Below are 57,671 nucleotides of genomic sequence, written 5' to 3'. Positions count from 1 at the left end.
AAAAAACTGATCGGAGATACACCAAACCTTTTTCTTGGTTCTCAGAATTGCTCCGACAAAGCTTCGGGTGCTTTTACAGGGGAAACTTCCGCCGGCATGTTGGCTTCCTTCGGCGCTACCTATGTCATCATCGGACACAGCGAGAGAAGGGAATACTTCAAAGAATCAAACCAATTGCTTACCGAAAAAACCAAACAGGCACTTGCCAATGGACTGACTCCGATCTTCTGCTGCGGCGAACCATTGGAAATCCGTGAAGCCGGTACCCATGAAGCTTATGTGAAACAGCAACTGACAGAAAGTTTGTTTGGGTTTTCTCCTGAAGAAATGTCTAAAATCGTCATAGCTTACGAACCCATCTGGGCCATCGGAACAGGTAGGACAGCTTCTTCTGATCAGGCACAGGAAATGCACGCGGCTTTGAGAAGCCATTTGGCAAGCAAATTCGGTAAAGAGTTGGCGGACAATACCTCTATCCTATATGGCGGTTCTGCAAATCCGGGAAATGCCAAAGACCTTTTCTCCAAACCTGATGTGGATGGAGGATTGATCGGTGGGGCATCGCTGAAGTCAAGGGATTTTGTGGAGATTGTGAAGTCGTTTTAAGGTAGGAAGTTGGGAAGTTGGAAGTGAGAAGTGGGAGGTACGAGGTGAGAAGTACGAGGTGGTATTGACCAATCCTTATTTGAATTCCTCGGGAATTATCCACAAAAGGCAGTGGAGACACTGCCAAGGGCGAGGGAATGACATTAATGTTAAATATTCCGGCCTCGGCAAGCTCGGCCACCTCGGTTGGTTAGGATAAGGGGAGAGGAGGGAAAAGCGGCTTCGCCGCTTTTCCCTCCTCTCCCTTGAAAATCCCAATAACCGATCCCTGAGCTTGCCGAAGGGGTAAATTACTATTAGTCAATGGTAACGCATTGAAGAGTCTCAAAAATTAAAGAGATTCTTCACCCCGGTAAGCTGCGATTCAGAATGAAGCCACCCCAACCTTCAATCCTTTCCGGATTCTTTTCTACCAAATGAAATTAATTTGACAAATCAGCATGACAATCAAAGCGGCAGTGTCTCCACTGCCACTTATGCATAATGCAAAAAACAATACAAATGGACTATTTAGAATTTAAGATTTCCTGCACGGAACCATTCAGAGAGATCCTTATCGCAGAGCTTTCTGAAGTCGGCTTTGACTCGTTTTTGGAGACGGATGAAGGGATCGACGCCTACATTCAGGAGGATTTGATAGACAGGGAAGCCTATCAGGAAATCATCGACAGGTATAAAGAGGCCGGTAAGATTGAAGTTAAGGAAGGCAAGATGCCCAAAGTCAATTGGAATGAAGAGTGGGAAAAGCACTATGACCCGATCTTTGTCGGTGATCAGGTGTATGTGAGGGCTTCCTTTCACGAACCCAGACCTGAGTTCAAATATGAAATCCACATCAATCCCAAAATGTCTTTTGGCACGGGACACCACGCCACCACTTTTCTGATGCTGTCCCATCAGCTTACCCTAGATCATTCCGGCAAAAGGGTATTGGATATCGGAGCAGGTACGGGCATCTTGGCGATCATGGCGCATAAGCTTGAGGCAGCGGAGATTGAAGCATTTGACATTGACGAATGGTGCGTGGAAAACGGCAATGAAAATTTTGACCTGAACGGAATGTCCAAAGTCAGGATGGGAAAAGGAACAGTCCGCGAAGTAAATCCTCAGGGTGAATTCGACATTGTACTTGCCAATATCAATAAAAATGTCCTCTTGGACGAAATGGAAGTTTATTCCGGTCTTGTGAAAAAAGGAGGAAAACTTCTGCTGAGCGGATTCTATGAGCATGACATTGCAGACATCCAAAGCAGGGCTTCTTCCTTTGGTCTTTCACTTTTGGCACAAAAAACCAAAGACAATTGGGCAGCTTTAATTCTTGAGAAAATATGACCGAGTTGCTCATTTATGCCATACTATTTCTAGCCTTGATCGGCCATATTCTTTTTGCTTCCAAAATGTACAGAGTTGTCCAAGCAGATAATTCTTTGGGAATGAAAGAGAAAAACGATTGGAAACTGAAAGCTTTGGTTTTCCCAGCATATTACTTTGGAAGATACAAAGACCGCAACAACAGTGTGAAATAAACCCCCTCCAAAATCTTGATCTAAGAAATAAACCCTCTAAGACCTTGATCATAGAGGGTTTTTACTTTGAAGAAAATTACATTTTATGTAGGTACGCATTGTGGCCACAGATTACTAGGATTGAAAATCCATTGTAGTTGCTATGGACTGTCGACTGTGGACTCTGCTTTTCAGCTTTCAGTCACTTCTTCATTAGGGGTAAATGGATTGGTCTGACGGATCATTCCCGAAGGCAACTCCCCTTCAGTGGAAGCCACAGCGACACAGACCACCGCATCTCCAGTGATATTGACCACAGTCCTGAACATATCCAAAATTCTATCCGGAGCGATGATCAGGGCAATTCCCGCACCCGGTACACCGATTGCTTCCAATACAATGATCAACATGATCAATCCCGCGCCAGGCACACCTGCAGAACCAATTGCTGCCAAAGTTGCGGTCAACACTATGGTCAACTGTTGGGAAATCGAAAGGTCCATCCCCAGCGCTTGTGCAATAAATACGGCTGCTACGGCTTGGTAAAGACTTGTTCCATTCATATTGACGGTTGCACCTAATGGAAGGACAAAACTGCTTATTTGTTCAGAAACACCCATTTCCTCTTCTACAATTTTCATGGTTACCGGCAAAGTAGCATTGCTTGAAGAGGTTGAAAATCCCAACAACATGGCAGGTCTGAAAGCTTTTAGAAAAGTGATGAAAGGAATCTTGGTAAATGATTTCAAAATCATTGAATACACCCCAAAAATCACCAGGAATAATCCTCCTAATACCACCAAGGTATATTTTAATAGAGCAAGAAGTAACTCCACTGCCGAATCCGGGTCATCCCCTGCTATTTCAATAATCAGGGAAGCCATCAATGCGAAAACACCATAAGGAGCAATCAACATTATATACTCCACGATTTTGATGATCACATCATTGAAGGCATCAAAAAAACTGGTGAAATTATTGGCTTTTTCTTTTGGAATCTGAAGCAATGCTATCCCAACGATAATAGCAAAAAAGACCACCTGAAGCATACTCCCATTGTTGGTTGCGGCAAGGAAAATATTATCCGGTACAATATCAATAAGTGGCTGGAGTGGCCCTTGGCTGTTGACTTTTTCAGCTTGTTCGGCACGAGAACCAGCAGCGCCATCATAAAGGGACATCAAGCTGTCTCTTGTAGATTGGGGAAGACTTTCGCCAGGTTTAAAGATATTGACCAACAACAATCCTATAGAAACAGCAATGATGGTGGTAACCAAATATGCGGAAAGGGTTTTTCCCCCTATTCTTGATAATTTGGAAACATCTCCAAGATTTGAAACACCAATCACCAATGAAGCAAATACCAAAGGCATTGCGATCATTTTTAGGGAATTGATAAATACAGTTCCTATAGGTTTGACAAAATTGAGAATGATATAGGGATCAAAACCGAATTTGACAATCACCAATCCGACAACAAGTCCAAGAACCAATCCTATGATAATCTGGGTGTGCAAGGGTATTTTTTTCAACATACTAAGTTGGGTTTATATTATAATTTGTTTGTTCGGCTGATCAAAAGATAATCAGCCAATACCAAGGCGGCCATCGCCTCGACTATGGGAACTGCCCTAGGAACTACGCAAGGGTCATGTCTGCCTTTGCCCGACACTGTCACGGAATCTCCTGACTCATTGACCGATTCTTGGTCCTGCATGATGGTTGCAACGGGTTTGAAAGCCACATTGAAATATATATCTTCTCCATTAGAAATACCGCCTTGGATGCCACCGGAATTATTGGTTCTAGTCCTGACCCGGTCACCGTCCTGATAATAAGCATCATTATGGTCCGATCCCCGCATCTTCACGCCTTCAAATCCGCTTCCATATTCAAATCCCTTCACGGCATTGATGCTCAGCATGGCTTTGCCCAACTCTGCATGTAGCCTGTCAAAAACAGGTTCACCCAATCCTGGAGGAACGCCTTGGGCCACACAAGAGACTATCCCGCCTACAGTATCCCTGCTCTTTCTGACCTCATCGATGTATTCGATCATCTTTTCAGCCATAACAGGATCCGGACAGCGGACGATATTTTCCTCGGTTTGGGCAAGATCAAGTTCTTGGTAAGTCTTTCCAACATTCATATCCCCAACTTGACTAACGTAGGCTTGAACTGAAATCCCATAGTGTTTCAAAAGCATTTTGGCAATCGCACCACCGGCTACCCGCGCTGCCGTTTCCCTGGCGCTGCTTCGGCCTCCACCGCGGTAATCACGGATGCTGTACTTTTCAAAGTAGGTATAGTCCGCATGGGAAGGTCTGAATTTATCAGCTATATGGCTATAATCTTTACTCTTTTGGTCGGTATTCATGATGACCAAACCGATCGGCGTACCTGTGGCCTTTCCTTCAAACACCCCTGAGAGAATCTGAAATTCGTCTTCTTCTTTCCTTTGGGTGGTGATTTTGGATTGGCCGGGCTTCCTTCGCTGCATTTCATTTCGGATAAATTCCTCATCGATCAGCAAGCCTGCCGGGCAGCCTTCTATCACCACTCCCAAACCCAATCCGTGAGATTCGCCGAATGTACTTATTCTAAATATCCTCCCAAATGAATTACCCATGTGCTTTTCTAGTAATCAAGACGGTAAGCAGAATGACTGAACCGACCAATAATAAATTGATAAAAACTGAAAAATAGTACTTATATCTCTGGTTTGAAAGCTCATTGTTTTCAACATCAATCAGGTCATAAATCCCTCCCAAGCGCTGGTTGGAAATTGCCTGGTTGACTTTGGACTCCCCTGTCACATTGAGGATGGCCTTGGGTCTCAAGGTATCGTATTTTTCCAAAGCAGGATTGAAATAAATCCATTCAAAATAATCCCCGAGAATGATTCTCCCCGGTTCATTGATGGTGAGGTAATAGCTGAATTCTTTGAGGCCTGTGATCTTTCCATTGCCTCTGTTGATCTGCTGACGGACATTGGGGTCGAAAGTATTTAGCAGATGAATCTGATTTGTCTTTGGAGTGGCTATTGCATTGATGTTTCCCTCACCGCTTATCCCAAAATTATACGTAATCCCTTCTCCTGTCAAGGCATCGAAATCTGTGATGTTTTCCCTCAATTGGAAACTACCCACACTGACTTCATTCCGGAGAGGATGTGGAGGCAAAGGTTTGATCTTGATTTTTTTAGAAGAAGAGGTAAATGTTTTGAAATCCTCCAGCCTGTTACTGCCAAAGAAAGTCGGGTTTTTGGCCACTTTGTATTTGACCATTTCCCATGAAATAGGCGGAATCGTGATTTCTCCTTCTGAGAATGGGAAAAAAGTCGCTTCATATACTTTGTACTTGATCCAGCTTTTGTCATTGAAAGTTACCCTTTCAGGCTGGATGTTGGTGATATTGAAATTCTCCTCCCAAGCATTTGCAGGTTTCATCTTTTTGAGGATGGCGTCCAACTGCTTGCCTGGTTCATAAAATTGAAATGAAGCCTGATTGGTTTCTGATATGTAAAATGCCAAGCTGACATTGAATCCTTCCCCTACAAAAATCTCCTCTTTGTCTACCGAAGAAGCAAAAAAGGCATCATCCTCGACTTCAATGAATTCGGGTTCTTCCCTTGTCCCCCCGAATACATCGCTGAAAGGATCCGATTGGTTTGGCTGTCGCTGTGCTGCCCGTGCGTCGACAACGGTGACGGATTTTCCGGGAGAGGCGTAGTCGTTTCCATTTATTTTGATGCTAAACTTTCCAATGGTAACAACACCTTTTTTGGTCGGTTTATAATATTGGATAATGCTGCTGGTACTACTGACCTGCCCGTTGATGACATTCATGGAAGAAGATTGGGAAAGGCCCTGTTTTTGAAATCCGGCTATTTCCGGGAACTCATCATAGGATTTGATCTTGTCATTTGCAATGGTCACTTTGATGCTGAAGGTCTCGTTGAGTGCTATTTCATCCGGCCCCAATTCGATGGCCACTTCCTGGGCGAAAGCGCCCAAAGAAATAAAAAGAAACAAACATACAAGAATAGCGCTGACTGTCGTTTTACTCATGTTGATATGACTACTAATGGTTTGCAAATTAGCTTTATATTTTAAACGCAACAAACCTAATTACATGTCGTATTAACAAACAATCTGTTTAATCATTACTTATAAATTCTTTGAAATATGCTGGAATACGTGAAAATCATCTTGATGAAAGTCAGTTTTGACAGAAGATTGTTTGAGAAGGAGTTGCGCAAGGCCCTAAACCTGCTGATGCCGACCGAGATACAGGAATTTAAGGATTGGTGTTACAGGAAGTTTTCAGGAAAATACGAACCTGTCCTTGATAAATATTTCATTAGCCTTGCAGGTTAAAGCAAAAAGCCCCGAGTTTGGGGCTTTTTTTTTCATTCTATCATTTTCAAAAGTTCCTGAAGTTCCAAATCCGAAATATTCTCCTTCTCAGATTTATCATACACTGTAAGTAAATAAACATCTTCCTTAACAAAAATTACATGCAGAATGACTCTTGCACCACCTGATTTGCCCTTCCCTTTAGATTTTATGGCGAGTCGGATTTTGAAACAATCATTTCCTAAAGGAGTCCCCTGTATCGGGTCATTTTCCAGGGATTCAATCAAATCAAAAAGTTCTTCTTTGAAAGAAGGGAATTTTCGGGAAAGCCGTTTGGCCTGCCTGTCAAAGTGGGGGATAGTTTTTACGCTATAACTCATTTAACAAGTCTTTTGCATTACGGGCTTTTAATTTTCCTTTTTTGATCAGATTCATTTCTTCCACTGCTATTTGGATACCCTGCAAAATCTCGTCTTTTGATTGATCACCAAGCACTTCTTCTTCCAATCCTTTAAATTTTGATTTTAGCAATTCCCATTCCTGAATGGGGATAAATACGCCTGTGGTTTTGCCTCTGTTGTCTGAAATATATTGCAGGTTCATAATCAAGCTGGTTTTGGTAGGAGAAAGTACAAAGATATTCAAAAACTTAAAAAGGGAGAAATCATAACAATACCGGATGCCTTGCAAAAGGCTTCTTCCTATCAAACAAATACCTGTACGTGACCAAGGTCCGAAAGTGTTTTCCCCCGAGATTTTTTGAAATATTCAGCATTTTGGGATTGAAGTCTCCCTGCCAATACAGCTCCAGTTTTTTATAGGAAGTGGTGGATTTGATGACTTTTTCGGCCTCCACGATCATGTAATAATCAAGACCCGTGCCTTGGAACTCCGGCACCACACCGAACACCAAACCCACGAAATTCTCATTTTTCCCAAAGGTTTTGATGAGAAAAAATTTCAGTTTTGAAAACCAATCAAACTTTCCGTCAAGATGTTTGATGATCTGATTGATGTCCGGAAGGTTGATCCACATCACCACAGGTTCATCTTTGTGATAGACAAACCAGATCAGTTTTCCATCCAAGACAGGTTTGATGGTTTTGAACAATTTTAATGCCTGTTCCGGTGAGATATCCTTGTTACCCTGATGCTTTGCCCAAGCCTTGTTGTACACGGTACTCAGGTCTTTGGCATATTTTTCCAAATTGTCTTTTTTGAGGTACTCCGCCCTGAAGTCCGGGTTTCCATAAAACTTTTCATGCGCCTCATAAAACTTCGGATCCAACTGATGCGCTTCTTGCGCCACTGAAAGACTCCAGCAAATCTGATTGTAAAAATTCTGGAAACCGTACGCTTCAAATAACTTTTGGTAATAAGGCGGATTGTAATTCATGTTGTAGATCGGCGGATGAAATCCATCCACCAACAATCCCCACCACTTGTCCCTGTCACCAAGGTTGATCGGCCCGTCCATTGCCTGCATTCCTCTTGACTTCAACCAGTTTTTGGCAGTATCAAAAAGAAAGTCTGCAGCCTTTTGGTCATCTATGCAATCAAAAAATCCGAATCCACCAACAGGGACATCATCCCCTTTGTTGGTGTATCTTTTATTGACAAAAGCGGCAATCCTGCCTATAAGCTTACCCTGATCGTCTTTCAGCACCCATCGTATGGCTTCGGATTTTGCCAAAAGTTTGTTCCTCTTTGGATCAAAAACTGACATCACATCGACATCCAATGGTCTGATCCAATTGGGATAAGGTATGTTGATCAGGACATGAGCTTCCAAAAAATCCCTTTCCAGTATTCCGGAATTGACTTCAAAAATCTTCATAGCATCATTTTGATTACTCAAAATTAACCTATTTGATTTCTTAAAAACTGATTTTTGACATTGTTTTCAAGAAAGTAACTCTTTGATCATTTCTGAAAATCAATATTCCTTAAAAAGCCATTAAATTTTGTCCTCTTGACCGCCGACTTCGAAAAAACCTTGCTGAAGGTTTCTTCTGTGATTTCTATTATCCCATAGGGAATTGATGTTTCTTAGATTCCCAAACTATCTTTATTTATTTCTTTTTTGATTATAAAAAATTAGTTTTATTTACCGGGATTTTATTTCATTTCTGGTTCATTCAATGAAAATAAAGGCCTTTAATCCCATCACCCCATGGCAATAGTAACCGGACGTTATTTCTTTTTTTTAGTAACGATTATGTTCTTTTCATTGAACGCTGAAGCACAAATAATAAAAAGAAGTGATTACATCATACTTTATGACAGTATACATATAGATGGGTACATTCCACGGATCCCATCTGGTGAAAACAATTCGATACTATTTCAAAAAGTCAAAAATGGAACAGATGAAATCTATACAGTTCAGGATGTTTCAGAATTTCAATTCAAAGACAGGAAGTTTTTTAGGAAGAACATTGGTAATCCACGTGAGATGTGGGTTTTTTTAGAACTCATACCCACAGAAAACCAGGACTTAGAATTGTATAGACTTAACGGTAAAAATGAGTTTTTCTATCTGGAAAATAGAAGCACAGGAAAACTCTATGCAGTAAATGGTCAGGCCACTGAGGCCTTTTCTTCCATAAACAAAGAAGCTACCAATCCTCTGGCAAGTCTGGAGAAGCAGTCAGTCGGATCGATCACATCTTTACTAAATGCCTCTGGTCAGGTCACAGACTCAGTCACTGTTTCAAAACCGATTTATATAGAGCCTTTTATCGGAATGGGAATGGGGTCTGCAGGGTTCGTTATTGAACCTATCAAAACATCGACAAGCATGACGGGTCTTGTTATGACAGGAGGTATATCGGCGGAAACCTTTGTAAACAAAAGGCGCAATATGTCTTTTTCGCTTTCTCCGCAGCTGTTTGGTTTTAGTGCTTCCGAGTTTCAGAAAATAGATTTGCAAAATGGGCAGAAGTACGAAACGGACCTCAGCATTTCCTTGATTGCTTTGCAGTTACCGGTGGCAATAAAATATTATTTTGATATCAGACCCCAAAAATTCCGGATTTACATAGAAATGGGGTATTCCTTTTCCCATACTTTAAATCAAAAGTCATATCAATTTGGAGCTTGGAAAAAGGACAATGAAATCACTTTTCATTCCAATCAACTTGTTCTGGCAGACAATTATCAAGGAATTCATTTTGGTATGGGAGCGAATCTCATTCAGACCGGCGGAAAGATTTGGACAATTGGTTTAAAGAGCAGTATCCAAAGTGGAAATATAAGTAATGCAAGTTTGAACATGTACTTTATTACCCTAGGCCTCAAATTTTGATCTTTATGAAATATACCATCAGGCTTATTGTTGTTCTACTCGTATCCCTTCTCCAAGGATGCACCATTGATAGTAATATTTCCGAAAGGGATTATCCTGTAATCAAAAGTCTTGGAATCAAAGACCTGGATGAAACAGGAGTGGACATTGATTTTATGATCATTCAAAAACCATCCGTAACAATTGATACTTATGGCATTCAATACCGGAAAATAGGAAAGGGTTCCCCTAACATACCGGAGTATTTTTTTTATGAGGAAGTAGCAGGAAAACCTCTAAGAAATCCAATTACCATCAGGCTTCAATATGACCTGGAACCAGGTGTCGACTATTTTGCACGACCCTTTGTCCGGTCAGGATCCCAGATGATTTTTGGTGAATCATTTAATTTTTCCAGTCTTGGAGTCAAAGGCCCGGAAATAACCTCCGTCTCTGAATCCCAGCTCTCCCAATACCACACATTGACCATTGCCGGAAATTATTTCAGTAGAAAACCAGAGAACAATATTCTCGATTTTGGAGGTATTGAGGAGTATTTTAATATCAAAATCATGGAAGCGACACCCACAAAACTTGTGGTAGAACTGTTGAAAAATTTCAACACCATTCCGGATTTGGACAGAAAGTTTAATCTAAAAATAACGGTAAACGGGAAATCCGGAGTTCTTAATGACGCTTTTGAAGTCATTATCCCGAAAATTCTGAAGGTGGAGCCCTCAGAACTTTTTGTAAATGATACAATCAAAATGGATTTAAATTTCTCAAATGAATCAGGTTTACAGTTCACAATGATCGATCAGGCCGGAACATCCTATCTATTGCCTACAACTCCCTCGGAAGGGTTTATTGCTAAAGGAGCAGTTCCAAACCTTCCACCTGGCAAATACAAAGTTAAGGTAGGCACTTCTGGTTTTGATGAATACACCTTCCCGCAAGAGATCACCATAAAAAATTCATGGGCATTCGGGTTTGAAAATATCCCATTGGTTGATCCGAATAAGTATTCCTTTATATCCGCCGGCAATCAGATAGTAACATACAATTACACCCCGTTTTTTGATCTTTATTCTTTTGACCTTAACAATCCTAATCCATTAAAATTTGGGGATTTCCCTGAAAATGGTAGAGAAAGGGAAAGGTATGCATTACATTATTCCAAAATTGATGGCAAAATTTATTTTGGTCTTGGTGCCAGACTTCCAACCTTGGATCAACCGCGTGTTTTATATACTGATTTTTATAGGTATGACATTCTTTCCAAGAAACAGGAAAAATTAACAGACCTACCTGAAGGCCTGACGGCAGTCCAATGGACTTTTGATTATCTGGGAAAAGTGGCCATAGCTTTTCTGTTCAGACCAAATTTCCATTTCTTCAATACTGCTCAAAATACATGGGAAGACACAGGGGTGGAAGTGCCGTTTGATCTCCAGGATGCAGTCGCTGTAACTTCAAAAGGAGGAAAGATCTATTTCCTTAGAGTAACTTCAAATTTCCAAACTTTGTATTTACTTTCCCTTCAAATAGGACAATCGCCTGTTTTGATATCTCAGATTCCTATTTCAGGATTGAATACAAGTTGGGAGATAACAGAATTTGAAAACAGCATTTACTTTGGAAGTGGTACCAGTAATATATTTGAATATAACATAGCTGAGGATAACGTCTTGAGACTTCAGAGTATATATTCATCACCCAATCAAAAAGCAAAGTTTTACCAGATCGGATCGCATCTTTATTATGGCTTGCCCAGTTATGCTGGAATCGGAGAAAATCGATTATTCAAATTATTACGTTAAATTCAATCCTTTTTCATTTGTTACCCATAAATTTAATATTCCTCCTCAATCCCTCCAGCTTTGTCCTCTTGACAGCCGACTTCGAAAAAACCTTGCTGAAGGTTTCTTCTGTGATTTCTTCCCAATCCCGATTGGTCATTTCCTCCAATTCAGGTTTGGGTTCAAAAAGCGGTTCTTGGTGGGGTTTTGAAAATCTGTTCCAGGGACATACATCCTGACAGATGTCGCAACCGAAAACCCAATTTTCCATTTTGCCTTTGAAAGCAGCAGGGATATTTTCTTTGAGCTCAATTGTCAGGTAAGAAATGCATTTGGATCCATCCACGACACCGGGTTGGACAATGGCCTCTGTCGGACAGGCATCGATACATTTGGTACAGGTACCGCAATAATCCTTCAACATCGGGGGGTCCGGTGTTACTTCGAGGTCGATGACCAATTCTGCCAAGAAAAAGAAACTGCCCATTTCCTTGTTGAGCAAGAGGCTGTTTTTTCCCAACCAACCCAAACCTGATTTTTGGGCCCACTGACGCTCCATCACAGGTGCCGAATCCACAAAGGCCCTTCCTCCAATCTCTCCGATTTCTTGCCGCAAGTTTTCAAGAAGTACTTTTAGCTTGTCTTTGATGACATGGTGGTAATCCTGCCCATAAGCGTATTTAGCTATTTTGTAGGCTTTATCTTCTTGGAATAATTCCTTTTTTGGAAAATAATTGTAGCCAAGGCTGACCACGGTTTTGGCTCCCTCGACGAGTTTGGTCGGATCAAGTCTTTTGTCAAAATGGTTGGCCATATACGCCATCTCACCTTGGTAATTTTGGTTGAGCCAAGCTTCGAGTTTGGGGGCTTCCTCTTTTAAAAATCCAGCTTTGGCAATGCCGCAAAAATCAAAGCCCAGGTTTTTGGCCTGGGTCTTTATGATTTGGCTGTATTTTTCTTGGAGTTTCACGATAGTTTAAAATCCGACTCGCAAAAGGAAGTCAATGCAATTATTCAAATAAACTTCCGCTGCTTGACCCAAAGTTCGGTTTGAGATTCAGGTGCTTATATGCAAGTTCAGTCGCCATTCTTCCTCGCGCGGTTCTCTTGAGGTAGCCTTCTTGGATCAAAAATGGCTCATATACTTCCTCTATTGTCTCTGCCTCTTCACTGCAGGCTGTGGCGATGGTGGAAAGTCCGACCGGACCTCCTTTGAATTTCTCGATGATGGTCAGGAGTATCCTGTTGTCCATTTCGTCAAGGCCATTTTCATCCACATCCAGGGCCTTCAAGGCTATTTTTGCGATTTCTAAAGTGATTGTTCCGTTTCCTTTGATCTCGGCAAAGTCTCTCGTCCTGCGCAAAAGCATATTGGCAATCCTTGGTGTTCCGCGGCTTCTTCTCGCGATTTCATAAGCTGCGACAGCATCGATGGGCGTTTGGAGTATACCCGCTGACCGCTCCACAATATCTGTTAGCAATTTGGCATCGTAATATTCCAATCGAGAATTGATCCCAAATCTTGCGCGAAGGGGTGAAGTCAATAATCCCGATCTTGTGGTTGCACCAATCAGGGTAAAGGGATTGAGTGAAATCTGAACTGACCGGGCATTTGGGCCTGAATCCAACATGATGTCAATCCTGAAATCCTCCATGGCGGAATAAAGGTATTCCTCCACAATAGGATTGAGTCTGTGGATCTCATCTATAAAAAGTACGTCTCCTTCGTCAAGGTTGGTCAACAAACCTGCCAAATCGGAAGGCTTGTCCAACACCGGACCGGAGGTAATTTTGATACCTGACTCCAGTTCGTTGGCAATGATGTAGCTCAATGTAGTTTTGCCTAAGCCCGGAGGGCCATGAAGAAGTACATGGTCCAAAGGTTCATTTCTTCGTTTTGCTGCCAAAACAAAAACCTTGAGATTTTCGACAATCTTGAATTGGCCGGTAAAGTCATCAAAACTCAAAGGCCTCAAAGCCTTCTCAATTTCCTTGTCAGATGAATTCAGTTTTTCTTTGTCCCCACTCAGGTAATCTTCTCTCATAGCGCAACAATCAGCATTTACAAATATAGAAAATTAGCCCAAGGCAAAAAGTTAAAAATAAGCTCCAGACCTTTTTGCAACAAAATTGCAAATAATTGCAATTTTGGAACTTAATTTGGAAAATTACCCTTAACTTTCGAAAAATTGCTCTTTTATATGCGAAGCAACGCCAATAAGAACATTATCTATTCCATCATCCTGCTGCTATTGGTGGCCATAGTCTACCTTTACCGTCAAAACCAACAAAAACCAGTTGAGGAAATTGAAGAAAAAGTGACGGGTAAGGTCACCCTGAATGGCAACACGATGGGCACTACTTACAATATCACTTATCTTGACCCAAGTGAAAGGGATTTTCAGGTAAGTATAGATTCCTTGCTGGTGGTTTTCAACCAATCGCTTTCTACCTACGTCCCTGATTCTGAGCTAAGCAAATTCAATCAGGGAGATACATTGTTTTTTGGATTGCCATATTTCCTTCCTGTTCTCCAAAGCAGCAAAGCAGTATACGAAACCACCGGAGGCGCCTTCGACCCGACTGTGGGTCCTTTGGTCAATCTTTGGGGATTTGGTCCTACCGGGCCACAACTGAAGGACAGTGTGAATATCGATGAGATGTTGGATTTGATCGGTTTTAATAAGATCACCTTCGATTCGGCAAGTGTCATAAAAACAAAACCGGGCATGTATCTTGACTTCAGTGCTATCGCCAAAGGATATGGCGTAGATGTGGTCGCGGAATTTTTGAAGGGCAAAGGAATAGAAAACCTACTTGTAGAAATCGGCGGCGAATTGGTAGCGAGAGGAATGAATGAAAAAGGGGAACTGTGGAAAGTGGGGATCAACCGTCCCGAGGAACTCGGTAGGGCTGATGACCTATACAGCATCGTGGCTTTGGACAATAAAGCAATGGCTACCTCCGGTAATTACAGAAATTATTATGAATCCGGGGGAATCAAAATTTCCCACACGATCAATCCTGCCACAGGAAGACCCGTTAACCATAATTTATTGAGCGCCACAGTGATGGCAGGTGACTGCATGACTGCAGACGCCTATGCCACAGCCATGATGGTGATGGGAACAGACAAGGCCATTGAACTCCAAAAAATCCAAAATTTATTTGAAATATTTCTGATCTATAGCGATTCAACAGGACAATTGAAATCCTATGCAAGTGAAGGGATCAAGCCGTTTCTCTCCTTTCCACAGGATTAATTTCCTTAATATATGTAGCCTGAATCAATCTTGGTATCATGCACTCCCAATATCAAAACTTTAAACTGAAATTGGATACAGGCTATTTCAACCCGACAAAAGATGACATTTAACTTCCTTGTTTTATTCTTTACTGCCTTGTTTGCAGGTGGACTGGCCTATTTGATCCCGAGTTGGGAAGAGAGATATTTCAAATTGGTTCTTGTTTTTGCAGGATCATACCTTTTTGCGATCACAGTACTTCACATCCTTCCGGAACTTTTTGTAGAATCTTCAGACCCGACCAAAATGGGATTTTACATTTTACTTGGGTTTTTATTACAACAGATTCTGGCGCTATTGTCGACAGGGGTAGAGCATGGCCACATCCATCATCCTGATCATCAGCACCATGGAATGCAGGTTGGTATCTGGACCATCATGATCGGCTTGTTTTTACATGCCTTTTTGGAGGGAACATTGCTGACAGAAGACGGAACTTTGGCAGGCCATCTACATGACCATGATGACCATGCAGGGCACAGTCACCATCATGGTAGCAATAATTTGTTGTTGGGCATTCTATTACACAAAGGACCGGAGGCATTTGCTTTGGTGGCGGTGTTGATGGCAAGTCTTAAAAAAAGATGGGTCTTTGCGCTTTTGGTGGTTTTTGCATTTGCATCTCCCTTGGGCATGGTCCTGAGCAATTATATGTATGAAAGCAATATCCTGGGAAGGGAAGGTTTAAATGTGTTTTATGGTATGGTGGCCGGAGGATTTCTCCATATTTCCACGACCATATTTTTTGAAAGCAGTCCTGACCACCGATTTTACCTAAACAAAGTATTGATCAGCATCCTGGCTTTTGGATTGGCGGTTTTGCTGGAAATGATGGTTTGAGGTTTTGGTTAAGGCGAATTTCCCTCGGTTTTTTTGTTCAAGATTGAATTTGATAGGTTGGGCGGATGCTAAGTGAGTCCTAATTGTTATATTTTAGCCTGATTGATTGAAGGAATTATGCGGATGGGAAAATGACTATCCCATGCTTCACCTATCAAGAAAAATCCGGTATAAAATTTCCATGGTGAAACCCTCTGTTAGACTTTTTGCTTTGTCAATCCTGACCTTGTGCTTTTTTAAGGTTCAGGCGCAGGATTCATTGAGGACGGAATCCTACTCCGCCCTGGATGAAGCCAATGAGGCGGATCTTTCTTACAAACCTATTGCTTTCAAGTTGAATCCTTCAGGCTCGAGGTATATCAGATTTATGATCTGGAACCAGATTTGGATGCGGGTCACAGAAAACAATCCCGGAACCTTGGGAGTCGATGGATTGCCAAGGAAGCAAACCGCAGATATCGGAATCCGGAGGGCAAGGATTTTGACCTATGCGCAGGTCACGCCAAAAGTTCTTCTTTTAGCCCATTTTGGGATCAATAACCAGACTTTTGTAAATGGCGGTGTGCCAGGTGGCGGCAACTCAGGCAACGCCGGAGGTATCCCCATCATCACAAATCCCATCACAGGCGCATCAACGGCAGACGGTGCTTCAGCCAAAAAACCACAATTATTTTTCCACGATGTCTGGACGGAATTTAAAGTGACCAAGGAGGTTTTTCTCGGCGCAGGCCTCCATTATTGGAATGGGATTTCCAGATTGAGCAGTCAGGGAACTTTGAATCTGCTGACTCTGGATGCTCCGATTTTCAATTGGCCTTTGATAGAGTTGACAGACCAGTTTGCACGTCAGTTTGGTGTCTATGCCAAAGGTCAGGTGGGAAAATGGGATTACCGTCTTGCGGTGAACAAACCTTTTTCTGTAGGGAACGGAGGAACATTTGATGAAATAAATAACCGACCTATTGCGGCCAATACCCCAAATGACAATTGGGCAACACAGGGATATATCGCTTATCAGTTTTTTGAAAAGGAAAACAACAAGCTTCCGTTTTTTGTGGGCTCTTATCTCGGCACCAAAAAAGTGTTCAATATCGGAGGGGGTTGGCACCACCATCCTGAGGCTACGAGCTCCAAAAACCAAGACGGAACTTTCAACAAACATGACATCGCCCTTTGGAGTATTGACAGCTTTTTGGATCTTCCCATCAATCCTGAAAAAGGAACTGCACTGACTGCCTATGCGGTATATTACCACTATGACTTTGGCCCAAATTATCTCCGAAACATCGGAATCATGAACGTGGGTTTTGGCCCCGGCACAAGTCAAAATGGCCCCGGAAATGCACAACCTACCATAGGTTCAGGCAATATTTTCTATTTCCAAACAGGCTATCTTTTACCCGAAAACATTTTTGGCGGCAAGACCAAGCTTCAGCCTTTTGGAACTCTGACTCATAAAAACTTTGAATTCTTTGAAGAAGGAAGCTGGCAATATGACCTTGGTGTAAATTACTTTCTCAACGGTCACCAAGCCAAACTTTCCTTCCAATATAGCAACCGTCCGATATTCGAAAATTACCGCAAAACAGGATCAGCAGGTGAATTCATTCTTCAAACCCATATTTTCATTTAAAATAAACACCAAAAACCCCATGGCCGACAACAAGCAAAAAATGAAAGCATATTGGAAAAAGAACCTCATGACCCTCCTTTTTCTGCTCCTGATTTGGTTTACAGTTTCCTTTGGATTTGGAATCCTCCTGGTCGAACAACTGAATAATTTCAAAATCGGAGGATTCAAACTTGGTTTCTGGTTTGCCCAACAAGGCTCCATCTATGTTTTTGTAATCCTGATATTTGTCTATGTCTACCGCATGAATAAGCTGGACAAGGAATTTGATGTTAACGAAGAATAAACCAACCCCAAAACCCACTTTACCATGGACATAATTACCTGGACCTATATCCTTGTCGGACTTTCATTTGCACTCTATATTGGTATCGCTATCTGGACACGGGCAGGCTCTACCAAAGAATTTTATGTGGCCGGAGGCGGTGTTTCACCTTTAGCTAACGGCATGGCTACAGCGGCAGACTGGATGTCAGCCGCATCATTTATATCTATGGCGGGCATCATTTCCTTTTCAGGATATGACGGGTCGGTGTACCTGATGGGCTGGACCGGAGGTTATGTGTTGCTTGCTCTGCTTTTGGCTCCTTACTTGCGGAAATTTGGAAAATTTACCGTCCCGGATTTTGTGGGAGACCGGTACTATTCCAATAAAGCTAGGGTAGTAGCAGTAATTTGTGCCCTATTCATTTCATTTACATATGTAGCAGGTCAGATGCGTGGCGTGGGCATTGTTTTTTCCCGTTACCTTGAGGTTGACATCAATACTGGAGTAATCATTGGGATGTGCATTGTTTTTTTCTATTCTGTTTTGGGGGGTATGAAAGGAATCACATATACGCAGGTCGCCCAGTATTGTGTATTGATTTTCGCTTATATGGTTCCCGCTATTTTCGTTTCCATGCAATTGACAGGAAATCCCATACCACAGCTCGGACTCGGTGGGACTGTCGCTGATGGTACACACTTGTTGGACAAGTTGGACGGTGTATTGACAGATTTGGGATTCGCAGCCTATACCTCCGGGAGAAAAGGGATGGTAGATATGTTTGCCATCACGCTCGCGTTAATGGTTGGCACCGCAGGGCTTCCGCATGTGATTGTAAGATTTTTTACAGTGCCAAGGGTCAAAGACGCTCGGTTATCTGCCGGTTACGCCTTGGTTTTCATCGCAATTCTATACACAACAGCTCCGGCGGTAGCGGCATTTGGTATCTACAATGCGATCGATACTGTCGCTGAAAAACCCGTGGACCAACTTCCTGAATGGGTTGGCAACTGGCAAAAAACCAACCTCATCGTCGTGGAAGACAAAAATGGGGATGGAATTGTACAATATTTGGCAGACAAGGAAGCCAATGAACTGACCATCGACAAGGACATCATGGTCTTGGCGAATCCCGAGATTGCCCAACTTCCAAACTGGGTAGTGGGTTTGGTAGCCTCTGGCGCCATGGCTGCGGCATTATCTACGGCCGCAGGGCTTTTGCTTGTAATTTCTACCTCTATTTCCAGAGATTTATTTAGAACTTTCAGACCTGAAATGTCTGAGAAAAAAGAACTGAGAATAGCACGAATTGCAGCAGGAGGTGCTGTTGTATTGGCAGGATATTTTGGTGTGAACCCTCCGGGATTTGTGGCAGAGGTGGTTGCTTTCGCTTTTGGTTTGGCAGCAGCTTCGTTTTTCCCGGTGATCATCATGGGCATTTTCTCAACCAAAATCAACAAAGAAGGAGCCATCTCAGGGATGGTTTTGGGTCTGGTTTTCACCCTGGCTTATATCATTTATTTCAAATTCCTAAGTCCGGAAATGAATAATGCAGAAAATTGGTGGTTTGGAATTTCGCCAGAAGGGATTGGATCGGTAGGCATGTTACTCAATTTTGTGGCCTGTTATGTCGTTTCAAAATTCACTCCTGCCCCTCCACAGCATGTACAGGATATGATCCAGGAAATAAGAATCCCAAGAGGCGCAGGCGGGGCGGTGGACCATTGATTTTGGTTTGACCTCCAAATCTAAATACAGCAGATTGAATGAATTTGATGAAACTCAGAAAAGTTGGGCGGGGTTACTTTCTTTGGATTAACTTGGGGGAAATTAGAATTTTGATTTTCTCCATTGCTTTGAAAGTAGGAATCCAATCTGATTTTCAATCAAAAAATACAATAACCTAAAAACATATAACCATGAGTGATAGAATACATACCCTCAGCGGGTACTTCTATGAATACCAAAAGTCAGTCACAGAACCGGAAAGTTTCTGGGCAAGAATCGCGGACTCTTTCCACTGGAAAAAAAGATGGGACAAAGTTCTGAAATGGGATTTTGAAGGACCAAATGTCAGGTGGTTTGTCAATGGTAAATTGAATATCACTGAAAATATATTTGAGAAAAACCTCTTTGCTTACGGAGACAGGACGGCCATTATCTGGGAACCAAGTGAACCGGGCGAGGATGTCAGAAAGATTTCCTACAAAGAATTGTACCATTCGGTATGTCAATTTTCCAATGCGCTCAAATCCAAAGGTATCCAAAAAGGCGACCGGGTGATCATCTATATGCCGATGATTCCCGAGGCTGCCATTGCGATGCTTGCCTGTGCAAGGATAGGTGCGATCCACTCCGTTGTTTTTGCGGGATTCAGTGCCAATGCCCTTACAGACCGGATTATTGACAGCGGAGCAAAAGCTATTTTGACCTCTGACGGAAACTACCGCGGCAACAAAAAAATCGGCATCAAAGCCATCGTCGACGAGGCTTTGGAAAAATCTGCTGTAGAAACAGTCATCGTCTGTCAGCGTACTGGGCAAGATGTGACGATGAAGGCAGGTAGGGACTATTGGTGGCACGAGGTCATTGTCGGAGAAAAGGACAGCAATGTGGCCGAAGAAATGGACAGCGAGGATCCGTTGTTTATTTTATACACTTCCGGATCAACAGGCAAGCCAAAAGGGGTAGTCCACAGCACTGCTGGCTATATGGTTTACACCAAATACACTTTTGAAAACGTATTCCAATATTCACCTGGAGATGTGTATTGGTGTACCGCAGATATCGGTTGGATCACTGGGCACTCCTATATTGTCTACGGCCCCTTATTGGCCGGTGCGACTACACTGATGTTTGAAGGCGTGCCGACCTATCCCGATCCGGGAAGGTTTTGGGCCGTGATTGAAAAGCACAAAGTCAACCAATTTTACACTGCTCCTACAGCAATCCGGGCATTGCAGGCCTATGGGACCGACCCCATAGCTCCCTACAACTTGGACTCATTAAAGGTCTTGGGCTCCGTTGGTGAACCTATCAATGAGGAAGCTTGGAGGTGGTATTACAACCATATCGGCCAATCAAGATGTCCGATCGTGGATACCTGGTGGCAGACAGAGACCGGCGGGATATTGGTTTCGCCGATTGCAGGCATCACGCCTACCAAACCTGCTTTTGCGACTTTGCCCCTACCCGGAATCCAACTTGCAATCGTAGATCCTGAGGGAAATGAGCTGACCGGTAATTCAGTAGAGGGAAATCTTTGTGTCAAATACCCTTGGCCATCCATGATCCGAACCCTGTGGGGAGACCATGCGCGCTGCAAAGAGACCTATTTTTCCACTTACAAAGGCATGTACTTTACCGGTGATGGGGTCAAAAGAGACCATGACGGGTATTACCGCATCTTGGGCCGTGTCGACGATGTGATCAACGTATCCGGTCACAGGATGGGAACTGCAGAAGTCGAAAATGCCATCAACGAACATCCATTGGTCATCGAATCAGCAGTGGTCGGTTATCCACACGAAGTCAAAGGACAGGGAATCTATGCCTATGTCATCTGCGATATGGCCCACCGTACTGAAGAAAACCTCATCAACGAAATCAAAGAAACCGTCAGCAAAATCATCGGCCCAATCGCCAAACCTGACAAAATTCAGATTGTATCAGGATTGCCAAAAACCCGATCGGGCAAAATCATGCGCAGGATTCTCAGAAAAGTGGCCGAAGGAAGCACGGACAATATGGGAGATACCTCCACGCTACTCGATCCGGATGTGGTGACTAAGATTATTGAAGGAAGAAAATGAAATAAGACTTGAGATATGAGACTTAAGAAATGAGATTTGATCCAAGGGAGAATAAATCTTTCTCCTAAAAACAAGAATTCACAAATTACAACAGATTTAGTCTCACGTCTTGTGTCTCACATCTTGTATCTAAAATAAATGGCCAACGTCATCGTCAACCGCGTCAAGGAATTCCTGAAAAGGTTTCCTCCCTTCACTTTTCTCAATGAAGCATCATTGGGATTGGTGGCAAAGGGCGTTGAGGTCAAATACTATGCACAGGGTGAGCAGCTTTTTAGACAAGGTGATCCGGCTCAGGATTTCTTTTTTGTCCTGAAGGAAGGCTCAGTCCAGCTTTCAGAAAATAAAGATGGACAAGAAAGGGTGGTCGAAGTCTGTGATGAAGGAGATGTCTTCGGGGTATTGGCTTTGCTGGGAAAAAGACCCTATATCCTGACAGCCAAGGCCCGGGAGGACAGTTTGTTGTATGCCATACCGGTGTCTATTTTTGAAAAAATACTGAATGAAAATAGTAGGGTAAGTCTTTATTTTGCTGCCGGATTTGCTTCCGGACAGGTGGTCGTCCGCAGCGACCTTTCCCAATCCCAAAAGGCAAGAAGGGATTTTACAGAACTGTCCAAAGACAATGGCCTGATGATCTTCAGCGGGCAGTCGGACCTTAATTATTCCACCGATGTCCTGACTTGTATGAAAGGAACCACCATCCTGATTGCAGTTGAAAAGATGGCAGCCAAAGGTGTTGGGTCCATCGTGATTGTGGATCAAAATCAATTTCCCCTCGGGATCATTACTGACAAAGACATCCGAAACAGGCTTGTGGCCCATCAAAAAAGCTATGATACGCCTGTGGAAAAATTGATGACTTCACCAGTGATGACTAAAAGCAAGGAAGCAGGATTTTCTGACCTGTACCTTACAATGATCAAAAACAGGCTTCACCACCTTATTTTCACCGAAGATGGGACCCTCAAAAGTAAGGTTACGGGCATCCTTTCTGACCATGATATTCTGCTTTCGCAAGGCAACAGTCCGGCGGTTTTGATCAATGCCCTGATGAATACTTGGGAGATATCCGAAATTGCCAAAATCCGCAACCGCGCGGAAAGCCTTTTGAAATATTATTTGGAAAATGAAGTAGCGATGGATTTTGTGGCAAACATCATTTCTGAAATCAACGACATCATCATCCAACGTGCTGTCCAATTGGCCATCAATAAACACAGTCCAAACAATCCCAAAGCTTCCAAAGTGAAATTCTGCTTTTTGTCCATGGGAAGTGAAGGCCGGGAAGAACAACTTCTCCGAACAGACCTGGATAATGCCATCGTTTTTGAGGATGTGCCAATAGAAATTGCAGAAGATACCCAAGCCTACATGTTGTTGATCGCCCAAGAAGTAATGGAAACATTGTTTATTTGTGGGTTTCAGGCGTGCCCTGCCAATATGATGGCTAACAATCCCAAGTGGTGTCAGCCTTTGTCCCAATGGAAACACTACTTCTCAGATTGGATACTCAGTCCCAATCAACAGGCATTGTTAAACGCCACCATATTTTTTGACTATCGGCCTGTTTTTGGCCATAAGAAATTAGCCGAAGAACTTACCGAACATATCTATCATGAAATTGCCGATAAGTCTATTTTCCTAAATTTCCTGGCCAAAAATGCCTTACTCAATCCTCCTCCCTTGGGTTTTTTCAGGAATTTCTTGGTGGAAAAGTCAGGAGAGCAAAAAGACAAATTTGACATCAAGCTCCGGGCAATGATGCCTTTGGCTGATATGGCAAGGCTATTGGTTCTCAGTCACCGCGTCGTCGGGATCAACAATACATTCAAAAGGTTTGAAAAACTGTCGGAATTGGAGCCAAATTATACCGATCTCCTTCTCGAGGCCGGTAAAGCCTATGAAATCCTCATGCGGATGCGGGCCATCGAGGGATTGAAATCAGGAAACTCGGGAAGGTACATTCATCCCGAAGATCTGGGGAAACTGCAGCGTCAATTGCTTAAAAATACTTTTGCTCCAATAGATGAGCTTCAGAAAATCATGCGGATCCGTTTTCAATTGGATTTTTTCACAAGTTGATATGGGATGGCTTGATTTTATATTGGGGAAAAAAACACCAAAATCTTCTTTCGTAGAAGCTTACGAATCAGGTTTTGAAAAAAAAATCTCAGACGTTCGGCCAATTTCCGAACTTCTTTTTGTGGTCTTGGATACCGAGACCACAGGCTTTAACCCAAAAAACGACCATATCATTTCTTTTGGAGCCATCAAACTCAAAGGGTTCAGCATGCCGGTAGCTTCGGGTATTGAAAGGTATCTTGATACACCTGTTCAAAACCGGGAGTCGGTCAAAGTCCATGAAATATTATATCCGATCGAAACCTCTCCTTTAAAGGATTTTGGAAAGGATATGTTGAATTATATAGGTTCGGATATCATTGTGGGGCATCATATCGGTTTTGACCTGGCCATGTTGGAAAAAACATTACAGCCTTTTGGGTTTAAAAAGTTTTTGAACCCGGTGATTGATACAAAATACCTGGCGATGCGCCTGGAGAAAGGCCCGCACTTTGACCAAAGTACCGCGATCAAAGAAGAATATGCCCTAGATGCAGTATGTACCAGGTACGGAATAGAACTGGATGACAGGCATACCGCAGCCGGTGATGCCTTCCTGACAGCACAGCTGCTGATGAAACTTCTAAAAATTGCCGCGACAAAAGGGATAAAGGATTTTGGGGGATTGATTAGGTAGAGAAAGTATGGTTATGTGGAATCTTGACAGCTTGAAAAACTGAATAAAAAAATGAATCACAAAATCCTGAAGTTCAGGAACTGTCATCAGGTCCTCTAATAAGGAAAAAGTTCCGGATTCGACTGTCTGAGTTTGTAACATCTAAATGCAGTTATAGGTTGGTCAATTACAGCCGCAGCCAAATACATGGTTATTTCAGGTAAAAATTTAGCGTTTAATAATGCAGTTTAAATTTTCTCATCACCATAGTATCTCCTGCAGTTCCGGATATCATCGACATCTCCTCTTTCAAATACCCGCTCGATCACGAAATTGGCTTTGGCATCATAGTCAAGCTTTTCGAAATCCACATCCCAAAAGATCCGCTTATGAAATATGGGTTTGGGTTTTTCTGACATAATATTTGAAATGATTATTTATTACAATCCAATTTAAAGTTAAAATCGGAATTATTCATCTATGAAAATTCAACCAAAAAGTGGAATTCTGATTGTATCATGTCTCGTGTCTCATGTCTTGAATCTATTTTAATTCCTTCAATTTCACTTCCATCTGCCCTGTTGACCTGAGGTAGATCCTTACTTCTTCCTCCGTATTGTAGATTCCTTCCACATCCAAAGTTGGATTTTTGACCTGAAAGGTCGCAAAGCCGGTCTCTAATTTTCCCTGCTTTTCCAGTTCTTTCCTTGCCTCACCCAGAAAATCACCGACAGGATAGTTTGCCAGTTTCCTGATCTGATTCATGATTTTCCGCTTCTTCAGCCTGATACCGATATTTGCCATGCCATTGTCTGATTTGACATCAAACTCAGCTTCATCAAACCGGAGTGATTCAGTTGCAGCGTCGAAGACAGGCTTTCCTGCAAAATACATTTTGCCTTTGATATCCTTTTTTCCCTTTCGGATACCGGTAAAATCCATGGACAACAAAGTCTTGTCTCCGTATTTTTGCGTTTTGAGATCGGTGGGGACCATCTCCGTCTTGCTGTCAATTTTGATTATTTTGCCTGACATTTCCTTGTTCAGGTAGCCATCCAAATCCTCATAGCGTAGGATCAGGGGAAGAATCAATTCAAGTTCGTTTTCTTTATTTTCATTTACATCAATATTGGGCAAAGGAGATTTTGGGACTATTGGTTTCGAACCGACTTTAGACATCATCTCTCCTTCCAATCCAACATAAAGCTTCAACTTTTGATCTGTCGTAATCTCTTCTGTCAATTTCAACTTGCTTGGAATACTGTAAAAATGGACTTCCAAACCTTGCTGTGTAATTGTATAAGGCTCAGAAAAAATATCCCAGGTCTCTTGTGCCATACTTTTGAAATCAAAACGGCTGAGATTGGAAGCCGAAAGCTGATTATCTAGCACAGTTTTAAGCTGGCTTTTGACCACCTGATCCAAGTCGATCTCAAAACCCAACAGGTTATATTTCATGGAGCGGCCCCAGTTTTCTATTTCAAGGTTTTTGATGCCAAGTTCCCAATTGCTTCCGATTTCAGGGTCAAAGCTGATTTCGGGACTGATATTTTCATTAAAGGGGAAGTTTGTCGACAATATCTGCCCAAAAACCTTCTTTTCAATCTTCAGGTCTCCTTTGAGGTTCATGGGAATTTTGACCCGAAGCGTATTGTTTTCCAAGCCTGTCAGCACAATTTTGCCGGTTCTGGTCACATCGATGTCGGTGGTAAGTCCGCTGCCGATGGGCAATCCATTTTCTGCAAACAACTTGCTGTTCCAATCTTTGTTGAGGTTATTTTCAATAAAAGAAAGTGGAATCTCTATAGGCACATTGGCCTTGGAGATGGCTTGCGGAAGTTCAATCCCGGAAGAAGCCGGCGGGCGGTCAGGCTTGATGGTCTTACAGGAAGAGAATGTGATGAGTAAAATGAATATGGGAAGTATGTATTTTGAAAACATAAATAAATTTCAAGTGGAATTTTAATGAAAACGGGCGTTTCTTAATAAATCACATTAAGCAATAACCTTGCCCTTGAGGAATTGATCTTTTGAACCGAAAGGTAGCTAAAGTGGGGATTTTGAAGGAACTAATTTGGGATGAAATTACTTTAGGGTTTGAAAGTTTAATAAAATTTAAGACATGGATTGGAATATACTGGAAAACTTATCCCAATTGGATGAGATCAAGCAAAAAAGCGGAGAAAAACCCGTGTTGATTTTCAAACATTCAACCAGGTGTTCTGTCAGCGGTATGGCTTGGGACAGGTTGAAGAGGAACTGGAAAAAAGAAGATTCAGAAAAAGTCACTCCTTACTTTTTGGATTTGATCCGTCACCGTGATGTCTCCAATCAGATCGAAAAGGAATTCAGCGTCTACCATGAATCCCCCCAGGTCATTATTGTCAAATCAGGAAAAGCGGTCTATGACAACAGCCACATGGGTATCAACTATGCGGATATTATGGGGAGGGTATAATTCAGAAGTGCTTTTTGAATTTGACCAAATAATTAATTTTTTGATGTTTTGATATTCATGGATACTGGATACTTTTTGATATTAAGGATATCAGTTCAGCTATTTATTAGTAAGGGATTGGATGGGTTTTAAATATCCTAATATCCAGTATCATTTAGTATCATTTTGGAAATGTGCCAAAATCCCCCTGACGATCAGGAATTGGGCGATGATGTACGTACCCATCACAATCACGCCTGATTCGGGAAAGGGTTGGTAAAATCGATTGATGGCCAAAACCCCATCGGAAACCATAAAAAAAACGCCACCAATAAAAACCTGCCAAAAACTCACCGCATTGGTCTTGCCAAACCGTTCTCTTGCAGTGGTCACCATCAATACAATGACGATCAGGTAGATCACTACCGGCACTTTAATGCTTCCCAACCCGGGATTGATGAGAAAATATACAAATGAAGCGGCAATATAAATCGGGAGATTGATGAACAAGAGCCTCAAAAAATCAACTTTTCCGATAGCAAAGGGATTGGTTTGGGCCATTTTGAAACCAATGATATAACAAATGTGCGCCATTAGGAACGCGCCCAAACCATAAAGGAAGAAATCCGGAAACATCAACAGCACATCACCCATCCAAGAAAAAATCAAAGCTGCGCTCATGCTTTTTCTTAAAATGGTTCCTTTGATTGCTTTACTTGAAAAAATAAAAAATCCCCACAGTGCAATTAATATCAATGGCTTGGTAAATATCCTGTTAGAATCTTCTCCATTTGCGGTAAAAACAACGTCAATAATTCCCGCAAAAAGGAATAAATAAAGCCAAAGCATGTTCTTATTTTTCATAGAAACCAGATTTTTTCATCGTTAAATATAGCCAAGTTATTCACTTTTATTCTGCCAATGATCACAAAAGCATCACTGAATCTCAGGGTAATATTTTTTTAACATTAGGATTTTAGGCCAAATTCCAATCCTGCAAAATTGACGTGAACTGCATCAATTTGCAACGAAATACAAAAAGTTGGTTAAAAATAAAACCTCCTTTGGATTTTAATGTTAGGGATATGTTAAGTAAACTTGTGAAAATTTGTTAAAACTTAACAATTTCAAAAAAAAATCCTTGCCCTTCTCCCATACATTTGTATCGGAAAAATAACCAGCTCCGAATTTTATAATTTCAATTTTCCACAAAAAACAAAAATTATGAGGCAAACATTACTAAAAAGTTTATTTGCGGTCATCATGCTTGTATTCGCTACAGGTATTGCTTACTCGCAAGGGGTATCCACCTCCAGTATGTCTGGTAGGGTAGTAGACAACAGCGGGGAAACCCTTCCCGGTGCCAATGTCGTGGCCACACACATGCCTTCAGGAACAAGGTATGGTGCAGTGACCAATATTGAAGGTCGATACACCATTCCCGGTATGAGGGTCGGTGGACCTTACTCGGTTACAGTATCTTTTATCGGTTTTGAAACCCAGACTGTTGAGGGTGTATTCTTGAGTTTGGGTATTGCTGCCAACGTCAACGTCACCATGCTTGGTGATGGGGAAGAATTGGCAGAAGTAGTCGTTACAGGTGACAAAAACGCAGTATTCAGCTCAGATAGAACAGGAGCGACTACCGCCATCGGCAACGAAACAATCAACAAATTGCCAACAATTTCCCGTAGAATCGGTGACTTTACCAGATTGACACCACAGTCCAACGGAACTTCTTTTGCCGGTCAGGACAACAGGTTGAACAACATCACAGTCGATGGTTCTTACTTCAACAACTCTTTTGGTCTTGGCGGTCAGCCAGGTGACAGGACAGGAGTATCTCCGATTTCATTGGATGCGATCGACCAGATTTCTGTCAATGTGGCTCCATATGACGTGAGACAAGGTAACTTCACCGGTGCAGGTGTCAATACAGTAACAAGAAGCGGTACAAACACATTTACCGGTTCTGCTTATTATTTCTGGAGAGGCAGCGACAATGTCGGTACCCAAGCCGGAGCCAATACTTTCAATCCGGGCGAATTCAAATACAGACAGGTAGGTTTTAGATTGGGCGGTCCAATCATTAAAAATAAATTGTTCTTCTTTGCCTCTTTTGAAGATGACAAGCAGACTACTCCGGGAACAAACTTCACAGCGAACACCGGAAGTGAAGCTATTACCGGTAACAAAACAAGGGTTTTGGCTTCTGATATGAATACCTTGAGCTCCTATTTGAGGAATAACTTCGGTTATGAAACAGGACCTTATCAAGATTATGACCACTCCACAATTGCTACCAAGTTTTTGGCTAAAGTTGATTACAACATCAACGACAAAAACAAGTTGAGCGTAAGATACAACCATTTGGATTCCTCTACAGATGTATTGGCATCGAACTCTTCCTCCCTAGGTTTTGGAGGTAGAAATGGAAACCTGAATGCACTTAACTTTCAAAATACAAATTATATAATTAACGAAAATATCCGATCAATCGTAGCTGAATTGAACACCAGAATTTCTCCTACTATGACCAACAATTTGATTGTGGGTTATACTTATCAGGATGAAAGCAGGGGTTCAAGAGGTGATTTCTTCCCAATGGTGGATATTTTGAAAGATGGCGCTACATATACCACTTTTGGTTTTGAGCCATTTACTCCTAACAATGAATTGAGGTACAAAACTTTCCAGATCCAGGACAACCTTCAGATCTTCAAAGGTAAGCATACCATCACCACAGGTTTTAGCTTCGAAAGATATGAGTCTGAAAACGTATTCTTCCCAGGTTCTCAGTCAGCTTATACTTATAACTCTTTGGACGAATTTTACGCAGATGCCAATGCCTATTTAGCAGGTACTCCAAGCCCGTCCAATCTAAGAAGGTTTGAAGTGAGGTATTCCAATATCCCCGGTCAGGTAAAACCTGTTCAGCCATTGAAAGTAAGCTATGCCGGTATCTATGGACAGGATGAAATCCAGGTCAACAAAGATTTCTTGGTTACAGTTGGTTTGAGAATTGACGTTCCGTTCTTTGCTGAGACCGGTTTCAGAAACCAAGAAGTGGAAGGATTTAACTTCCGTAACCCAGCTGGAGAGACAGTGCAGTTCAGAACAGACAAACTTCCTGATGCCAATATCCTATGGTCACCAAGAGTCGGTTTCAATTATGACTTGAGTCAAGGCGCAAGAACTACACAAGTAAGGGGCGGTACCGGGATTTTCACAGGTCGCCCTGCCTATGTGTGGATTTCTAACCAGATCGGAAATAACGGTATTTTGACAGGTTTCGAAAGATTAAATGGTACTCCGACAGCACCATTGACTTCAAGAGGGTTTAATCCGGATCCAGATGCTTACAAGCCAAGTTCCGTATCAGGTGCCCCTGCTGCCAACTATGAATTGGCTTTGACGGAATCTACTTTCAAATTCCCTCAGGTATGGAGATCCAATATTGCCATTGACCACAGACTTCCAGGAGGAATCATCGCAACGGCTGAATTCCTTTATAACAAGGATGTAAACGGTGTAGCTTATTATAATGCGAATCAAGAAAATCCAAACGCGGCCTTTACAGGTCCGGATCCAAGACCAAGATGGATTCCTGATTCAAGACCAAACACAGATCCCAACAGAGATCCATTTACCAACAGGATCAATAACAAGATCGATAACGCAGTTACGCTTTCCAACCAGGCAATTGGTAACTCTTGGGTAGCATCTATTTCCTTGGAAAGACCATTTGCCAACGGATTATACCTGAAAGCATTCTATAGCTACGGTGAAGCCAAGAATACTATCGATCCAGGTTCCATCGCCTTTGGATCATGGGTCAACAACCAACACCAAAGTGATCCTAACAACCCGGGATTGGGATTCTCAGCAAACTCCATGGGCCACAGAGTAGTGGGTGTTGTGAATTATTCTGTTGATTTGTTCTCTTTCGGAACTACTTCTTTCTCCCTATTCTGGGAAGGCAGAACGATCGGAAATGCGAGCTATGTCTATGGCGGTGACTTCAACGGTGACGGTGGTTTCTCCAATGACTTGCTTTATATCCCGGCAGATGCTACTGAAACCCAATTCCAACAATTCACTTCTTCAGGAAGAACTTTCACTCCGGCTGAGCAGTCTGCTGCATGGGAAGCATTCATCAACCAAGACAAATACCTTAGCGCAAATAGAGGCAGCATCGCCGAAAGGGGAGCTGTATTCCTTCCAATGGTGTACAGGGCAGACTTCAGCGGTTCGCAGACCTTATTGACTACTTCTAAGAAGCAGGCTCTTGAGTTCAGGGTTGATATCTTGAACGTAGGTAACTTGTTGAATTCTGATTGGGGTGTAGGTCAGTTTATGACTTCAACTTCTCCGCTTGTACCTGCAGGTGTAGATGCCAACAACAGACCTCAGTTTAGATTCAGAAACTTAGGAAATACTTTGATCACTGATTCCTTCAGCCCATCTGCCGGTGCAGGTGATGTTTGGAGATTGCAGTTTGGTTTGAGATTTACTTTCTAATCAAACCATCATATCAAAAATCAAGAGGCATCCTTTTCGGGATGCCTCTTTTTGTTTAAGTTGACTTCAAATTCAAAAACCATGAACAAGTACCGAAATAGCTTTTTTCAATTCTCTTTTTTGTGGATATTAATCTTCCTTGCTGCAGGAAACCATCCTGTTTTTGCCCAGGAAAAAACACACCTTCTCACCTACACCCAAGTCAAAGGGAAAGTCACCTCAAACGGCAATCAGCTAAAAAACATCGTGGTATCTGACGGAAAAGACATAGTCATGACCAATGAAAAAGGGGAGTTTGAATTTACCACCGACCAGGAATTTGTATTTATCTCCTACCCTTCCGGATATGCTTTTGACTTATTGGATAACGGTTCGGTGGATTTTTTCAGAAGAGTTGATCTGGCCAAAGCCACCAACACCATTCTTTTTGAGCTGAAGCCAAACCCAAACGATGAATCCGACCACCACTTCATTGCCATCGCTGATCCGCAGGTGCAGACCGAGGAAGAAGCCAACCAATTTATCACCGAATCGTGTGCTGATCTCAGCAAAAAGAAAGTGGCACTCAACGATCCAAACCTGTTTGGCGTCGGTGTCGGAGATTTGGTTTTTGACAAGTTTGAATTGTACGAGCAATACAATCAAGGCATCAAATCTACCGGAATTCCGTTCTTTCAGGTGTTGGGCAACCATGACATCAACCTGAATGCAAGGTCAAACGAGAGCAGTCAAGAACCATTTACAAGTCAGTTTGGCCCTGCCTATTATTCCTTCAACAGGGGAAAAACCCACTATGTCGTCCTGAATGATGTGTACTTTTTGGGAAGCAAACAATACTACGGCTACCTCCCCGAGACCCAATTAGCTTGGTTGGAGAAGGATCTGGCTTTGGTCCCAAAAGACAATCCACTTGTCATTTTCCTTCATATTCCGAGTTTTTCGCAGATCGTAGCCCATAATCCCGGCCGTGATATCAACAAAGAGTCGGTCATCAACAGGGAAGCTTTGTACAAGATTTTGGAAGGCCATGAAGCACATCTGATTTCGGGACATGTGCATTGGAATGAAAACACAGTAAATGGAAATATTTTTGAGCACAACACCGCCGCCATTAGCGGGGCATGGTGGTCAGGAATCTGCTATGACGGCACGCCAAAAGGCTACGGCGTCTACCGCTCTGATGAAGGGGATTTGTCTTGGCATTACCAAAGTGTGGGTGAAAACCCGGATTTCCAGTTCCGTATTTACCGTCCGGGAACCCACCCGGATTTCCCCAATGATTACATGGTCAATATCTGGAATTGGGATCCTGAATGGAAGGTCAATGTGTATGAAAACGGAAACAGAACTGTCCAACCTGTACAGGTCATCGCCTCAGATCCATTGGCAATGGAAATCTATGCACCGGGAAAACCCAAAAAGCAGCCTTGGATCTCCCCCCAAAAGAATGGCCATATGTTTGTTTTTAGGCCAAATAACCCCAGTTCAAAAGTGGAGGTGGAGGTGATCGACAGATTTGGAAACCAATATAAAAAAGGCCTTGACTGATTCGAAAACCTGAATTTTTAGCATTAGATTTAAAGAATAAATTCTTCCAAAATGACCGGTTTAGCATCTCTTGATTTCATCAAAAAGGAACTCATTTCTTTAGAAAAAACCATGGCCACCGATGTTGTCCATAAATCCAGTATCATCACAAGCCTACACAAAGACCAAAAAGAAGCTGCCAAAAATCTGGTGGAATACCTGAGTGTCAGAAACAGAGATCTCCGTATTCTTCAGGACGCACTTCATGTTCATGGCTTGTCATCACTTGCAAGCAGCGAAAGCCATATCAGGAGGCAGGTTCAGGCGATTTTGGAGGTATTGGGAGAAACTTTTCCCACAGACCATATTGATATCTGCGATTTTTCATTCAGCAAAAAGAAAATCGATGAAAAAAGCCATTTACTGTTTGGCCACAAAACCATTCCCAGCATTCCCTCTTTAATGGTAACATTTGATTCCGGATTTGCGGATAGCTATGCTTTGATCAAAAGCTTACTCGAAAACGGGATGAATGTCGCCCGGATCAACTGCGCCCACGATGATGAGGCTACTTGGTCCAAAATGATCAACAAACTCCGAAAAGCAAGCAAGAGAACAGGCATAGACTGCAAAGTATACATGGACCTTGCTGGACCCAAAATCAGAACTGTCTTACTTGGCAAAGGAAAAGACAAGGGAAAAGTCAAGGTGAAAGAAGGCGAACTGATTTGGCTGGCCGAAGAAGCCAAAGGCTTTGGACAGGATGATGTCGTCATCAGCCCCAATGTTCCGGGAATTATCGGGTTTTTGAAAAAAGGAGACCGCGTGTATATCGATGATGGTGTCATCAGGGCAACCGTAGAAAAAACCAAATCAGGCAAAGCCGCAATCAGGATTACCCGGATCTCTTCTGAAAAAAGCCAAATCAAAGCGGAGAAAGGAATCAACTTTCCAGATACCTTGATACAGATTCCTTCCCTGACAGATTTTGACAAAGCCTGCCTCCCCTTTATCTGCGAAAATGCGGATCTGGTGGGCTATTCTTTTGTCAGGACTGCTGCAGATATCAGCCACCTCCAAAAGGAACTCAAGGCCATTTCAGAACATCCTCCCTTGATGATTATCAAAATAGAAACGCCGGAAGCAGTCAGCAACCTTCCTTCTTTGCTTATGGAAGGAATGAAACAAAAAGCTTTTGGGGTGATGATTGCCCGTGGTGATCTGGCTGTGGAGATTGGTTTTGAAAGAATGGGAGAGATTCAGGAAGAAATCCTATGGATCTGTGAGGCTGCCCATGTGCCGGTGGTTTGGGCCACCCAAGTGCTCGAAAGCCTCAACAAATCCGGTATGGCCACCCGCTCAGAAATCACCGATGCCGGTCAGGCGGCTAATGCAGAATGCGTCATGATCAACAAAGGAGACCATACCATCGAAGTCATGGAAACGCTCAAAGACATCCTGCAACGAAGCGCCGAGCACAGGGTGAAAAAGCGATTCCGCTTCCGTCAGCTCAAAATTGCGGAGCGGTTTCTGAAGTCCTGATTTTCCAATGAAATATTTGCCAGTTAAAATTATTTGAACTTCCTCTTTGTCTGCACCCATCTGCGGGAAACTTAGCATAATTTATTTCCCGCAGATTTCACAGAACAACGCAGAAAAATTTAGGCTTTGATAAAATTAACTCCTAGCCGTCTATCGTCCAGGAAGACTTTGAATGTTCAGTCAAAAATCTACTTTACAGTCCACGCCAATCTGCGTTATCTGCGGGAGACTTAGAAAAATTATTTTCTCGCTGATTTAGCAGAACTACGCAGAAAAAAATTTTGGCTCAAAGACATATCTGCGCCAATCTGCGTTATCTGCGGGAGAAATTGAAAGCTTCAGTTTTTACTTTCTATTCCGAAATTTTCGATTTACTTTTTAAACGGCAGACAGGTTTCCTCACTATTTATTTACTTTGAAATCAGTACCTCCTACAATTAACCATACCAAATTGAATTCAAATACCCAAAAATGGCTGATTCCAATCCTGTTCCTTTTGATTGGAACAAGCTACAGCTGTACCAAAAAAGAGGAATCATCTAAAACTTTTTCCGGTCAAGATAAACCGGAGGAAAGTAGATTTTCCCAAAAAGTCATAGCAGAAGGTCTCGAAGAACCCTTACAGCTTGAATTTGACAAGCAGGGATTTGTCTATTGGATCGAAAGAGCGGGACATGTCAAAAGGATCAACGAGTCGGGAGGAAACATCGAAATCCTCGGAACGATCCCCACGATTGTGGGAGAATCTCCAGGCATGATCGGGATTTTGCTGGACAAGGACTTTGAAAATACCCGACATGTATTTCTCTATTTTTCTCCTGAATCAGAAAAAGGAAATACCATGCGGCTCTCAAGATTTACCTTGGAAACTGACAATACCATAGACTTGAGTTCTGAAAAAAATGTCTTGGAAATTCCTTGGGAGCAACCGGATGGCAGCCATTTTGGAGGAGGGATGACCTGGGACAAGGAGGGCAATCTTTACCTTTCTGTTGGCGGAGATTCTGCCCCAACGCAATATTCTCCTTTGCCTTTTACCAATGAAGGGGGAAGAGGCGAAGACGAAGGCAGAACTTCAGGCAATACAAATGACTTTCGAGGTAAGATTTTGCGGATTAAACCCAAGCCTGATGGGACTTACACCATTCCCCAAGGAAACCTTTTTCCGGTCGGAACTGCCAATACCTTGCCTGAAATCTACGTCATGGGCAACAGGAATCCTTGGAGGCTTTCTATTGATTCCCAAACCGGTTACCTGCATTGGGGGGAAGTCGGACCTGATGCCGGTGTAGATTCAGAGGAATTTGGGCCGATGGGATATGATGAATTCAATGTTGCCAAAAAAGCTGGAAACTTTGGTTGGCCCTATGTCATCGGAAAAAATCTACCTTATAAAAGTTATGATTACCTAAGCAAAACCTTTGGTGACTTCCACAATCCTGATTCCTTGGTAAACACTTCGCCCAACAATACCGGCTTGAAAGTCCTTCCTCCTGCCCAACCGGCATTGGTTGCTTATCCGTACCGGGTTTCGGAAGAATGGCCGATTTTGGGAAGTGCAGCGCGGTCAGCAGTCGGCGGACCAATCTTTCGTAAATCTGATTTTTCGAATGAAGCCAAAAGAGTTTTCCCGGATTATTATGAAGGGAAATGGCTGATCACCGATTATGTCAGGAACTGGATTATGGTAGTGACAATGGATGAAGATAGGAACAATGTCACGTCCATCGAGCGTTTTTTACCTGCCGAAAAACTCATCCATTCCCAACCCTTGGATATGGATTTTGGGCCAAATGGGGATTTGTACATCTTGGAATATGGTACAGGTACGAAAGGGTGGATTTCCAGGATTGAATTCAATGCAGGAAATAGAGGACCGATTGCGGAGGCTAAATCGACAGAAAAATCAGGCGCTACACCTTTTGAAATCCAACTTTCCTCGGAAGGAAGCCGGGATGACGATGGGGATAAGCTGGATTTTGAATGGAAGATTGAGGGTGGAGAAACAATAGTATTGAATGATGCCAATCCCAAAATAACCCTTGACAAGCCGGGAAAATACAAAGTCTCTTTAACTGTAAAAGACCCATCACGAGCTTCTGACACTCATTCTTTTGAAGTTGTTGCAGGGAATAAACAACCGGAAGTGAAGATCGAAATTACATCAGGCAATAAGTCATTCTACTTTCAGGATGAAAAAATCAGCTACCAAGTTCAGGTCATCGATCAGGAAGACGGGACGCTTGCAGGCGGAAAGATAAATCCCGAGGCAGTCACGGTTACTGTGGAATACATTCCTTCCGGAATCGACTTTGGGCAACTGAGGAAGTTGAAAGAAGAAGGAAATCTCCAACCTGAAACCGTCCTGCGACACCTCCATGCAAAAGCATTGATCATCAAAAATAACTGCACTGCCTGTCATCAGGAAGAAGTAAAATTGGTTGGCCCATCATTCCTAGATGTGGCTAAGAGATACAAAGACAACACTGAAGTATATCAGATCCTTTCAAAAAGCATCATCGAAGGAGGCAGCGGCAAATGGGGAGAAATCCACATGCCACCACAACCAAACCTAAGCGCCAACGATACCAAACAGATCATTGATTACATCCTTGACCTTGCTTCCGCGGAAAAAGGAAACCCCAAACTTCCTATTCACGGTGATTTTTCTACAAAAGCAATTCCCACAAAAATCGGTGACGGTCGCTTGTCCAAATTCTATCCGACTACATTTGAAATGGGTTCCTACGTCTTTTTGGCCCATTATTCTGACCAAGGTTCTGGACAGGTAAGCGGTCTAAACCTCAAGAGTGAAGATTTCGCTTTGCTTCGGTATCCGTTGATGGGACCTGAAAAAGCAGATGTTTTCTCAGAAACAGGAATTTCATACACGCCATCGACAGATGATCCGGGTTTTATTTTCACTGGTAAAGGAGGGTATATCGGTTTCAAAAATATAGACCTGACAGGAATCAATCAGATCAGCATTGGAGCCATCACAAGGTTTTGGCATTGGTCACACTTCATCGGAGGCAATATTGAATTGAGATTGGGTTCACCGGAAGGGACTTTGGTCGGCCAAGTTCAAAATGTACCACCTGCGCCTCAGGGAGAAAAAGGGCCTTTCTTTGGTGATGCAACGGGCAAGCCTACGGTCATCGATGTGTCTAAAATTGATGGCGTCCATAACCTGTATATCCTTGTCAAAAATCCAAGTGCCAAGGAAAGCGATGCTTTGGTAATCATGACAGGGATTGAGTTTAAGAGGTGATTGGGTAAGTCCACAGTCGATAGTCAACAGTCCACAGATGCAGCTTTTGAACTTCAAGGCTAGTTTGATTTAGGGAGGAAAATGAAAATAAAGTCCATAGTCCATGGTCGACAGTCCACGGATGCGGCATTTGGACTTCAAGGCTTGTTTGATTTGGGTCGGAAATGGGATTTGAAATTAGAATTTATGAGGATCGTTAACTTTAGAAAATTGTTTTTACTTAAAGTGATCTGCGGTGTGGTGGCATTTCTATTTTCTGTGGAAAGCAATGCCCAAGTATCACAAATTCAAGAAGGTTTTGTTCCTATTTTCAACGGGAAGGATTTGGAGGGTTGGCACATCAGCCGAACAAATCACCACGGTACCAAGGGTAATTTTTTTGTAGAAGACGAAGCCATTGTCATGAAGCAATTTCCCTACGGTCAGGGAGGAATCATTTTGACGGACAAAAAATACCGAGATTTTGAATTGACTCTAGAATTTAAAGGGCATGTGGGAACCAACGGGGGAATTTTCTTCCGTTCGAGCGAAAGCGGTTCGGGTTATCAGATGGAACTGTCCGGAGACGGGGAACCAGGAACTGCCAACCTTATTGGCGAAATGCTTCGTGTTGCGACTGGTGCCGAAGCAAAGGACTTGGAAAAAGTCTGGAAGAAAGGGGATTGGAATAGCTTCCGTCTTCGGGTTGTTGGGCAAAAGCCAAAAATGACACTTTGGGTAAATGAGGTTCTGATGTGGGAAGTACAGGCAGAGCGGAATGACCTGATTGCAGATGCTACTTCGGGGATGATCGCTTTCCAGTTGCATTGGAGTGCGACGTTGATGCCTGTTCCGGGTGGACGCTGTTGTGATTTCTCCTGGAAACCGGATGCTGCACATGCTTATCGGAATATTTTGATTAAAGAGCTTTAAAAAATCGAATTTGATTACTCACCTTAATGATATTAGGATATTGAGATATTAGGATATTTTTCTTAATCCAACCCCAATTTTCCTCAAACCTTTTCCAAAACAATATGAAGAATTTATTGATTTCATTTTTAGCTTTTTTCATATCCACAGCGGATCTCTTTTCCCAACAAAAAGAAAAGGAAAGCTACAAAAATCCAATAGGGATGGAGTTTGTGTTGATTCAACCGGGAACCATGACTGTGGGAAAGATCGAACTTACGTGTCCTACATTTCCTGATACCCGAGATGTGCCTGACAGCGAAAAGTGGACCGAGGCGGATTTCAAACTTTGCCAAGAAATGGCCAAAAGGGATTCTAGAGATGGATTTTTGGTCAGCATTTCCAAACCCTTTTACATCGGAAAGTATGAGGTAACCCAAAGCCAATGGAAAAAAGTAATGGGTACCAATCCTTCCCATTTTCAGGGAGAAAAAGTTGCGGGAGACTCGGACCTGCATCCTGTGGAAAACGTGACTTGGGAAGATGCAAAGAGCTTTATTCAAAAACTGAATGAGATGGATCCTGCTTATTCTTATCGGTTACCGACCGAGTTTGAATGGGAATATGCTGCCCGTGCAGGTGCGGAGGAATTGCTTTCTTGGTCAGAAACAGGCAAACAGGCTTGGATCCAAAAATCGGACAAAGGCACAACCAATTCCGTCGGGCAGATGAAAGCGAATCCTTGGGGTTTGCATGACATGTTGGGAAATGTGTGGGAATGGTTAGAAGACTTATATAATGAGGACGTTTTTGCCCATCCCGTTCCTCCGGTTTCAGGGGAAGTCCATGTGCTGAAAGGGGGAAGTTTTATTTCTGACGTGACCAATGCCACTTATTTTTTCCATGGAGGCGGGCCGGGAAATGGATATGATGTAGGATTTAGGGTGGTAAGGGAAGTAAAATAGATATTGATGGATACTTGATATTGGGATATTGGAATTGATCACTGAAGATGATTTATGACGGGGAAGGATCCTTTGCTTTTTTCCGCCTCAGTCAGTGTCTTCACTGACTGAAATTTTAAATTCAAACTGCCAATAGCGTAGAAAATTTGCTCCCGCATCCTGACGCAGAAAAACGATTGAATTTAGAAGACCTCATTCAACTTTGATATGTCTCTGTTAGATGGAAGTGAGTAGAGACACTCACTTTGGAAACCCAAATTGTAAATTGGGACAAGACAATTGGAAATTTTGAGAAGTAAAAAAAAATATGGTATATAGTCCCTATGAAACTGAAATACTCCTTCTTCATTTTCCTTCTGCTTACGATCATCGCTTTTTGGATGATGCGGCGTCACCAATTTCAATTTGAAGCTGCCACAGGATTGAAATTCAATGTGATGGAATTTGAGCTCCCGGGAAGTCCAGAAAAGCTGAATGAGTTGATTGAAACCTGGGGCGAACCTGAACAAAAGGCATTTGTCCTGAAGCAACTGCAGTTGGATTACTTCTTTATGTCAACCTTGTTTCCCACCATTTTTATCCTTTGTCTGTGGGCTAGGAAAAATTTCCAGGTATTGGAATTGAAAAATCATTCTCCGGATAGGTTTACATTCCCCAAAAACTTGCTGCTTATTCTAGCGACTTTACAGGTTTTGGCCCTGATTTTCGATATCAGCGAAAACATCAGGCTGACACAGTGGATCCAACAGGGATTTGTCGGGAATATGGTCCTGTTTGAAACCCTTGTGAAAATGAAGTTTGTCTTTGCCGCGGCAGGATTTCTGTCTGCACTGTTTTTTTTGGGGTATGAAATGGTCGTTTCTAAGAAAAAGAGGTCATAAAAAAAGGCAGCTCCTTTATGGTTCTGCCTTTTTTTGGATCGGTATCCTAATAATTTATTTTTTATATGGGATACTGTTTAATAGGTGTTCTGCTGCTGCGATGAGTTCTTCTTCCCTAGTATCCTTGTCTATTTCGATCCAAGGTGCATAGTCAGTACTTGTTTTTTCAAACATGACATCTTTATACTTAAGGTATTTTTTGAGAATTTTTGGGGAGTCCTTGATCCAGTTTTCGGTTTTCCACCTTGTCAGTGGTGATTTCTTCAATTCATTGTACCGTCCTGACTGCTCATCGGGACTGACGGTAAAATAAAATTTGACCAGAATTATCCCTGAATCGACCATCATTTTATCAAAATTATTGACCTGATCCATGAATTTCCCATACTCGTCTTCAGTACACATTCCGAGGATGGGCTCAAAAAGCGCTCTATTGTACCAGCTTCTGTCCCACAAAACTATCTCGCCGGCCTGCGGCAATTTCTCCACAAACTTTTTAAAGTAATACCCGTTCTCCCCGGACTCGTGCTTGTGGGGCAAATTAACTTCCACCCTGAAATGCCTTGGATTATTATGGGAAAAAATCTTCCGGATCACCGTACTTTTCTCTGAGGAATCTCCGCCGTGAAACAAAACAACTACCTTTTTGTCATTTTCAATAACCCAAAGCTGCAGCCTGACCAACTCCGATTGGATTTCCCTCAATTTGAGTTCATGGCGGGTCGCTTTCAACACTTTTTCCAGGTTGATTTTTTTATTGGCCAACAAATGTTTGATGCCTATTTTAGAGTTCAACACCTCTACATCTTCTTTAGAAAGTACCATGGTCATTACAGGTCAAATTTTTTGTTCTTACGGAAATATTTAAAAATCACATTTGGGTCATTCTTCAGGTTGGCTTTGGTTTTTCCCTTTCCCGGATATTTAAACCTTGACAATACATACCGCAGACTTTCCAGCCTCGCCTCCTCTTTGTCGTTGGTTTCCACTACTACCCACGGGCAATAGGAAGTATGGGTCTCTGTAAACATGATGTCTTTGAACTCTGTGAATTTGTCCCAAAGTTCCTGGCCTTTGAGATCCACCGGACTGAATTTCCATTCTTTGAGCGGGTTTCCAAGTCTTCCATCAAAGCGCTTCTGCTGCTCATCTCTTGTGATATCAAACCAAAATTTGATCACCGTAATGCCATCTTCGTAGAGCATGTGTTCAAAATTAGGAACCTGCTTCATGAAGGTTTCATATTGCTTATCGGTGCAAAAACCCATCACAGGCTCCACCACTGCTCTGTTGTACCAACTTCTGTCAAAAAATTTGATCTGACCGCTGTTGGGAAGTTCCTCGATATACCGCTGGAAATACCACTGTCCCCGTTCCACATCCGTAGGTTTGCTGAGTGCCACGACACCGCTGGTATTGGGATTAAGATATTCTACAAAGCGCTTGATCGACCCTCCTTTTCCGGCTGCATCTCTTCCTTCAAAAATCACTGCGACACGGAGTTTTTTCTTCTCAATATGCTCCTGAAGCAGGGAAAGCTCTGTCTGTAGCAGCTTGAGTTCCTCTTCGTATTTTGCCCGTTTGATGGATTTCTTCAAGTTAATCCCTTCAATTTTAGACAAGGCTACCAGTTCCTTCCTGGTTTTAATATTTTCTAATTGCTCGGCTGAAAACATGAAATATTCGGTTTAATATTTAATTAAAAGTTAGAAAATTACAATCACTTAACAAAGTACATACTGCTATTCCTTTCGCCAAAGGTACTTTTGGGAGGAGAAAAGTTTTTTCTTTTTATTTTTCAATTCAAAGGTGACCTTTCACGACCCTTATCTATTCCACGACCAACCACGTGTACCCATCTGCCGGAATATCCACCCTGAGGGTAACTTCCTGTTTTTGATTGAGGGCATAGGAGTTTTTATTTTTACCCTCCACACTGATACTCGCTTTATCATTCAACCCGGTGTAGTAAAGCGGGACCACCAAATCTTTGGACATCGCTTGATTGGTAGGATTGAACAACATCACGAGAGCCTTTTCTCTCCCTTGTGGATCTACATGCATCCACCCGTCCCAATCCCTTCCGTCAGCTCGGCGGAGTCGGATGATGTCGGCGTTGAGGATATCTCTGTATTTCTTGTACCAATCGATCACCGAGAGGACCACCGCTTTGGTTTCCTCGGTGTCATACAGTCTCGGCCCCCGGTAGCAAGCCTGCACCCCTGCTCCGTAATATTGCATCATCAGTTGCCTATAATCCTCAAGATGCTCGCTAAGCGGCTCCAATACCGCATCGGCACCTCCTCCGTGATAGGCAGTCAAGGGTACAAAACCCCAGCCCATCGAAGGCGTCTTTTCCCAGGTCCCATCATGAATATTCTGCCTATTTAGGATTTTTTGTCTTTCTCTTGGCAGGGAAAAATTCACCTCCCGATAGCCCAAAGCGATCTTGTGCGTCCCATCCAAAAAGTACCAATCAGGTGCATTGATATAGATTCCCCGGGCATTCATCCATTGGTAAAGCCCCTTTTGGAGATTGATCTGTACCCACTGCGAATCATGCAGACCCTCGTGACCCGGATGGGAAGTGGAAGCACAGACATCCCCGGGATAAGGTCCGTCATTTTCGAAAATATCGAAACCGGTGTTTTCAAAGAAAAATCGGAGTTTGTAAAGATAATCAAGACCCCACTGGCTTGCCATACAGGGTGCATTTCCAAAAAAAGCACCGCCGGGTTTGCCTGTAATCGGACTGATGACGTCATGTTCATCGCTTATTTTACGGGAGCTAAAAAGCGAATAGCCTCCGATTTTGATTCCTTTGCCATGGGCATAATCTGCAAGGTCTTTCCATCGGGAGATATTTTCAGGAGAAATATCCTCCATGTTGATATGGCTCCCAAAACTCAGAATCAAAGCTTCATATCCTGTAGCTACACATTGGTCGATGGCAGTCCTGACTTCCTCGTCGTTTTTGCTCACCAAATGCATGAAAATCGGATTCTGCAAAGTCCAAGGAGCCAAAGCACGGTACATTTTCCTTCTTGCCAGACCATTTCTTTCCCTGTCATAACTGTCCAAAACCAATTCATACGTACGGATTGACTGGAAATTTTCTCCCGGCTTCAGGTCGATTCCAATTCCTTTTTCGGGATAGACTTCAAGGATGCTGGGTGTCCGCAATTCATAATTGACTTGGGAAGTGTAGCTGGAATCCGGCTTCCAATGTGTCGCCTGACTGCTGAGCTCGGCGTGCATGGCGTTGTTAAAGGCAAAGTTGTTTTCGATATAAAGTTGGTGGGGCTTCTTCATCTTTTCCGTATTTCCGACCACCGCGGATTCTTCCTCCACGATTCCGAGGATTTCATTGACCACCTGATCTATTTGGATGCTTTCCTTTCCGGTATTTTCAAGGGTGAGGTATTTGCCCATCAAAGGAAGGTCATCGAATAGCTCATAATGGACTTTCAAAATGAGGTTTTCAAAATCCGGATGGATATAGGAAAAGCTAACTTTTTTGCCAGAAGCATCTTTTTTATGGCCTGTCCAAAAAACAGTTTTGGTAGGAAAATGGGTGGTGATTTCTCCGATTTCGTAAGATTGGTATTGGAAATCTTTAGGAGAGGATTTCATGTCGTCCAACCATTCTTTGCGAAAAAATCCCCGCTCCTCCTGACCCCTAAGGCCACCGATATGGTAGGTTTTGCCCTTCAGGATAATCCGGGCTTCAGGCATGACGGTCCTGAGCATTTGCTCGCCTGTCATCAGGTTAGTAAAATCAAAGCAAGCCAGATTGGGTGACAGGATGAAACTTCTGCGTATCAGGCCGTTGTCCATCTGGATTTCTTTGCCTTCCAATAAAGTGATTTCTGCTTTTCGATTTTTGCCGTCCACCAGCCAATCCGAAAAGGGAAAGTCTTGCTGTTCTGTTTTAAAAGCAAAAAGAAGGGCAAGCAGTAAACAAATTCCAAAAATCGAAAATGTAGATCGTATCAATGGGCGCATTGGGTCTTTGGCTTTGTTGTTGTCAACAAGATAAAAAAATGTGAGAAAATCGCATCATCTTTCAAATCAAATCCATACAATCAGGCCTGCTAAATAAACTCCGAACACGCCCAATTTCAAAGAGAGAGAAAAGACCTATTGGATTGACTCGAGAAAATCCACCAATTTCTGAGAATCTTGGTATTGATTGACACGTTTTATCAGGACAAAATCCTGATCCAACAACACCATCAAAGGTGGGGCGAAAGGGTTGTTTTTTTGCCCATTGAACAACAACGCTAGGTCATGCATCGGGTTCCTGCTAGTCTTCAGCTGCCGATTGGAAAACACCCTCCCATCAAAGACCACATCCCCGGCGTATTCGGCATCAAACTTCACGGCGTAGAAACGCTTGGAAAGGTGTTGGACAACAGCGGGCTTAATGAAAACCTCTGCCTCCATCTTGCGGCAGTAGGTACACCAATCGGTATGAAAATAAAGAAACACGGGCTTTGGGTTGACGCGCAAGGAGTCTTCCAACTGCTCAAAGGTCAACCAAAAGTCCGTTTTCAATCCCTGGGCTGGGCAATTCCAGCTCAGAAAAAGGATTATCACTATGGCTGTGATTGTTTTCATCGATGGAAATGCCCGATCTTGATACCCATGAAGAAGGTTCTTGGCCTTAGCGGACCATAAATGAATCCAGCATCACGGGTAGGGCCGGTGTCAAACTCGCGCTGATAGCTGTCAAAGATATTTTGCACACCTCCGCTAAACTCCAAGTTGAATTTGCCCTTGGTCTCGATCAGGTATGCAAATCTGAGATTCACGTCGTAAAACGCCGGCGTATTGACAAGCTCGATAAACTCCACGTCATTGACGATCAATGGTACCACCATGGAGCCGGTGTACAATCCTGTCAAATCAACTGAAAGCTTTTTGTTGGGTGTCCAGCTACCGCCAAGGAAACCATAAGTATTTGGTGTTCTGATAAATTCCGAGACGCTGACTTGCGGGAATTCCGTACTTCCATCTTCGGGTTCAAAGAGCACTTCGTCCTCGTTGTACATTGCGCGCTGTATCGTCCCCCCAGCTTGGAAAGAGAAAAACCGCGAAGGTGAGAAATTGTACTCTAAGTTGACCCCAGACACTGTCGCACCACTACCGTTTCGTTTTTCTTCCAGGAAAGAACCGTTTTCCTGCTGCCCAAGGCTTACTCGCTGGAATTGATTGTTGAGTCGGGTATAAAAGCCTTCTATCAAGAAGTTGCTCTGGACGAGGCCGGTATTTTTTCCAAAATTCAACGAAGCAGTGAAGGCATCGGATGTTTCCATTTGCAAGTCTTCCGCCAAGATGACGAACTTCTGTTCACCACTAACCGAAGAAATGTGTAAGTCCTCGTCAAATGCCTGAGGGGCCCTGAAGCCTCTCGCATAACCTCCCCGAAGCTGTGCACCCGGCATCAGGTCGTACAATAGCGTAAATCGGGGACTAAGCACTCCATTATTGAAGTCAACTGCGCGGTTGATATCGCCAAGCAAGTAGACACCATCCACAGTCACCACATCGTATCTCGTTCCCATGAAAAGCGTCAACTTATCAGCTGCCTTCCATTCAAATTGTCCGTAAAACCCAAGGGTATTGACTTGTTGATCTATCAATTTTTCGTAACCTGTGATCTCGTCCTGTACCGAATTCCCCTGATACTCGATTCCACCTACAAACACGTTTCTGCCTTTAAAATTGTGGGTAAACTGACTTCCCAATACGCCAGCCAAATCATTGGTCAATCCATAGGCGCTAGCTGCTGCCACGCTGTCGGCCAAGGTTCTACCTCCTCCCAAGCCTCCATAGAAGCTTCGCCTTACTCCCGATAGTAAGCTTCCATAGGTAGATATTTTTGTCCTTCGATCCTTGCTGAACTGATCATAAGTCAATCCTACGTTGAGGATATTGTGGTCCAGCTGCTCTGCAATGTCGGTCATGTGAGGAGGCAGCGACAGCTGATCTCCTCCCCTGCGAAACTCATCGATTGCATTGAGATCGAGCGTAATTTTGCTGAGTTCTGTAGGTTTGTAAAATGCCTTTGCGCCAAAAGTCAGGTTGTTCAACTGCACGATTTCCGTAAATCCATCCCCGTCAGCGTCAAAACCTCCCCTGTCTCTTTTCATTCCATAAAAGGTCACGCCGCTCTTGAGGTCTTCGCTCGCAACGGATCCGTTGAAGCTGAGTGTATTGTCTGGAATCTCTCCCCGCATCAATCCGAAGTTGGAGCCAATTTGCCAAGTGTTTTCCACAGGTTCTTTTGTGATGATATTTACTGTGCCGGCAATCGCATTGGAGCCAAAGAGGGCAGAGCCCCCACTCCTGACCACTTCGACGCGTTCGATCATATTGGCGGGAATCATTTCCAAGCCATAAACGCCGGTCAGCGAACTGAATATTGGCCTGCTATTGACCAAAATCTGGGAATAGGGACCATCCAATCCGTTCATCCGCAATTGGGTGAAACCGCAGTTTTGACAATTATTTTCCACTCTGATGCCTGGCTGGAAACTCAAGCCCTCTACCATTGAAACAGATTGGGTGGCATTCAATATTTTGGACCCAATGACAGACACCACACTCGGCGCATCTTCTCTGTTGAGTTCATATCGGCTACTGCTGACCACAATTTCATTGAGACCTATTCTGTCTTCATTGATTTCTTTGTTGAGCTCGGTGGTTTTACCGGCTTCGACCGTGACATCTAACACCGTCGTGGCAAAACCTATTGCCCTGATCTGAACCTTATATTTTCCTGCCGGAATATCTGCGATGCTAAACTTCCCATCAAAATCAGAAATAGCACCAAATCCGGTGTTCTGAACCATTATTGTCGCTTGCACAAGTGGCCCTTCAGCACTTGTCAAAAACCCTTGGATTTTACCTGCTTGTTGCGCCATCGAAGGGCTGCATACAAGAAAAAGGATATATATAATTAGTATGTTTCTTTTCATATTGGTTTTAATTGACATGATGTTCTTGCGGGTTTAGCACCCCAGTTTTAGAACAATCATGATAAATGAAAGTAAAAGGCAAAGTGATTGACTTTGTTTTTAGTAACAATAATGTCTAGGTGTTAGAATTATTGGAGTATTTAAAAAATTCAAATTAAAACCGGCGGCCCTCTTCCATGATGAAAGGGTTTAACTTTGCTTTCGTAAGAAATAAAGAAATCGGCAAAGGAATCATGGCATTCATCATAAAAAAGACTTATTTCAAAGTTAAAAAATTCCAGCTCCAGTATGGGAGAATGGTAAATTAAGTCATAAAGCTCATATTCTTTTTTTGAATGGGTATCCTTTTTCTTGTTACCCTCGCCCTCTAAGCTGAGATTGTAAGGGTGAGCGTGAAGCGCAACAAGATGGCCATTATACCAATGAGAATGTAAAAAAAAGATACTGTTGAAAAGCGACAAAAAGTAGATCAGGATTATGATACCAAATCCTACTTTTCGAATATGTGAAATTATGCTTTTCAAATTTTGAGGTTTAATTTTTTTTAACTGATTATTCTTTATTTTGTTTAAACTGATTTTTAAACTACGGAAGATCGGATTTTTGGTTATTCCAAAATTTACACACTCATTTTTATCAATTGGATGCAAAGCTTAACAAAATGAAACAAAGTTGCAAATTAATCCATAAATTATAGTAGCTACTTAGTTTCAATTTTCATTGCCATTGTATCAAAGAAATTCCCAGTCTAATTATGAATTATTGTCCATACTTTAACAGAATCGCCAATTGTCCTGCGTGGTAAGCGGTATGGGTGGTGATTCTGCCCAAGGACTCTGCTTTTGTCTTCTTCCCAAATTCCTTGGTTTCGATGATAGCCTCCCAGTCTTCCTGGCTTACAATGGCTATCTCCAATTGTCTTCCGGCCTCTTCCACCAATGCCAATAATGGTTCCAAATCAGTCCATTCTCCTGTATCTCTTCCGGCTTTGAGCGTTTGGGCATCTACTTTTACCGCCAAATTTCCGAATACATTTTTGGCAAAAAGCAACTCCACTTCCGCCATATGCCGGATCAGGAAGCCGGCAGAATTTGGACTGCCTCCAAGTCTTTTGGATAAATCTTCCTGCTTGATATTGGCCAGCTGATTGGTAAACCTGGTGCGGCCTTCTTTCCATAGTTGAATGAATTCTCTCATACCCCAAGGTACAAATTTTGATCAGAAAGTTGGATCGGTAAAACATTCATCGTAATATTGCAATGTATATAAGTGATATATGCTTTGCGATATAAATAGAAATATGCCTTCGGCAATCTAATTTTCCACATCAGTGCTGAATTAGAGAGAATTAACCTAATATTTCAATTTTATTTCCACTGTATTTCAATCTATTTCTAAATAGTTTAATCTCTCGCCTCTAAAAGTCTAAAAAATGGGTGTTACCAAAACAGATTTATTCACTGAACAGCAAAATGAACTGGCAAAAGTTGCCAAAGTTCTGGCTCATCCGGCGAGGATCGCAATCCTCCAATACCTTATCCAATCCAATACCTGCATCAACGGGGACTTGGTACAGGAATTGGGTTTGGCACAGGCGACTATTTCCCAGCATCTCCGCGAACTCAAAGAAACCGGTATCATCAGAGGAAGCATTGAGGGCGTTTCAGTCAATTATTGCATCGATCCTATCCGTTGGTCCGAAATCCAAAATCTGTTCGAGACCTTGTTTTCAGGTTTTCCAAAAATAACGGATTGCTGCTAATCCTTTGAGGTTTTTGAAACCTCGAAGGATTAAGCTCTATTTTAATATTTAAAACCTTCGAGGTCGAAAAGACCTCAAAGGTTACCCCTTTAAAATCAAACATTCAATAAAAATTTGGCGCCTTTGCGTCTTTGCGAGAAATCCATATGAAAACTTCAGAATTTACCCAAATCCTTAGAGAAAACCCTGAGAAATCCCTTTTCTTCGAATACCAAGCAGGACAATATGTCCGCACTGACTACCACATCACCGAAATCAAAAATGTCTCCTACGACACGGTGGATTGTGGTGGCATCCGCAACGAATGGAATGAAGTCCATATCCAACTCTGGGAAAATGGAATCCCTGAACCGGACCATGCGGTCGATACAAGCAAAGCCCTGAAGATATTTGACGTAGTCCAAAAAGTCAGACCGACTTTCGAGGATAGGGAGATCAAATTTGAATATGGAAACAGCTCCTTTCCTACAGCCGTGCTTCCTGTCCACAATATCAAAGAAGCAGGAAACAGCCTCATTGTCCAACTGACTGCAGACCAAACAACTTGCAAAGCCAAAGACAGAGCTACAACCCCGGAAGAAAAAGCTGCAGCCTGTTGCGGTCCGGCTGCCAAACCAAAGGTCCGTGTTTCGTTGGCTGCGCTAGAAGCAAGCGCTTGTGCACCGGGATCGGGATGTTGCTAAGTATTGAACAAAGTACCAAGTACGATGTACCAAGTAAAGGTGCCTTTTTGGTACTTTGTACTTGGTACATGGTACCTTAATTAAATATTTATGAACCTATACCCAACCCTCCAAGCCACCATTGAAAAGGCCAAAAGCCTTGAAATACCTGATGACCGGATTCCTATCCTGCAGGATTTTATCGCCTATATCCAAAAGAAAGTCGACGCAGACCAGGCTATCAATCTGAACTTTATCTGTACCCACAATTCCCGCCGGAGTCAATTTTCCCAGATTTGGGCAAAGACTGCAGCCGAGTATTTTGGCATTGAGATCAATTCATTTTCGGGTGGAGTGGAAGTCACTGCTTTCAACGAAAGGGCGGTAGCCTCCATCAAAAGATCAGGCTTCAAGGTCACCCAAAAGGGCGTCGAAAATCCAAAATTCTTTGTCTTCTATTCAGATGATGCCGATCCGATCATCACTTTCTCAAAGCTTTACGATGATCCGGCAAATGCTCCAAAAGGATTTGCTGCCATCATGACTTGCTCGCATGCAGATGAAAACTGTCCCTTTATCCCTGGTGCAGAAGCCCGGATTCCGGTGAGGTACGAAGATCCTAAAGCTTTTGATGGAACTTCCGAGGAAGGTATTCGCTATGACGAGCGCAGTCTTCAGATTGCTTCGGAGATGTTTTATGTTTTCGAAAAAGTTAAATGAAATATACTTTAGTGAAATACATGGAAATATGTTTGAATTGAAATAAATAGATATATGCTTCGCGAAATATGATAGAAATAGGTCGGGAGTTCATCTCGCAGCATATTTCAACTTTATTTCCACCTTATTTCCCCTTATGAAATTTGCTGCGCGATATAATGTTGATATAGGCTGGAGTTCTAAAGCAAAATATTTCAACTTTATTTCAACAATATTTCAACCTTATTTCCCCTTATGAAATATGCTGCGCGAGATAATGTTGATATAGGCTGGAGAGCGTTACAGCAAAGTATTTCAATTTTATATCTACAATATTTCAACTTTATTTCCCCTTATGAAATATACTTCGCGATATAATATCGATATAGGCTGGAGTTTTAAAGCAAAATATTTCAACCTTATATCTACTATATTTCAACCTTATTTCTAATTGGCAGAAACCACTTTCTCAATAACCTATTAACCAATAACTTAATAACCAATCACCAATGACCACCGAAAAAAAAGAAATTGCATTTTTTGAAAGATACCTGAGTGTGTGGGTTGGGCTTTGCATCTTGGCGGGAGTGGGGATCGGACATTTTGCAGGGGACAGCATGTCCTACCTAAGCCGAATGGAAATCTACAATGTCAACATTCCCATCGCCATCCTGATCTGGATGATGATCTATCCCATGATGCTTCAGATTGACTTCAGCAGCATCAAAGGCGTCGGAAAAGCTCCAAAAGGATTGATTCTGACTGTAGTCATCAATTGGCTGATCAAACCTTTTACCATGGCATTTTTCGCCTGGATCTTTTTTGACCAGATTTTCTCGGCATTTATAGAACCTGACTTGGCTGGAGAATATATCGCCGGAGCAATATTATTGGGTGCTGCCCCTTGTACTGCAATGGTTTTTGTCTGGTCTTACCTGACCGATGGCGATCCCAATTATACCTTGGTACAAGTCTCAGTCAATGATTTGATCATTTTGGTGGCTTTTGTTCCTTTGGTGGGGTTCCTTTTGGGAATTACCGATGTGACTATTCCCTATGAAACTTTGGTTTCCTCAGTAGTCATATTTGTCGTAATTCCATTGGTAGCCGGGATCATTACCAACAAGATTTTGGTAGGAAAATATGGAGAAGATTGGTTCAAGACTGTTTTTCTGCCCAAGCTAAAACCTGTCAGCATTATCGCATTGCTTTTGACTTTGGTATTGTTGTTTGCTTTTCAAGGGCCAAATATTCTGAATAATCCAATGATCATTGTCCTGATTGCTATTCCGCTGATCATTCAAACATATTTTATCTTTTTCATCACCTGGTTTGGCGGAAGAAAACTCAAATTACCTCACGCCATCTGCTCTCCTGCAGCCATGATCGGAGCAAGTAATTTCTTCGAGTTGGCGGTAGCTGTGGCTATAGCCTTGTTTGGATTGGAAAGTCCTGCGGCACTGGTGACAGTAGTCGGCGTATTGACAGAAGTGCCGGTGATGCTGAGTCTGGTGGCTTTGGCGAATAAGTGGAAGTATTGAAGCGAGATTTGGTTATCTACTTTTTAGATTTTCATTTCTTTCCGAAATTAAATCGCACTTTATAGTTGACATTGATAAATAAAGGAAAATCATTGTCTGCTCCATAAGCTGAAATACTGGCTGCATTTCTAACATTAGGATTTTTTGTTTTCCACTCAGCTTCAAGTTCAATCATCAGGCCTATCCGCTGGTATTTATTGTGGAAAACAAAAGAATTAGGGTTTTCAGGATCAGTGAAATTATCTTCGAAAAGAATTGATTGTCCACCTAACTGAAGAGATGGGCCGGCGGCAAAAGCCAATTTAAATCCGGAATCACGCTGGAGGATATCATATTTAAGCATGGGAGTAAAAAAAATACCGGAAGATTGGTCCTTACTTTTTTGACCCGGGAAGACTTCTTTATTTTCCAGATTTCCGAGAGATTGATAAAATGAAATTCCGGCATTCAGAGAAGTTCTTTTCCCTAACCTATAATTGATCTCATTGGTCATATTCAAACCCCAAAGCATGTTGCTTCTATCAACAGAAAAGCCGCCTCCGATCGAGTATTGTATTTTCGGTTTTTCTACCTGGGCTAAAGAGATTGTGGGTGCAAAACCCAAAAAGAAAAGGATAAGAAATAGTTGGTTTGTTTTCATGTTTAAAGAATTTTAGAGTTTGAATTTCAAATATCTAAAAGCCTTTTTTAATTAAAAACTATTTTAATTTATTTTAACTAAATAAATGTTAAAACACTGATTTTCAATTAACAAAAGTGTTTTTCTCGTTGATCTATCCTTTTCTAAACTTTGGAAAAGGTTAGTAAAAAATAATCGTCTTGTTTCTATAAGCCAATATTTTTCTTTCAAGGTGGTATTTGATGGCTTTGGAAAGAACCACTTTTTCTACATCCTGACCGATCTGCACCAAGTCTGCCGGGGAGTTATGGTGGCGAACACGGGCCACTTCCTGTTCGATGATCGGACCTGCATCCAATTCTTCGGTAACATAATGTGCCGTCGCGCCGATGATTTTGACACCACGCTCATAGGCGGCATGGTAAGGTTTGGCACCGACAAATGCCGGTAAAAATGAATGGTGGATGTTGATGATTTTGTTGGGATAATTCCTGATAAAATCCTCGCTCAAGATCTGCATGTATCTCGCCAAGACCACAAAATCAGTTCTGTAATGATTCAGCAATTCCAATTGCTTTTCTTCCACATCCATCCTGTTTGCCTTGTCCACGGCAAAATAATGAAAAGGAATACCAAAAGCCTCTACCACCTTTTTGTGATCGGCATGGTTGGAAATCACTACAGGAATGTCTACTTCAAATTGGCCTGAATAGTGTCTGCTCAATATATCGATCAGGCAATGGGAAAGCTTGGATACAAAAACTGCCATCCTTGGCTTTCGGAAATTGAAAAACAATTCAAATTCCATGTCAAACTTTTTCCCGACTTTGGCTTCAAAAATAGGTTCGATTTCTTCTCTTTTCAGTCCAAAACTTTCTAATTCCCAAGATACTCTCATAAAAAACATCCCGACTTCACCGTCCACATGTTGGTCTATCTCAAGGATATTTCCCTGATAAGAATATAAAAATTCAGAAACGCTTGCTACGATGCCTTTCTGATCTTTGCATTGAATAATCAAAATTGCTTTTTTCATTTTTTGCGAGTGTGTATAGTTTATCAATCCAATAATGCCTCAACATCTTCCTTGCTGAGGCTTTTAATAAAGCTTTCTTCTGTGCTGATCAGTTCTCCTGCGAGTGCCATCTTTCTTTCCTGCAAAGCCATAATTTTTTCCTCCACGGTATTTCGGCTGATGAATTTATAGATGATGACTTTGTTTTCTTGACCGATTCGGTGTGCCCTGTCTATGGCTTGGGCTTCTACGGCAGGATTCCACCAAGGGTCAAGCAAAAATACATATTCGGCCTTGGTCAGGTTCAATCCGACACCTCCCGCTTTTAATGAGATCAGGAAAATTTTGACTTCATTGTTTTGCTGGAAAGACTCCACTTGTGCTTGCCTGTCTTTGGTAGTACCATCTAGGTATGCATATTTGATGTTCTCTTTTTCCAGGTATTCTTTGACGATGGCGAGGTGTCTAACAAACTGACTAAATACCAGGACTTTGTGGCCTTCACTGACTGTGGACTCAATCATGTGCGTCACATCCTCCATCTTGCCCGAATCGCCTGTGTAGTTTTTATCGGTCAATCTTGGATGGTTGGCCAATTGCCTCAGTTGGGTTAATCCCCTCAGCAAAGCAAATTGCTGGTTTTTCATACCTGCAACGGACATTTCTTTGACGATCTGATCCCGGTAATACCCTTTTACCTCTTCATAGGCTTTTTCCTGTTCAGGCGTCATCGTCGAATATTTCACGTTGATGACTTTTTCAGGTAGATCGGTTGCCACCTGGCTTTTTAACCTTCGGAGGATAAATGGCTTGATCATCGCATGCAGTTTGGCAGCTTTGTCTTGGTCATTTTTCTTTTCAATCGGCAATAAAAACTGCTTTTTGAACATGTTCTGATTTCCCAAAAGGCCTCTGTTGATAAAGTTCATTTGGGACCAAAGGTCCATGGTTCCATTTTCAACCGGTGTTCCTGTCAGGATCAACCGTTGCCTGCAGGTCAATTCATTTACTGCTTTGGCGATGATGCTACTTGGGTTTTTGATGGCTTGGGATTCGTCCAAGATGACATAATTGAAATAGAATCCCTTGAGCATATCCACATCCATCCTTGTGATTCCATAGGAAGTAAGGACCAGATCATATTTTGCAAAACGGCTAATGTCCTTGATCCTTTGGCTACCGGTGTAAGTAAGGATTTTCAGTTTTGGAGTAAACTTTCTTGCTTCTAATTCCCAGTTGTAAATAAGAGAAGTCGGCATGACAAGTAAAGTAGTGGCATTAGGATTTTGCTCTTTTTCATGTGCCAAAAGGGCCAAAGTCTGTACGGTTTTTCCCAATCCCATGTCATCAGCCAAGCAGCCGCCAAACCGGAACTCGTTCAGAAAACGCATCCAGTTATACCCTGCTTTTTGGTATGGTCTGAGAATCCCTTTGAAAGTCACCGGCAAGTCGTAATCCTCTATTTGACTGAAATTCCGTAATTTCTCAAGTTTCTGACTCAGTTTGAGTTGGAGGAGGTTGCTGTTTTGGAGCTCCTGTGCCAGGGCAATGTGGTGTTTTTTGAGCACAAGGGACTGTTGATCCGCATTGGCATCCTGCTCTTCCATAAATGCGAACATTTCGGAATAATTGACAAACCAGGAGTTAGGAATTACCGCAATTTCCCCGTTGGGAAGTTCAAACTCGGTTTTTCCCTGAAGCAAAAGTCTCCTGATTTTATGAAAGGGAATCTCATAAGTCCCAAACCTGATGACAGCATGGACATCAAACCAGTCTATGTTTTCTTTGACTTCAACTGAAATAATGGCATGACCGATAAAGTACCTTTTGCCTTTTTGGGTCGGCGCCTGTTGGATCCGGATGCCCATTTCCTCCAGATTGTCCTTGTAGGCATTGATCCATCCAAAAGCCTTGGACTTACAGATCGAATACCGGGCATTCTTGACCGGCAAGCCAAGATCTTTCAGGTAATCGCCATAGGACTTTTCCTTTTCGAGGTCTCTGATGACTTTGTGAAAAATGTAATTGTCTCCGATATGTTCCAATTCCACGTTATTGGAGGCTTTTTCTTCAGATCGGAAAGCATAATCCCCATATTGGAACTGAAGGTCAAAAACTATTTTATCTTCCTCTTCCTCCTCCAACTTGTTTCCAAAAAGGTCTGACTTGGGATTGGAGGGAAGGTCGCTCAGACTCAATACAGGTTTTGGCATGGACCTTTCAACTTTGATATCAAAGCCTTTGGCATAGACATCAAAAGAAGCAACTAGCTGTGTGATGAATTTTTTGTAATACTGGTCTTCGACCTTTCTGGGGATTACAATAAATTTTTTATTTAGAAAGGGTTGGAGTTTCTTGCCGTCCACCCCTTTTTTAAAGCTGTATAAATTGTAGTCAACAACCAACCACGCCGGTTCGTGACAGATGATATAGCCATTGCGGTATTGCCATTCCAATGGTACATCCCGGTATTTGATGGTGGGGAAATAATGTGTATTGTCCTCATTTCGCCTGAAATGAAACAGCACAGCAGCCTTTTCCGGCATGATGTTGATTTCTCTCCAGATCGGATTGCCATCGTTTCCCATTTCAAAAAACCGCTTTCCTTTCAGATTTTCCAGGACCTTGGCCCTCAAACTTTCAAGTTTATGTTCGATCAATTCCTGGACAACTTTATTTTCTGTCTTTGGATCGTAAATCTTCCTGAGGTATTCCTTTGGTTTGAGCTTCTTGGTGTCGAATTTCTTGACAATGGCCTCTTGCTGCATGTCGTCCATCCATTTGATCAACTTGAAATCTGTCTCATCAAGACCAGAAGAAAACTCGGGTGCATTGACATGGGAAATATTCTGATGGGCAAACGAAAGCCTTCCTTTTTCATCAAGCTGAATTACAAAGGACTCGAATAACAGTCCGAGAAATTCGTGGCTGAATAAAGAATATATGATTTGAAAAGGTTTTTCTGGGGATACTTGCATAAGGCTAAAATCAACCAACGGAACAAATCCGTCAATTAAAACAGTTTTTTCCAATTAGACTAGCTCGAAAAATACGGAATAATATTCAGTATAAAAATAATTGGGTTTAAGTTTTGGGTAATGCTTATTCTGATTTGGATATCCTTCCTAAAGTTGAAATATTAGCATTATGATCCATTTATTTCAGCCTCACGAAATTAGCCCATGAAACAATTTTTAGAAATTTTTACTTTCATCCATATAGTTTTTGGATCCGCTGCTTTGCTATCCGGAATATTGGCCATCATCTTCCAAAAAGGTGGCAAATTTCATAATGCCTCAGGCAAAGTCTATTATTGGTCGATGATCGGGATCGGCATAACGGCTTTTTCTATAGCCATTCCAAAAGGAAACCTTTTTCTACTGATGGTTGGTGGATTTAGCACATACATGACCTTGACAGGTTATCGGTTTTTACAGTTTCGCAGAAATTCTAAATTGAAATTCGGGTTTTGGGATTATGTTTTTATAGCAGTGGGATTTCTTACTATCCTGATTCCAGCCGTGTATTTAATCCAACTTGATTGGGGAAAAATAGGTGGAATTATACCCGTTTTTTTGGTTTTCAGTGTTATTCTAATCTCTATGCTGACTTCTGACCTATTCCACTCCAAGAAGTTGTCTTCCTATCCCAAAGGATGGTTCCTCAACAGGCATATCAGCAGGATGATGGGAGCCTTCATTGCGACAGTGACTGCTTTTTTGGTACAAAACTGGCAAACAGATCCCATCTTTATTGCCTGGTTGTTACCCACTGTGATTTTTGTGCCTTTGATCATCTACTTTACCAAGAAATTCAAAGTCACTTCAAAGCAATTAAAACCTCAAATGCCCACCCAAAATTCCTTATTTTGAAATGCGGGAAATAAATTGAAATTTGGTCCAATGGGTAAAGCTCAAAGTATTTTATTATGACAGGGCCAACGCTAACCAGGCAGCTTGGTTTGATGGGCCTAGTGGCTACCGGAGTATGTTCCATGCTTGGCGCGTCAATCAATGTCGTGCCATTTATGATTCAGCGGCATGTTCCGGGAATCGGACCTTATGTCTTGCCTGCATTTATTTTTGCTGCGATTCCTGCACTATTGGCTGCTTTTGCTTATAGCCTTCTCGCCACAGCCATGCCAAGGGCGGGGGGAAGTTACGTCTATGCCAGTCGGGGACTCAATCCTTATTTGGGTTTTGTGGC

General features: G+C 42.4%; 49 protein-coding genes (2 of these 49 cut by a window edge). 28 read left to right on the top strand and 21 right to left on the bottom strand.

Going from position 1 to position 57,671, the window contains the following annotated elements; translation table 11 throughout:
- From tpiA to DQW11_RS21230, 3 genes are all read left to right on the top strand, one after another.
- On the top strand, positions 1-606 hold the 3' portion of the coding sequence (gene tpiA, locus DQW11_RS21240; protein WP_113926136.1) for a triose-phosphate isomerase. 156 nt of this gene lie to the left of the window's left edge; the window shows 606 of its 762 coding nt (coding positions 157-762); the start codon falls outside the window, past its left edge; it ends in the stop codon at positions 604-606.
- Positions 607-1,107: 501 nt separating this feature from the next.
- On the top strand, positions 1,108-1,938 hold the full coding sequence (prmA, locus tag DQW11_RS21235) for a 50S ribosomal protein L11 methyltransferase (protein ID WP_113926135.1): 831 nt from the start codon (positions 1,108-1,110) through the stop codon (positions 1,936-1,938).
- A complete protein-coding gene (locus DQW11_RS21230) occupies positions 1,935-2,132 on the top strand; it encodes a hypothetical protein (RefSeq protein WP_113926134.1) in 198 nt (65 codons plus the stop codon). The genes prmA and DQW11_RS21230 overlap by 4 nt, the downstream gene beginning before the upstream one ends.
- Positions 2,133-2,302: 170 nt before the next feature.
- Here the strand turns inward: DQW11_RS21230 and DQW11_RS21225 are convergent, their stop codons facing one another.
- Genes DQW11_RS21225 through DQW11_RS21215 form a run of 3 tightly spaced genes read right to left on the bottom strand, consistent with a single transcriptional unit; the run spans position 2,303 to position 6,181 of the window.
- A complete protein-coding gene (locus DQW11_RS21225) occupies positions 2,303-3,646 on the bottom strand; it encodes a dicarboxylate/amino acid:cation symporter (RefSeq protein WP_113926133.1) in 1,344 nt (447 codons plus the stop codon).
- Positions 3,647-3,663: 17 nt separating this feature from the next.
- Positions 3,664-4,740, bottom strand: coding sequence for a chorismate synthase (gene aroC, locus DQW11_RS21220; protein ID WP_113926132.1), 1,077 nt, complete (start codon positions 4,738-4,740; stop codon positions 3,664-3,666).
- Positions 4,733-6,181 (bottom strand): BatD family protein, encoded by a 1,449-nt coding sequence (locus DQW11_RS21215; RefSeq protein WP_113926131.1) that lies wholly within the window; start codon positions 6,179-6,181, stop codon positions 4,733-4,735. The genes aroC and DQW11_RS21215 overlap by 8 nt, the downstream gene beginning before the upstream one ends.
- Before the next feature lie 117 nt (positions 6,182-6,298).
- Here DQW11_RS21215 and DQW11_RS21210 point away from each other — a divergent pair, with 117 nt between their 5' ends.
- Positions 6,299-6,490: a hypothetical protein gene (locus DQW11_RS21210; RefSeq protein ID WP_113926130.1), complete on the top strand. Its 192-nt coding sequence runs from the start codon at positions 6,299-6,301 to the stop codon at positions 6,488-6,490.
- Between the two features lie 32 nt (positions 6,491-6,522).
- Here the strand turns inward: DQW11_RS21210 and DQW11_RS21205 are convergent, their stop codons facing one another.
- From DQW11_RS21205 to DQW11_RS21195, 3 genes are all read right to left on the bottom strand, one after another.
- Positions 6,523-6,849 carry a type II toxin-antitoxin system RelE/ParE family toxin gene (locus DQW11_RS21205; protein WP_113926129.1) on the bottom strand — a complete coding sequence of 109 codons (327 nt, stop codon included), beginning with the start codon at positions 6,847-6,849 and terminating at the stop codon, positions 6,523-6,525.
- The gene (locus DQW11_RS21200) at positions 6,839-7,072 is read right to left on the bottom strand and encodes a hypothetical protein (protein WP_113926157.1); all 234 of its coding nucleotides are present in this window, start codon (positions 7,070-7,072) and stop codon (positions 6,839-6,841) included. The genes DQW11_RS21205 and DQW11_RS21200 overlap by 11 nt, the downstream gene beginning before the upstream one ends.
- A 61-nt stretch (positions 7,073-7,133) precedes the next feature.
- The gene (locus DQW11_RS21195; protein WP_113926128.1) at positions 7,134-8,306 is read right to left on the bottom strand and encodes a hypothetical protein; all 1,173 of its coding nucleotides are present in this window, start codon (positions 8,304-8,306) and stop codon (positions 7,134-7,136) included.
- A gap of 336 nt (positions 8,307-8,642) precedes the next feature.
- Between DQW11_RS21195 and DQW11_RS21185 the strand changes: the two genes are divergently transcribed.
- Both DQW11_RS21185 and DQW11_RS21180 read left to right on the top strand, forming a co-directional pair.
- Positions 8,643-9,776: a hypothetical protein gene (locus DQW11_RS21185; protein ID WP_157966170.1), complete on the top strand. Its 1,134-nt coding sequence runs from the start codon at positions 8,643-8,645 to the stop codon at positions 9,774-9,776.
- A 5-nt stretch (positions 9,777-9,781) separates the two neighbouring features.
- Complete coding sequence (locus tag DQW11_RS21180; protein ID WP_113926126.1) at positions 9,782-11,575, top strand: IPT/TIG domain-containing protein; 1,794 nt, start codon at positions 9,782-9,784, stop codon at positions 11,573-11,575.
- A 13-nt stretch (positions 11,576-11,588) separates the two neighbouring features.
- Here DQW11_RS21180 and queG read toward each other — a convergent pair whose 3' ends face one another.
- Both queG and ruvB read right to left on the bottom strand, forming a co-directional pair.
- Positions 11,589-12,524 (bottom strand): tRNA epoxyqueuosine(34) reductase QueG, encoded by a 936-nt coding sequence (gene queG / locus DQW11_RS21175; RefSeq protein WP_113926125.1) that lies wholly within the window; start codon positions 12,522-12,524, stop codon positions 11,589-11,591.
- 40 nt (positions 12,525-12,564) lie between these two features.
- Positions 12,565-13,599 carry a Holliday junction branch migration DNA helicase RuvB gene (ruvB, locus tag DQW11_RS21170; protein ID WP_113926124.1) on the bottom strand — a complete coding sequence of 345 codons (1,035 nt, stop codon included), beginning with the start codon at positions 13,597-13,599 and terminating at the stop codon, positions 12,565-12,567.
- A gap of 156 nt (positions 13,600-13,755) precedes the next feature.
- Here ruvB and DQW11_RS21165 point away from each other — a divergent pair, with 156 nt between their 5' ends.
- The 8 genes from DQW11_RS21165 (at position 13,756) to DQW11_RS21130 (ending at position 24,170) form a co-directional block, all read left to right on the top strand.
- Positions 13,756-14,817 carry an FAD:protein FMN transferase gene (locus DQW11_RS21165; protein WP_113926123.1) on the top strand — a complete coding sequence of 354 codons (1,062 nt, stop codon included), beginning with the start codon at positions 13,756-13,758 and terminating at the stop codon, positions 14,815-14,817.
- Between the two features lie 102 nt (positions 14,818-14,919).
- Positions 14,920-15,699 (top strand): ZIP family metal transporter, encoded by a 780-nt coding sequence (locus tag DQW11_RS21160; protein ID WP_113926122.1) that lies wholly within the window; start codon positions 14,920-14,922, stop codon positions 15,697-15,699.
- A gap of 142 nt (positions 15,700-15,841) precedes the next feature.
- The gene (locus DQW11_RS21155) at positions 15,842-17,332 is read left to right on the top strand and encodes a porin (RefSeq protein ID WP_232826823.1); all 1,491 of its coding nucleotides are present in this window, start codon (positions 15,842-15,844) and stop codon (positions 17,330-17,332) included.
- A 19-nt stretch (positions 17,333-17,351) separates the two neighbouring features.
- Positions 17,352-17,615, top strand: a complete 264-nt coding sequence (locus DQW11_RS21150) for a DUF4212 domain-containing protein (RefSeq protein WP_113926121.1) — start codon at positions 17,352-17,354, stop codon at positions 17,613-17,615.
- Between the two features lie 24 nt (positions 17,616-17,639).
- On the top strand, positions 17,640-19,325 hold the full coding sequence (locus DQW11_RS21145) for a sodium:solute symporter family protein (protein WP_113926120.1): 1,686 nt from the start codon (positions 17,640-17,642) through the stop codon (positions 19,323-19,325).
- Between the two features lie 191 nt (positions 19,326-19,516).
- A complete protein-coding gene (gene acs, locus DQW11_RS21140; RefSeq protein ID WP_113926119.1) occupies positions 19,517-21,409 on the top strand; it encodes an acetate--CoA ligase in 1,893 nt (630 codons plus the stop codon).
- Between the two features lie 138 nt (positions 21,410-21,547).
- The gene (locus DQW11_RS21135) at positions 21,548-23,494 is read left to right on the top strand and encodes a DUF294 nucleotidyltransferase-like domain-containing protein (RefSeq protein WP_113926118.1); all 1,947 of its coding nucleotides are present in this window, start codon (positions 21,548-21,550) and stop codon (positions 23,492-23,494) included.
- On the top strand, positions 23,439-24,170 hold the full coding sequence (locus DQW11_RS21130; protein ID WP_232826822.1) for a 3'-5' exonuclease: 732 nt from the start codon (positions 23,439-23,441) through the stop codon (positions 24,168-24,170). Before DQW11_RS21135 ends, DQW11_RS21130 begins: the two co-directional genes overlap by 56 nt.
- A 227-nt stretch (positions 24,171-24,397) precedes the next feature.
- Here the strand turns inward: DQW11_RS21130 and DQW11_RS22325 are convergent, their stop codons facing one another.
- Positions 24,398-24,568, bottom strand: a complete 171-nt coding sequence (locus tag DQW11_RS22325; protein ID WP_157966169.1) for a DUF6922 domain-containing protein — start codon at positions 24,566-24,568, stop codon at positions 24,398-24,400.
- 124 nt (positions 24,569-24,692) lie between these two features.
- Complete coding sequence (locus tag DQW11_RS21125; RefSeq protein WP_113926116.1) at positions 24,693-26,090, bottom strand: DUF4403 family protein; 1,398 nt, start codon at positions 26,088-26,090, stop codon at positions 24,693-24,695.
- 181 nt (positions 26,091-26,271) lie between these two features.
- Between DQW11_RS21125 and ytxJ the strand changes: the two genes are divergently transcribed.
- Positions 26,272-26,607, top strand: coding sequence for a bacillithiol system redox-active protein YtxJ (ytxJ, locus tag DQW11_RS21120; protein WP_113926115.1), 336 nt, complete (start codon positions 26,272-26,274; stop codon positions 26,605-26,607).
- A gap of 150 nt (positions 26,608-26,757) precedes the next feature.
- Here the strand turns inward: ytxJ and DQW11_RS21115 are convergent, their stop codons facing one another.
- Positions 26,758-27,450: a lysoplasmalogenase gene (locus DQW11_RS21115; RefSeq protein ID WP_113926114.1), complete on the bottom strand. Its 693-nt coding sequence runs from the start codon at positions 27,448-27,450 to the stop codon at positions 26,758-26,760.
- 360 nt (positions 27,451-27,810) lie between these two features.
- On the opposite strand from DQW11_RS21115, the gene DQW11_RS21110 reads away from it, so the two are divergent.
- The 7 genes from DQW11_RS21110 (at position 27,811) to DQW11_RS21080 (ending at position 40,184) form a co-directional block, all read left to right on the top strand.
- Positions 27,811-31,107: a TonB-dependent receptor gene (locus tag DQW11_RS21110; RefSeq protein WP_113926113.1), complete on the top strand. Its 3,297-nt coding sequence runs from the start codon at positions 27,811-27,813 to the stop codon at positions 31,105-31,107.
- Between the two features lie 81 nt (positions 31,108-31,188).
- The gene (locus DQW11_RS21105) at positions 31,189-32,655 is read left to right on the top strand and encodes a calcineurin-like phosphoesterase C-terminal domain-containing protein (protein ID WP_113926112.1); all 1,467 of its coding nucleotides are present in this window, start codon (positions 31,189-31,191) and stop codon (positions 32,653-32,655) included.
- Positions 32,656-32,706: 51 nt separating this feature from the next.
- Positions 32,707-34,176, top strand: a complete 1,470-nt coding sequence (locus tag DQW11_RS21100) for a pyruvate kinase (protein WP_113926111.1) — start codon at positions 32,707-32,709, stop codon at positions 34,174-34,176.
- 451 nt (positions 34,177-34,627) lie between these two features.
- Positions 34,628-37,447: a PQQ-dependent sugar dehydrogenase gene (locus DQW11_RS21095; protein WP_198669943.1), complete on the top strand. Its 2,820-nt coding sequence runs from the start codon at positions 34,628-34,630 to the stop codon at positions 37,445-37,447.
- An 81-nt stretch (positions 37,448-37,528) separates the two neighbouring features.
- On the top strand, positions 37,529-38,359 hold the full coding sequence (locus tag DQW11_RS21090; protein WP_232826821.1) for a 3-keto-disaccharide hydrolase: 831 nt from the start codon (positions 37,529-37,531) through the stop codon (positions 38,357-38,359).
- A gap of 104 nt (positions 38,360-38,463) precedes the next feature.
- Positions 38,464-39,303, top strand: coding sequence for a formylglycine-generating enzyme family protein (locus tag DQW11_RS21085; RefSeq protein ID WP_113926109.1), 840 nt, complete (start codon positions 38,464-38,466; stop codon positions 39,301-39,303).
- A 323-nt stretch (positions 39,304-39,626) separates the two neighbouring features.
- Positions 39,627-40,184: a hypothetical protein gene (locus DQW11_RS21080; protein WP_232826820.1), complete on the top strand. Its 558-nt coding sequence runs from the start codon at positions 39,627-39,629 to the stop codon at positions 40,182-40,184.
- 54 nt (positions 40,185-40,238) lie between these two features.
- Here the strand turns inward: DQW11_RS21080 and DQW11_RS21075 are convergent, their stop codons facing one another.
- From DQW11_RS21075 to DQW11_RS21045, 7 genes are all read right to left on the bottom strand, one after another.
- On the bottom strand, positions 40,239-41,015 hold the full coding sequence (locus tag DQW11_RS21075; protein WP_232826819.1) for a polyphosphate kinase 2 family protein: 777 nt from the start codon (positions 41,013-41,015) through the stop codon (positions 40,239-40,241).
- Positions 41,015-41,860 carry a polyphosphate kinase 2 gene (gene ppk2, locus DQW11_RS21070; protein ID WP_113926108.1) on the bottom strand — a complete coding sequence of 282 codons (846 nt, stop codon included), beginning with the start codon at positions 41,858-41,860 and terminating at the stop codon, positions 41,015-41,017. Before ppk2 ends, DQW11_RS21075 begins: the two co-directional genes overlap by 1 nt.
- A gap of 154 nt (positions 41,861-42,014) precedes the next feature.
- Positions 42,015-44,189, bottom strand: coding sequence for an alpha-amylase family protein (locus tag DQW11_RS21065; RefSeq protein ID WP_232826818.1), 2,175 nt, complete (start codon positions 44,187-44,189; stop codon positions 42,015-42,017).
- A gap of 135 nt (positions 44,190-44,324) precedes the next feature.
- A complete protein-coding gene (locus DQW11_RS21060) occupies positions 44,325-44,804 on the bottom strand; it encodes a thioredoxin family protein (protein ID WP_232826817.1) in 480 nt (159 codons plus the stop codon).
- On the bottom strand, positions 44,801-47,167 hold the full coding sequence (locus DQW11_RS21055; protein WP_113926150.1) for a TonB-dependent receptor: 2,367 nt from the start codon (positions 47,165-47,167) through the stop codon (positions 44,801-44,803). The genes DQW11_RS21060 and DQW11_RS21055 overlap by 4 nt, the downstream gene beginning before the upstream one ends.
- 149 nt (positions 47,168-47,316) lie before the next feature.
- On the bottom strand, positions 47,317-47,691 hold the full coding sequence (locus DQW11_RS21050) for a hypothetical protein (RefSeq protein ID WP_157966168.1): 375 nt from the start codon (positions 47,689-47,691) through the stop codon (positions 47,317-47,319).
- Between the two features lie 235 nt (positions 47,692-47,926).
- Positions 47,927-48,364 carry a DinB family protein gene (locus tag DQW11_RS21045; RefSeq protein WP_113926106.1) on the bottom strand — a complete coding sequence of 146 codons (438 nt, stop codon included), beginning with the start codon at positions 48,362-48,364 and terminating at the stop codon, positions 47,927-47,929.
- A 235-nt stretch (positions 48,365-48,599) separates the two neighbouring features.
- On the opposite strand from DQW11_RS21045, the gene DQW11_RS21040 reads away from it, so the two are divergent.
- The 4 genes from DQW11_RS21040 to arsB all read left to right on the top strand — a co-directional run bounded on the left by DQW11_RS21040 (position 48,600) and on the right by arsB (position 51,831).
- Positions 48,600-48,929, top strand: coding sequence for an ArsR/SmtB family transcription factor (locus DQW11_RS21040; protein WP_113926105.1), 330 nt, complete (start codon positions 48,600-48,602; stop codon positions 48,927-48,929).
- Between the two features lie 146 nt (positions 48,930-49,075).
- On the top strand, positions 49,076-49,612 hold the full coding sequence (locus tag DQW11_RS21035) for a DUF6428 family protein (protein ID WP_113926104.1): 537 nt from the start codon (positions 49,076-49,078) through the stop codon (positions 49,610-49,612).
- Between the two features lie 90 nt (positions 49,613-49,702).
- Positions 49,703-50,311, top strand: coding sequence for a low molecular weight phosphatase family protein (locus DQW11_RS21030; RefSeq protein ID WP_113926103.1), 609 nt, complete (start codon positions 49,703-49,705; stop codon positions 50,309-50,311).
- 488 nt (positions 50,312-50,799) lie between these two features.
- Positions 50,800-51,831 (top strand): ACR3 family arsenite efflux transporter, encoded by a 1,032-nt coding sequence (gene arsB / locus DQW11_RS21025; RefSeq protein WP_113926102.1) that lies wholly within the window; start codon positions 50,800-50,802, stop codon positions 51,829-51,831.
- Positions 51,832-51,862: 31 nt separating this feature from the next.
- Here arsB and DQW11_RS21020 read toward each other — a convergent pair whose 3' ends face one another.
- The 3 genes from DQW11_RS21020 to DQW11_RS21010 form a co-directional block, all read right to left on the bottom strand.
- On the bottom strand, positions 51,863-52,471 hold the full coding sequence (locus DQW11_RS21020; RefSeq protein ID WP_113926101.1) for a hypothetical protein: 609 nt from the start codon (positions 52,469-52,471) through the stop codon (positions 51,863-51,865).
- Positions 52,472-52,631: 160 nt separating this feature from the next.
- Positions 52,632-53,486: a formyltetrahydrofolate deformylase gene (purU, locus tag DQW11_RS21015; protein ID WP_113926100.1), complete on the bottom strand. Its 855-nt coding sequence runs from the start codon at positions 53,484-53,486 to the stop codon at positions 52,632-52,634.
- 23 nt (positions 53,487-53,509) lie between these two features.
- On the bottom strand, positions 53,510-56,443 hold the full coding sequence (locus tag DQW11_RS21010; protein WP_113926149.1) for a DEAD/DEAH box helicase: 2,934 nt from the start codon (positions 56,441-56,443) through the stop codon (positions 53,510-53,512).
- Between the two features lie 204 nt (positions 56,444-56,647).
- Here DQW11_RS21010 and DQW11_RS21005 point away from each other — a divergent pair, with 204 nt between their 5' ends.
- Positions 56,648-57,337, top strand: coding sequence for a hypothetical protein (locus tag DQW11_RS21005; RefSeq protein ID WP_113926099.1), 690 nt, complete (start codon positions 56,648-56,650; stop codon positions 57,335-57,337).
- Positions 57,338-57,393: 56 nt separating this feature from the next.
- A protein-coding gene (locus DQW11_RS21000; protein ID WP_113926098.1) for an APC family permease crosses the window boundary here: on the top strand, positions 57,394-57,671 show its 5' end (the start). The gene runs 1,195 nt beyond the window's last position; the window shows 278 of its 1,473 coding nt (coding positions 1-278); the start codon lies at positions 57,394-57,396; its stop codon lies beyond the right edge, outside the window.

This window comes from Cognataquiflexum aquatile (assembly GCF_003316845.1).
Lineage (GTDB): Bacteria > Bacteroidota > Bacteroidia > Cytophagales > Cyclobacteriaceae > Cognataquiflexum > Cognataquiflexum aquatile.
The sequence above is the reverse complement of the archived record's forward strand: the minus strand, read 5'-3'. Positions and strand labels throughout refer to the sequence as shown.

Bases quoted from the DNA above. Each gene is read 5' to 3' on its own strand.
- DQW11_RS21195 (WP_113926128.1), bottom strand. From the start codon at position 8,306: ATGAAGATTTTTGAAGTCAATTCCGGAATACTGGAAAGGGATTTTTTG.
- DQW11_RS21185 (WP_157966170.1), top strand. From the start codon at position 8,643: ATGGCAATAGTAACCGGACGTTATTTCTTTTTTTTAGTAACGATTATG.
- DQW11_RS21090 (WP_232826821.1), top strand. From the start codon at position 37,529: ATGAAAATAAAGTCCATAGTCCATGGTCGACAGTCCACGGATGCGGCA.
- DQW11_RS21115 (WP_113926114.1), bottom strand. From the start codon at position 27,450: ATGAAAAATAAGAACATGCTTTGGCTTTATTTATTCCTTTTTGCGGGA.
- ytxJ (WP_113926115.1), top strand. From the start codon at position 26,272: ATGGATTGGAATATACTGGAAAACTTATCCCAATTGGATGAGATCAAG.
- prmA (WP_113926135.1), top strand. From the start codon at position 1,108: ATGGACTATTTAGAATTTAAGATTTCCTGCACGGAACCATTCAGAGAG.
- ruvB (WP_113926124.1), bottom strand. From the start codon at position 13,599: ATGAGAGAAGATTACCTGAGTGGGGACAAAGAAAAACTGAATTCATCT.
- DQW11_RS21105 (WP_113926112.1), top strand. From the start codon at position 31,189: ATGAACAAGTACCGAAATAGCTTTTTTCAATTCTCTTTTTTGTGGATA.
- DQW11_RS21005 (WP_113926099.1), top strand. From the start codon at position 56,648: ATGAAACAATTTTTAGAAATTTTTACTTTCATCCATATAGTTTTTGGA.
- DQW11_RS21230 (WP_113926134.1), top strand. From the start codon at position 1,935: ATGACCGAGTTGCTCATTTATGCCATACTATTTCTAGCCTTGATCGGC.
- arsB (WP_113926102.1), top strand. From the start codon at position 50,800: ATGACCACCGAAAAAAAAGAAATTGCATTTTTTGAAAGATACCTGAGT.
- DQW11_RS21075 (WP_232826819.1), bottom strand. From the start codon at position 41,015: ATGACCATGGTACTTTCTAAAGAAGATGTAGAGGTGTTGAACTCTAAA.
- DQW11_RS21135 (WP_113926118.1), top strand. From the start codon at position 21,548: ATGGCCAACGTCATCGTCAACCGCGTCAAGGAATTCCTGAAAAGGTTT.
- DQW11_RS21100 (WP_113926111.1), top strand. From the start codon at position 32,707: ATGACCGGTTTAGCATCTCTTGATTTCATCAAAAAGGAACTCATTTCT.
- DQW11_RS21130 (WP_232826822.1), top strand. From the start codon at position 23,439: ATGAGCTTCAGAAAATCATGCGGATCCGTTTTCAATTGGATTTTTTCA.
- DQW11_RS21225 (WP_113926133.1), bottom strand. From the start codon at position 3,646: ATGTTGAAAAAAATACCCTTGCACACCCAGATTATCATAGGATTGGTT.
- aroC (WP_113926132.1), bottom strand. From the start codon at position 4,740: ATGGGTAATTCATTTGGGAGGATATTTAGAATAAGTACATTCGGCGAA.
- DQW11_RS21165 (WP_113926123.1), top strand. From the start codon at position 13,756: ATGCGAAGCAACGCCAATAAGAACATTATCTATTCCATCATCCTGCTG.
- DQW11_RS21205 (WP_113926129.1), bottom strand. From the start codon at position 6,849: ATGAGTTATAGCGTAAAAACTATCCCCCACTTTGACAGGCAGGCCAAA.
- DQW11_RS21150 (WP_113926121.1), top strand. From the start codon at position 17,352: ATGGCCGACAACAAGCAAAAAATGAAAGCATATTGGAAAAAGAACCTC.
- DQW11_RS21065 (WP_232826818.1), bottom strand. From the start codon at position 44,189: ATGCGCCCATTGATACGATCTACATTTTCGATTTTTGGAATTTGTTTA.
- DQW11_RS21030 (WP_113926103.1), top strand. From the start codon at position 49,703: ATGAACCTATACCCAACCCTCCAAGCCACCATTGAAAAGGCCAAAAGC.
- acs (WP_113926119.1), top strand. From the start codon at position 19,517: ATGAGTGATAGAATACATACCCTCAGCGGGTACTTCTATGAATACCAA.
- purU (WP_113926100.1), bottom strand. From the start codon at position 53,486: ATGAAAAAAGCAATTTTGATTATTCAATGCAAAGATCAGAAAGGCATC.
- DQW11_RS21060 (WP_232826817.1), bottom strand. From the start codon at position 44,804: ATGAAAACAATCACAGCCATAGTGATAATCCTTTTTCTGAGCTGGAAT.
- DQW11_RS21045 (WP_113926106.1), bottom strand. From the start codon at position 48,364: ATGAGAGAATTCATTCAACTATGGAAAGAAGGCCGCACCAGGTTTACC.
- DQW11_RS21180 (WP_113926126.1), top strand. From the start codon at position 9,782: ATGAAATATACCATCAGGCTTATTGTTGTTCTACTCGTATCCCTTCTC.
- DQW11_RS21145 (WP_113926120.1), top strand. From the start codon at position 17,640: ATGGACATAATTACCTGGACCTATATCCTTGTCGGACTTTCATTTGCA.
- DQW11_RS21110 (WP_113926113.1), top strand. From the start codon at position 27,811: ATGAGGCAAACATTACTAAAAAGTTTATTTGCGGTCATCATGCTTGTA.
- DQW11_RS21160 (WP_113926122.1), top strand. From the start codon at position 14,920: ATGACATTTAACTTCCTTGTTTTATTCTTTACTGCCTTGTTTGCAGGT.
- DQW11_RS21010 (WP_113926149.1), bottom strand. From the start codon at position 56,443: ATGCAAGTATCCCCAGAAAAACCTTTTCAAATCATATATTCTTTATTC.
- DQW11_RS21155 (WP_232826823.1), top strand. From the start codon at position 15,842: ATGCTTCACCTATCAAGAAAAATCCGGTATAAAATTTCCATGGTGAAA.
- DQW11_RS21040 (WP_113926105.1), top strand. From the start codon at position 48,600: ATGGGTGTTACCAAAACAGATTTATTCACTGAACAGCAAAATGAACTG.
- DQW11_RS21200 (WP_113926157.1), bottom strand. From the start codon at position 7,072: ATGAACCTGCAATATATTTCAGACAACAGAGGCAAAACCACAGGCGTA.
- DQW11_RS21020 (WP_113926101.1), bottom strand. From the start codon at position 52,471: ATGAAAACAAACCAACTATTTCTTATCCTTTTCTTTTTGGGTTTTGCA.
- DQW11_RS22325 (WP_157966169.1), bottom strand. From the start codon at position 24,568: ATGTCAGAAAAACCCAAACCCATATTTCATAAGCGGATCTTTTGGGAT.
- DQW11_RS21125 (WP_113926116.1), bottom strand. From the start codon at position 26,090: ATGTTTTCAAAATACATACTTCCCATATTCATTTTACTCATCACATTC.
- ppk2 (WP_113926108.1), bottom strand. From the start codon at position 41,860: ATGTTTTCAGCCGAGCAATTAGAAAATATTAAAACCAGGAAGGAACTG.
- DQW11_RS21215 (WP_113926131.1), bottom strand. From the start codon at position 6,181: ATGAGTAAAACGACAGTCAGCGCTATTCTTGTATGTTTGTTTCTTTTT.
- DQW11_RS21085 (WP_113926109.1), top strand. From the start codon at position 38,464: ATGAAGAATTTATTGATTTCATTTTTAGCTTTTTTCATATCCACAGCG.
- DQW11_RS21035 (WP_113926104.1), top strand. From the start codon at position 49,076: ATGAAAACTTCAGAATTTACCCAAATCCTTAGAGAAAACCCTGAGAAA.
- DQW11_RS21055 (WP_113926150.1), bottom strand. From the start codon at position 47,167: ATGAAAAGAAACATACTAATTATATATATCCTTTTTCTTGTATGCAGC.
- DQW11_RS21210 (WP_113926130.1), top strand. From the start codon at position 6,299: ATGCTGGAATACGTGAAAATCATCTTGATGAAAGTCAGTTTTGACAGA.
- DQW11_RS21080 (WP_232826820.1), top strand. From the start codon at position 39,627: ATGAAACTGAAATACTCCTTCTTCATTTTCCTTCTGCTTACGATCATC.